This window comes from Kluyvera sp. 142486, assembly GCF_046569695.1.
Taxonomy (GTDB): domain Bacteria; phylum Pseudomonadota; class Gammaproteobacteria; order Enterobacterales; family Enterobacteriaceae; genus Kluyvera.
Map to the genome: position 1 here is coordinate 1 of NZ_JBKHUI010000020.1, position 57,671 is coordinate 57,671.

General features: G+C 55.7%; 50 protein-coding genes (1 of these 50 running past the window's edge). 14 read left to right on the forward strand and 36 right to left on the reverse strand.

Annotated elements, in window-relative coordinates; translation table 11 throughout:
* Positions 1-151: 151 nt before the first annotated feature.
* Together guaA and guaB are read right to left on the reverse strand one after the other, a co-directional pair.
* Entirely contained in the window at positions 152-1,729 is a 1,578-nt protein-coding gene (gene guaA, locus ACLGE8_RS19190) for a glutamine-hydrolyzing GMP synthase (protein WP_411000481.1), read from the reverse strand.
* Positions 1,730-1,808: 79 nt separating this feature from the next.
* Positions 1,809-3,275, reverse strand: coding sequence for an IMP dehydrogenase (gene guaB / locus ACLGE8_RS19195; protein ID WP_411000483.1), 1,467 nt, complete (start codon positions 3,273-3,275; stop codon positions 1,809-1,811).
* A gap of 160 nt (positions 3,276-3,435) precedes the next feature.
* On the opposite strand from guaB, the gene xseA reads away from it, so the two are divergent.
* Positions 3,436-4,812: an exodeoxyribonuclease VII large subunit gene (gene xseA, locus ACLGE8_RS19200; protein ID WP_411000485.1), complete on the forward strand. Its 1,377-nt coding sequence runs from the start codon at positions 3,436-3,438 to the stop codon at positions 4,810-4,812.
* Between the two features lie 123 nt (positions 4,813-4,935).
* Here the strand turns inward: xseA and ACLGE8_RS19205 are convergent, their stop codons facing one another.
* The 4 genes from ACLGE8_RS19205 to ACLGE8_RS19220 all read right to left on the reverse strand — a co-directional run bounded on the left by ACLGE8_RS19205 (position 4,936) and on the right by ACLGE8_RS19220 (position 8,903).
* Positions 4,936-5,157 carry a zinc ribbon domain-containing protein gene (locus ACLGE8_RS19205; protein ID WP_411000487.1) on the reverse strand — a complete coding sequence of 74 codons (222 nt, stop codon included), beginning with the start codon at positions 5,155-5,157 and terminating at the stop codon, positions 4,936-4,938.
* 51 nt (positions 5,158-5,208) lie between these two features.
* A complete protein-coding gene (locus tag ACLGE8_RS19210; RefSeq protein ID WP_411000489.1) occupies positions 5,209-6,300 on the reverse strand; it encodes a Gfo/Idh/MocA family oxidoreductase in 1,092 nt (363 codons plus the stop codon).
* A gap of 89 nt (positions 6,301-6,389) precedes the next feature.
* Positions 6,390-7,571 carry a cystathionine beta-lyase gene (gene metC / locus ACLGE8_RS19215; protein ID WP_411000491.1) on the reverse strand — a complete coding sequence of 394 codons (1,182 nt, stop codon included), beginning with the start codon at positions 7,569-7,571 and terminating at the stop codon, positions 6,390-6,392.
* A 51-nt stretch (positions 7,572-7,622) separates the two neighbouring features.
* Entirely contained in the window at positions 7,623-8,903 is a 1,281-nt protein-coding gene (locus ACLGE8_RS19220) for an amino acid permease (protein WP_411000493.1), read from the reverse strand.
* 387 nt (positions 8,904-9,290) lie between these two features.
* On the opposite strand from ACLGE8_RS19220, the gene ACLGE8_RS19225 reads away from it, so the two are divergent.
* Complete coding sequence (locus tag ACLGE8_RS19225) at positions 9,291-10,268, forward strand: LysR family transcriptional regulator (RefSeq protein WP_411000495.1); 978 nt, start codon at positions 9,291-9,293, stop codon at positions 10,266-10,268.
* 4 nt (positions 10,269-10,272) lie between these two features.
* Here ACLGE8_RS19225 and ACLGE8_RS19230 read toward each other — a convergent pair whose 3' ends face one another.
* The 3 genes from ACLGE8_RS19230 to ACLGE8_RS19240 form a co-directional block, all read right to left on the reverse strand.
* The gene (locus ACLGE8_RS19230) at positions 10,273-10,518 is read right to left on the reverse strand and encodes a DUF2543 family protein (RefSeq protein ID WP_123650323.1); all 246 of its coding nucleotides are present in this window, start codon (positions 10,516-10,518) and stop codon (positions 10,273-10,275) included.
* A 45-nt stretch (positions 10,519-10,563) separates the two neighbouring features.
* Positions 10,564-11,040, reverse strand: coding sequence for a cold shock domain-containing protein (locus ACLGE8_RS19235; RefSeq protein ID WP_333496806.1), 477 nt, complete (start codon positions 11,038-11,040; stop codon positions 10,564-10,566).
* A gap of 168 nt (positions 11,041-11,208) precedes the next feature.
* On the reverse strand, positions 11,209-12,192 hold the full coding sequence (locus tag ACLGE8_RS19240) for a GlxA family transcriptional regulator (RefSeq protein WP_411000497.1): 984 nt from the start codon (positions 12,190-12,192) through the stop codon (positions 11,209-11,211).
* A gap of 110 nt (positions 12,193-12,302) precedes the next feature.
* Here ACLGE8_RS19240 and ACLGE8_RS19245 point away from each other — a divergent pair, with 110 nt between their 5' ends.
* Positions 12,303-12,944 carry an HD domain-containing protein gene (locus ACLGE8_RS19245; RefSeq protein WP_411000499.1) on the forward strand — a complete coding sequence of 214 codons (642 nt, stop codon included), beginning with the start codon at positions 12,303-12,305 and terminating at the stop codon, positions 12,942-12,944.
* 95 nt (positions 12,945-13,039) lie between these two features.
* On the opposite strand, the gene der is transcribed toward ACLGE8_RS19245, so the two are convergent.
* From der to ACLGE8_RS19295, 10 genes are all read right to left on the reverse strand, one after another.
* Positions 13,040-14,515, reverse strand: a complete 1,476-nt coding sequence (der, locus tag ACLGE8_RS19250) for a ribosome biogenesis GTPase Der (RefSeq protein WP_411000501.1) — start codon at positions 14,513-14,515, stop codon at positions 13,040-13,042.
* Positions 14,516-14,612: 97 nt separating this feature from the next.
* Positions 14,613-15,791, reverse strand: a complete 1,179-nt coding sequence (gene bamB, locus ACLGE8_RS19255) for an outer membrane protein assembly factor BamB (RefSeq protein WP_185668899.1) — start codon at positions 15,789-15,791, stop codon at positions 14,613-14,615.
* 10 nt (positions 15,792-15,801) lie between these two features.
* Positions 15,802-16,419: a YfgM family protein gene (locus tag ACLGE8_RS19260; RefSeq protein WP_185668898.1), complete on the reverse strand. Its 618-nt coding sequence runs from the start codon at positions 16,417-16,419 to the stop codon at positions 15,802-15,804.
* A gap of 33 nt (positions 16,420-16,452) precedes the next feature.
* Entirely contained in the window at positions 16,453-17,727 is a 1,275-nt protein-coding gene (hisS, locus tag ACLGE8_RS19265) for a histidine--tRNA ligase (RefSeq protein WP_411000504.1), read from the reverse strand.
* Between the two features lie 91 nt (positions 17,728-17,818).
* Positions 17,819-18,937: a flavodoxin-dependent (E)-4-hydroxy-3-methylbut-2-enyl-diphosphate synthase gene (gene ispG / locus ACLGE8_RS19270; RefSeq protein WP_035891392.1), complete on the reverse strand. Its 1,119-nt coding sequence runs from the start codon at positions 18,935-18,937 to the stop codon at positions 17,819-17,821.
* A 26-nt stretch (positions 18,938-18,963) separates the two neighbouring features.
* A complete protein-coding gene (gene rodZ, locus ACLGE8_RS19275) occupies positions 18,964-19,980 on the reverse strand; it encodes a cytoskeleton protein RodZ (RefSeq protein WP_411000506.1) in 1,017 nt (338 codons plus the stop codon).
* Positions 19,981-20,259: 279 nt separating this feature from the next.
* Positions 20,260-21,426 carry a bifunctional tRNA (adenosine(37)-C2)-methyltransferase TrmG/ribosomal RNA large subunit methyltransferase RlmN gene (locus ACLGE8_RS19280; RefSeq protein ID WP_333496813.1) on the reverse strand — a complete coding sequence of 389 codons (1,167 nt, stop codon included), beginning with the start codon at positions 21,424-21,426 and terminating at the stop codon, positions 20,260-20,262.
* A gap of 167 nt (positions 21,427-21,593) precedes the next feature.
* A complete protein-coding gene (gene ndk, locus ACLGE8_RS19285; RefSeq protein WP_035891385.1) occupies positions 21,594-22,025 on the reverse strand; it encodes a nucleoside-diphosphate kinase in 432 nt (143 codons plus the stop codon).
* Positions 22,026-22,281: 256 nt separating this feature from the next.
* Positions 22,282-24,600, reverse strand: a complete 2,319-nt coding sequence (pbpC, locus tag ACLGE8_RS19290) for a peptidoglycan glycosyltransferase PbpC (RefSeq protein ID WP_411000508.1) — start codon at positions 24,598-24,600, stop codon at positions 22,282-22,284.
* 1 nt (position 24,601) lies between these two features.
* The gene (locus ACLGE8_RS19295) at positions 24,602-29,542 is read right to left on the reverse strand and encodes an alpha-2-macroglobulin family protein (RefSeq protein WP_411000510.1); all 4,941 of its coding nucleotides are present in this window, start codon (positions 29,540-29,542) and stop codon (positions 24,602-24,604) included.
* A 203-nt stretch (positions 29,543-29,745) separates the two neighbouring features.
* On the opposite strand from ACLGE8_RS19295, the gene sseA reads away from it, so the two are divergent.
* A complete protein-coding gene (sseA, locus tag ACLGE8_RS19300) occupies positions 29,746-30,591 on the forward strand; it encodes a 3-mercaptopyruvate sulfurtransferase (protein WP_411000512.1) in 846 nt (281 codons plus the stop codon).
* A 97-nt stretch (positions 30,592-30,688) separates the two neighbouring features.
* Here the strand turns inward: sseA and sseB are convergent, their stop codons facing one another.
* The 11 genes from sseB to trmJ all read right to left on the reverse strand — a co-directional run bounded on the left by sseB (position 30,689) and on the right by trmJ (position 39,679).
* Positions 30,689-31,465 carry an enhanced serine sensitivity protein SseB gene (gene sseB, locus ACLGE8_RS19305; protein WP_411000514.1) on the reverse strand — a complete coding sequence of 259 codons (777 nt, stop codon included), beginning with the start codon at positions 31,463-31,465 and terminating at the stop codon, positions 30,689-30,691.
* 144 nt (positions 31,466-31,609) lie between these two features.
* Positions 31,610-32,896: an aminopeptidase PepB gene (pepB, locus tag ACLGE8_RS19310; RefSeq protein WP_411000516.1), complete on the reverse strand. Its 1,287-nt coding sequence runs from the start codon at positions 32,894-32,896 to the stop codon at positions 31,610-31,612.
* 176 nt (positions 32,897-33,072) lie between these two features.
* Positions 33,073-33,273 (reverse strand): Fe-S cluster assembly protein IscX, encoded by a 201-nt coding sequence (gene iscX, locus ACLGE8_RS19315; RefSeq protein WP_185668888.1) that lies wholly within the window; start codon positions 33,271-33,273, stop codon positions 33,073-33,075.
* Between the two features lie 9 nt (positions 33,274-33,282).
* Positions 33,283-33,618, reverse strand: coding sequence for an ISC system 2Fe-2S type ferredoxin (fdx, locus tag ACLGE8_RS19320; protein WP_035891374.1), 336 nt, complete (start codon positions 33,616-33,618; stop codon positions 33,283-33,285).
* Position 33,619: 1 nt separating this feature from the next.
* On the reverse strand, positions 33,620-35,470 hold the full coding sequence (gene hscA / locus ACLGE8_RS19325) for a Fe-S protein assembly chaperone HscA (protein WP_411000518.1): 1,851 nt from the start codon (positions 35,468-35,470) through the stop codon (positions 33,620-33,622).
* Between the two features lie 15 nt (positions 35,471-35,485).
* On the reverse strand, positions 35,486-36,001 hold the full coding sequence (gene hscB / locus ACLGE8_RS19330; protein WP_411000520.1) for a co-chaperone HscB: 516 nt from the start codon (positions 35,999-36,001) through the stop codon (positions 35,486-35,488).
* Positions 36,002-36,080: 79 nt separating this feature from the next.
* Positions 36,081-36,404 carry an iron-sulfur cluster assembly protein IscA gene (iscA, locus tag ACLGE8_RS19335; protein WP_035891367.1) on the reverse strand — a complete coding sequence of 108 codons (324 nt, stop codon included), beginning with the start codon at positions 36,402-36,404 and terminating at the stop codon, positions 36,081-36,083.
* Between the two features lie 18 nt (positions 36,405-36,422).
* Positions 36,423-36,809 (reverse strand): Fe-S cluster assembly scaffold IscU, encoded by a 387-nt coding sequence (gene iscU / locus ACLGE8_RS19340; protein WP_005120408.1) that lies wholly within the window; start codon positions 36,807-36,809, stop codon positions 36,423-36,425.
* Positions 36,810-36,834: 25 nt separating this feature from the next.
* Positions 36,835-38,049, reverse strand: coding sequence for a cysteine desulfurase (gene iscS / locus ACLGE8_RS19345; RefSeq protein ID WP_035891364.1), 1,215 nt, complete (start codon positions 38,047-38,049; stop codon positions 36,835-36,837).
* Positions 38,050-38,213: 164 nt separating this feature from the next.
* A complete protein-coding gene (gene iscR, locus ACLGE8_RS19350) occupies positions 38,214-38,705 on the reverse strand; it encodes a Fe-S cluster assembly transcriptional regulator IscR (RefSeq protein ID WP_035891361.1) in 492 nt (163 codons plus the stop codon).
* Positions 38,706-38,944: 239 nt separating this feature from the next.
* Complete coding sequence (gene trmJ, locus ACLGE8_RS19355) at positions 38,945-39,679, reverse strand: tRNA (cytosine(32)/uridine(32)-2'-O)-methyltransferase TrmJ (protein ID WP_411000523.1); 735 nt, start codon at positions 39,677-39,679, stop codon at positions 38,945-38,947.
* Positions 39,680-39,799: 120 nt separating this feature from the next.
* Here trmJ and suhB point away from each other — a divergent pair, with 120 nt between their 5' ends.
* Both suhB and ACLGE8_RS19365 read left to right on the forward strand, forming a co-directional pair.
* Entirely contained in the window at positions 39,800-40,603 is an 804-nt protein-coding gene (suhB, locus tag ACLGE8_RS19360) for an inositol-1-monophosphatase (RefSeq protein ID WP_411000525.1), read from the forward strand.
* Positions 40,604-40,744: 141 nt separating this feature from the next.
* Positions 40,745-41,173, forward strand: coding sequence for an OsmC family protein (locus ACLGE8_RS19365; RefSeq protein ID WP_411000527.1), 429 nt, complete (start codon positions 40,745-40,747; stop codon positions 41,171-41,173).
* An 83-nt stretch (positions 41,174-41,256) separates the two neighbouring features.
* Here ACLGE8_RS19365 and ACLGE8_RS19370 read toward each other — a convergent pair whose 3' ends face one another.
* Positions 41,257-42,237: a nickel/cobalt transporter gene (locus tag ACLGE8_RS19370; protein ID WP_411000529.1), complete on the reverse strand. Its 981-nt coding sequence runs from the start codon at positions 42,235-42,237 to the stop codon at positions 41,257-41,259.
* Positions 42,228-42,866: a DUF1007 family protein gene (locus tag ACLGE8_RS19375; RefSeq protein WP_411000531.1), complete on the reverse strand. Its 639-nt coding sequence runs from the start codon at positions 42,864-42,866 to the stop codon at positions 42,228-42,230. The genes ACLGE8_RS19370 and ACLGE8_RS19375 overlap by 10 nt, the downstream gene beginning before the upstream one ends.
* Before the next feature lie 116 nt (positions 42,867-42,982).
* Here ACLGE8_RS19375 and csiE point away from each other — a divergent pair, with 116 nt between their 5' ends.
* Entirely contained in the window at positions 42,983-44,260 is a 1,278-nt protein-coding gene (gene csiE, locus ACLGE8_RS19380; protein WP_411000533.1) for a stationary phase inducible protein CsiE, read from the forward strand.
* Here the strand turns inward: csiE and ACLGE8_RS19385 are convergent.
* On the reverse strand, positions 44,257-45,393 hold the full coding sequence (locus ACLGE8_RS19385) for a 3-phenylpropionate MFS transporter (RefSeq protein ID WP_411000535.1): 1,137 nt from the start codon (positions 45,391-45,393) through the stop codon (positions 44,257-44,259). The two genes, csiE and ACLGE8_RS19385, sit on opposite strands and share 4 nt — an antisense overlap.
* 204 nt (positions 45,394-45,597) lie before the next feature.
* Between ACLGE8_RS19385 and ACLGE8_RS19390 the strand changes: the two genes are divergently transcribed.
* Positions 45,598-45,792 carry a ChiQ/YbfN family lipoprotein gene (locus ACLGE8_RS19390; protein ID WP_411000537.1) on the forward strand — a complete coding sequence of 65 codons (195 nt, stop codon included), beginning with the start codon at positions 45,598-45,600 and terminating at the stop codon, positions 45,790-45,792.
* A 197-nt stretch (positions 45,793-45,989) separates the two neighbouring features.
* Positions 45,990-46,412 (forward strand): DoxX family protein, encoded by a 423-nt coding sequence (locus tag ACLGE8_RS19395; RefSeq protein ID WP_411000539.1) that lies wholly within the window; start codon positions 45,990-45,992, stop codon positions 46,410-46,412.
* 126 nt (positions 46,413-46,538) lie between these two features.
* Here the strand turns inward: ACLGE8_RS19395 and glyA are convergent, their stop codons facing one another.
* On the reverse strand, positions 46,539-47,792 hold the full coding sequence (gene glyA, locus ACLGE8_RS19400) for a serine hydroxymethyltransferase (protein ID WP_411000541.1): 1,254 nt from the start codon (positions 47,790-47,792) through the stop codon (positions 46,539-46,541).
* A 326-nt stretch (positions 47,793-48,118) separates the two neighbouring features.
* Here glyA and hmpA point away from each other — a divergent pair, with 326 nt between their 5' ends.
* The 5 genes from hmpA (at position 48,119) to dtpD (ending at position 56,402) form a co-directional block, all read left to right on the forward strand.
* The gene (gene hmpA, locus ACLGE8_RS19405) at positions 48,119-49,309 is read left to right on the forward strand and encodes an NO-inducible flavohemoprotein (protein ID WP_411000543.1); all 1,191 of its coding nucleotides are present in this window, start codon (positions 48,119-48,121) and stop codon (positions 49,307-49,309) included.
* 135 nt (positions 49,310-49,444) lie between these two features.
* Positions 49,445-50,962, forward strand: a complete 1,518-nt coding sequence (gene cadC, locus ACLGE8_RS19410; RefSeq protein ID WP_411000545.1) for a lysine decarboxylation/transport transcriptional activator CadC — start codon at positions 49,445-49,447, stop codon at positions 50,960-50,962.
* 341 nt (positions 50,963-51,303) lie between these two features.
* Complete coding sequence (cadB, locus tag ACLGE8_RS19415; RefSeq protein ID WP_395593853.1) at positions 51,304-52,635, forward strand: cadaverine/lysine antiporter; 1,332 nt, start codon at positions 51,304-51,306, stop codon at positions 52,633-52,635.
* A 91-nt stretch (positions 52,636-52,726) separates the two neighbouring features.
* Positions 52,727-54,871, forward strand: coding sequence for a lysine decarboxylase CadA (gene cadA / locus ACLGE8_RS19420; RefSeq protein ID WP_411000590.1), 2,145 nt, complete (start codon positions 52,727-52,729; stop codon positions 54,869-54,871).
* A gap of 67 nt (positions 54,872-54,938) precedes the next feature.
* Positions 54,939-56,402 (forward strand): dipeptide permease DtpD, encoded by a 1,464-nt coding sequence (gene dtpD / locus ACLGE8_RS19425; RefSeq protein WP_411000547.1) that lies wholly within the window; start codon positions 54,939-54,941, stop codon positions 56,400-56,402.
* A gap of 111 nt (positions 56,403-56,513) precedes the next feature.
* Here dtpD and glnB read toward each other — a convergent pair whose 3' ends face one another.
* Together glnB and glrR are read right to left on the reverse strand one after the other, a co-directional pair.
* Positions 56,514-56,852 carry a nitrogen regulatory protein P-II gene (gene glnB, locus ACLGE8_RS19430; protein ID WP_002914032.1) on the reverse strand — a complete coding sequence of 113 codons (339 nt, stop codon included), beginning with the start codon at positions 56,850-56,852 and terminating at the stop codon, positions 56,514-56,516.
* A gap of 68 nt (positions 56,853-56,920) precedes the next feature.
* Positions 56,921-57,671, reverse strand: partial view of a two-component system response regulator GlrR gene (gene glrR / locus ACLGE8_RS19435; protein ID WP_411000552.1) — the 3' portion only. 587 nt of this gene lie beyond the right edge of the window; only the last 751 of its 1,338 coding nucleotides appear in the window; its start codon lies off the right edge, out of view — the gene reads right to left on this strand; its stop codon occupies positions 56,921-56,923.

The window sequence follows — 57,671 nt, forward strand, 5'->3', positions numbered from 1 at the left end:
GAGAATAATCACGTTGGGTGCGTTTGAACTCAGTCATCATCACGTTCTCCGGATTTAAGTCAGGAACGTGTCAACGCTATTCAGGACGGGTCACATCTATAAAAAAAGCCTCTGTTAACAGAGGCTTTTTAACGTCACTACCGCAGGAATATTATTCCCACTCAATCGTAGCCGGTGGCTTACCGCTGATGTCATACACCACGCGAGAGATGCCGTTGACTTCGTTGATGATGCGGTTGGATACGCGGCCTAAGAAATCGTACGGCAGGTGCGCCCAGTGTGCGGTCATAAAGTCGATGGTTTCCACAGCACGCAGAGAGACAACCCAATCGTACTTACGGCCATCGCCCATCACGCCAACGGAACGGACCGGCAGGAACACGGTGAACGCCTGGCTCACTTTGTTGTACAGGTCGGCTTTGTGCAGCTCTTCGATGAAGATAGCGTCCGCGCGACGCAGCAGGTCGCAGTACTCTTTCTTCACTTCGCCCAGCACGCGAACGCCGAGACCTGGGCCTGGGAACGGGTGACGGTACAGCATGTCGTACGGCAGGCCCAGCTCCAGACCAATTTTACGTACTTCGTCTTTGAACAGCTCACGCAGCGGTTCAACCAGACCCATCTTCATCTCTTTCGGCAGGCCGCCCACGTTGTGGTGAGATTTGATGACGTGCGCTTTACCGGTTGCGGAGGCCGCAGATTCGATAACGTCAGGGTAGATAGTGCCCTGCGCCAGCCACTTCACGTCTTCCAGCTTCAAGGCTTCTTCGTCGAACACTTCAACGAACACGCGACCGATGATTTTACGTTTGGCTTCTGGGTCGTTTTCGCCTTTCAGCGCGTCGAGGAAGCGCTGCTCGCCTTCAACGTGAACGATGTTCAGGCCAAAGTGGTCACCGAACATGTCCATCACCTGCTGTGCTTCGTTCAGACGCAGCAGACCGTTGTCGACGAACACGCAGGTCAGGTTTTTACCGATTGCGCGGTGCAGCAGCATCGCGGTAACGGAGGAGTCCACGCCGCCGGACAGGCCGAGGATCACTTTATCGTTGCCAACCTGCTCGCGGATGCGGGCAACGGCGTCGTCGATGATTTTCTCTGGGGTCCACAGCGCTTCACACTGGCAGATGTCGCGTACAAAACGCTCCAGCATACGCAGGCCCTGACGGGTATGGGTCACTTCCGGGTGGAACTGCACGCCGTAGAAGCGTTTTTCTTCGTGCGCCATAATGGCGAACGGGCAGGTCTCGGTGCTGGCAACGGTGACGAAGCCTTCCGGAATAGCGGTCACTTTGTCGCCGTGGCTCATCCACACGTCCAGCAACGGTTTGCCTTCAGCGGTCAGGGAGTCTTCGATGCCGCGGATCAGCGCGCTGTCGGTCTGTACTTCAACCTGCGCATAGCCGAATTCACGCTCGGTAGAGCTTTCAACGTGGCCGCCCAGCTGCATTGCCATGGTCTGCATGCCGTAGCATACGCCGAATACCGGCACACCCGCGTTGAACACGTACTCTGGCGCACGTGGGCTGTTTGCTTCGGTGGTGCTTTCCGGGCCGCCGGAGAGGATGATACCGCTCGGATTGAACTCACGGATTTGCGCTTCAGTAACATCCCATGCCCACAGCTCACAATAAACGCCCAGTTCACGTACGCGACGTGCAACCAGCTGGGTGTACTGGGAACCGAAATCAAGGATGAGAATGCGATGTTTATGAATATTGTCTGTCATTTGACGTTAGTTCCGAGGCAAGTGAAACAATAACAAAGCGCCCAACCTGTAAAGTATAGGGATTGGGCGCGGAAACTTATCAGGAGCCCATGCGGTAGTTCGGGGACTCTTTGGTGATGGTCACGTCGTGAACGTGGCTTTCCTGGATACCCGCGCCGCTGATACGCACGAATTCAGCCTTCGTACGCAGCAGGTCGATGGTACCACAGCCGGTCAGCCCCATACAGGAACGCAGGCCGCCCATCTGCTGGTGAATGATCTCTTTCAGGCGACCTTTGTAGGCTACGCGACCTTCGATACCTTCTGGTACCAGTTTGTCGGCAGCGTTATCGCTCTGGAAGTAACGGTCGGAAGAGCCTTTGGACATCGCGCCCAGGGAGCCCATACCACGGTAAGATTTGTAAGAACGGCCCTGGTAGAGTTCGATTTCACCCGGGGATTCTTCAGTACCTGCCAGCATGGAGCCTACCATCACGGCGGCGGCACCCGCGGCGATCGCTTTGGCGATATCGCCGGAGAAACGAATACCGCCGTCGGCGATAACCGGAATACCGGTACCTTCCAGCGCTTCAACCGCATCGGAAACGGCGGTGATCTGCGGTACACCGACGCCGGTGACGATACGGGTAGTACAGATGGAGCCAGGGCCGATACCGACTTTAACCGCGCTGCAGCCAGCGTCTGCCAGCGCACGAGCGCCCGCGCCGGTAGCCACGTTGCCGCCGATGATTTGCAGGTCCGGGTATTTTGCTCGGGTTTCACGAATACGCTGCAGAACGCCTTCAGAATGGCCGTGGGAGGAGTCGATCAGCAGGACGTCAACGCCTGCAGCAACCAGCGCATCAACGCGGTCTTCGTTGCCCGCACCCGCACCAACCGCTGCGCCTACGCGCAGACGACCTTTATCGTCTTTACAGGCGTTTGGTTTACGTTCTGCTTTTTTGAAGTCTTTAACGGTGATCATGCCCAGCAGGTGGAAGCTATCGTCAACCACCAGCGCTTTCTCTACGCGGCGTTCGTGCATCTTCGCGAAGACCACTTCACGCGATTCACCTTCGCGAACGGTAACCAGACGATCTTTCGGGGTCATGTAGACGCTCACCGGCTGGCTCAGGTCGGTCACGAAGCGCACGTCACGACCGGTAATGATACCGACCAGTTCGTTGTCTTCGGTCACAACCGGATAGCCTGCGAAGCCGTTACGCTCGGTCAGTTCTTTCACTTCGGCAAGCGTGGTGGTTGGCAGGACGGTCTGCGGGTCGGTAACCACGCCAGATTCATGCTTCTTCACGCGGCGAACTTCTTCCGCCTGGCGTTCGATGGACATGTTTTTGTGGATAAAACCAATGCCGCCTTCCTGTGCCAGGGCAATTGCCAGGCGCGCTTCAGTCACGGTGTCCATTGCCGCAGAGAGCATAGGAATGTTCAGGCGAATCGTTTTGGTCAGCTGGGTGCTGAGGTCAGCAGTGTTCGGCAGAACGGTAGAATGAGCGGGAACGAGGAGGACGTCGTCAAACGTCAGGGCTTCTTTTGCGATACGTAGCATGGGCAATATCTCACCTGGGAGGTTATTAAATATTGCCGCGGCATTATACAGAGCGTAACCGATTGCATCCACACTTTTTTGCAAAAAAACCTTGCGCTCCCCGGTAAGCATGTTACTTTCGACTGAATAACCTGCTGATTTAGAATTTGATCCCGCTCACATGTTATCCTCACAAAGCCCCTCAATTTTTACCGTTAGCCGCCTTAACCAGACGGTGCGTCTACTGCTTGAGCAGGAGATGGGCCAGGTGTGGATTAGCGGCGAGATTTCGAACTTCACCCAGCCCGCTTCCGGCCACTGGTACTTCACCTTAAAAGACGATAACGCCCAGGTTCGCTGCGCGATGTTCCGCAACAGCAACCGCCGGGTGACGTTCCGTCCGCAGCATGGGCAGCAGGTGTTAGTCCGCGCCAATATTACGCTGTACGAGCCGCGCGGTGATTACCAAATCATCGTCGAAAGCATGCAGCCAGCGGGCGAAGGTCTATTACAGCAGAAGTACGAACAACTGAAGGCGAAGCTCCAGGCTGAAGGCCTCTTCGACCAGCAGCTCAAACAGCCGCTCCCCTCTCCGGCGCACTGCGTTGGGGTGATTACCTCCAAAACGGGCGCTGCGCTGCACGATATTCTTCACGTCCTCAAACGCCGCGATCCGTCGCTGCCGGTGGTGATTTACCCGACCGCCGTCCAGGGCGAAGATGCGCCGGGGCAAATCGTGCGCGCCATTGAGCTGGCTAACGCCCGCAACGAATGCGACGTGCTGATCGTCGGGCGCGGCGGCGGTTCGCTGGAAGATTTGTGGAGCTTTAACGATGAGCGCGTGGCGCGGGCGATATTTGCCAGCCGCATTCCAGTCGTGAGCGCCGTCGGCCATGAAACTGACGTCACTATTGCCGATTTCGTCGGCGACCTGCGCGCGCCAACGCCGTCCGCCGCAGCAGAAATGGTCAGCCGCAATCAGCAGGAGTTAGTCCGCCAGATCCAATCCGCCCAGCAGCGCCTTGGCATGGCGATGGATTACTACCTTGCCAACCGCAGCCGTCGCTTTACCCAGATGTTCCATCGCCTCCAGCAGCAGCATCCACAGCTACGGCTGGCTCGCCAGCAGACGACGCTTGAGCGTCTTCGCCAACGCATGAGCACGGCGCTGGAAAACCAGATGAAGCAGGCCAATCAGCGCCAGCAGCGCATGATGCAGCGCCTGAATCAGCAGAATCCGCAGCCGCGCATTCATCGCGCCCAGTCGCGCATTCAGCAACTGGAATATCGTCTGGCCGAGAATATTCGCGCCCGTCTGAGCGAGCAGCGCGAACGCTTTGGCAATGCAGTCACGCATCTGGAAGCCGTTAGCCCGCTGGCAACGCTCGCGCGCGGCTACAGCGTTACGACCGCCAGCGATGGCAAAGTGCTGAAGCAAACAAAGCAGGCAAAGGCGGGAGAGATGCTGACGACGCGTCTGGCAGACGGCTGGGTGGAGAGTGAAATCCGCACGGTCACCGCACAGAAGAAAACACGAGCGCGTAAAAAAGCGGAGTAAGAAGCCGATGACAAAGCCAGAGCCTGATGGCGCGTCGCTTATCAGGCCTGCCGTCGGGCGCAAACCATGTAGGCCGGGTAAGGCGCAGCCGCCACCCGGCATAAACGAGATACGGCCGTAAAATTATTCGCCGACCGGCAACCACTCTACCCGCTTTTTCGATACCAGGCCGTGGCCGTTCTGGCAGAAGTAGTCCACCGCGCCGCAGGCTTTCAACACCTCCAGCTGCTTATGGCACTCCGGGCAGCGTGCTTCCAGCGTAAAATCTTGCTCGCAGCGATCGCAGTGGGCCTGGTTACCCTGCACCTCCAGAGAGGCCTGACAGGTTGGGCAGATGAATTCCATGACGACTCCTTAACTCGGTTCTTGTGCCGCTATTTTACCACGACTCACCGCTCAATGTTCCCCACGCAGTTGCTGCTGGATACGCAAAAGCGTCTCCACTTCCGCCATCCGGCGCTGCGTCAGTTTCGCCACTTCGTCCGGGGCGCGGAAAAACAGGCTGCGCTTACCGAGGATGTGCTCCGCGAGGCAGTGCGCGTAAATGGCGCCCGGCCGCGTCCAGCGCATCACGCTATCGCCATCAATCAGCTCCACGCTTTCACCGCCAGGAGCACGAGTCTGGCTGATAACCCTTCCGTCGCGCAGATAAATGCGGATCCCTTTGCGCTCCACGCCCGGCCCGGCATATTTGTTCAGCCACAGATTCACAGGAATATGGCCTAGTGTACCTTTGAGATGCGCCTCCCCTTCCGCCGTTTCGATATCGCCGCGTGCAATAGGCCGCCCCAGCCGGTCCTTAACCTGCTGCGCCACCAGCTGAATATCATCACTACCGCCGAGATAGCGCACCGTTTCACGCATCATGGCCAGCACGTGGGTGCCGATATCGACAATCACACCGTCAGGATGGCGAAATTCACGGGTATCCGGCTCGCCGGTGGTAAAGTTCAGGGCGATAGGCTCCCCGGCGGCGTTAAAGCCGCTTGGTTCTAGCAGAAAGCCGTCGATGCCGGCAATATCGTCCAGCGAAGTGACCAGCGGCGCAGTCACGCTCGCAGAATCCTCCGGCTGCCAGCGGTCGTCCATTTTCCCTTGCACCAGACACAACGCACCATCGCGGGCCATCCAGTGGTCCAGCGCCAGTACGCGCTGGGCATTATCTTTATGGGCAAGCAACTGACGCAGGCTATCAATTTGCCCGAGGGTGGCGGCGACCGGTTTTTCCACCACGATACGGGGGATGTTAGAACGCAGCGCCTGCTCGAGCGCGGGCAGATGCTGCAACGAAACGGTGGTGATAAACAGCACATCGAGCGGCTTTTCCCGCAGCTCCGCCAGCGACTCACAGGCGCTGACGCCCGGCAGCGTGCGCTGTGGATTCAGATCGTATCCCCACAACGAGGAGATTGGGAACGACAGTCGCGCTAGCGCAGGAAGATAGGCGGTTTCCACCACCGCCCCCAGGCCGATAAATCCAATATTCATAATTTCCGACTCACGTATAAGTAAACGACATTTAGCGCCATTATGCGTGAAGCGCCATCGTGAATTATTGTTCACGATGGGCTATCGGGTTACAGAACCGCGCGCAATCGCGCAAAACCTTCTGCCAGATCGGTCTTCAGGTCATCCATATCTTCGAGGCCAATCTGGATACGCAGTGTCAGGCCACCAGGCTGCCAGGTGGTGGCGGTACGATAATCAGCGCAGTTAAATGGAATCATCAGACTTTCGAACCCGCCCCAGGAATACCCCATACCAAAAATGCCCATATGATCCAGCATGTTCGCCACGCCCGCTTTGGTAAATTCCGGCTTAAGCACGAAAGAGAACAGCCCGGATGAACCGGTAAAATCACGCTTCCACAGCTCATGCCCCGGGCATTCCGGCAGCGCCGGGTGCAGCACTCTCATCACTTCAGGGCGTTCGCTCAGCCAATGCGCCATCTCCAGGCCGCGTTTTTCCGCCTCTTTCAGGCGTAGATGCATGGTGCGCAAGCCCCGCAGCGCCAGGAAACAATCTTCGGCACCCGGCAGCATCGCCATCAAATCGTAGGTTTGGCGAAGCTGAGGCCACCAGTTTTCATTGGCCGACACCACGCCCATCAGCAGGTCGGAATGGCCACCGAGATATTTGGTCCCCGCCTCCAGAGACAGATCGCAGCCGTGCTCGTGGGCGCGGAAGAAAATCGGCGTCGCCCAGGTGTTATCGATAATGGTGGCAATATTGTGCTTTTTCGCCGCCCGGGTCATTGCTGGAACATCCTGAATCTCAAAGCTTTGTGACCCCGGAGATTCGAGGAACAGCGTGGTGGTATTGGGCCGGAACAGACTCTCAATGTCCGCACCAATCAGCGGGTCGTAGTAGGTGGTATCAATCCCCATTTTGGTCAGCATCCCGGCGCAGAAGTTGCGGGTTGGCCGATAAACGCTGTCGGGCATCAGCAGGTGATCGCCCGCTTTCAGCGTGGTCAAAAGCGACAGCGCAATCGCTCCCAGGCCAGACGGCGACAGCACCGTACCCGCAGCACCCGCCAGCGCGCTCCATGCATTCTCCAGGCTGGCAATGGTCGGTGTGCCCATGGTGCCGTAGTTAAACTCCGCGCGGTTATGTTCAAGGTCACTCACCGTCGGGAAAATCACCGTCGAGCCGCGATAGACCGGTACGTTCACAAACCCCGCCTGTTTACTGGCATCCCGGCCAAGCTGGGTGATTTGAGTGCTGATGTTAAAGTCGGATGTGGATCGATTACTCATGGATTACCTCATAAATTTCCCTGGTCGCGAAAACATCGTAACCACCGAACGTTACTCAAAGAACTTAAAGAAGGGCGATAGACACAGCAAGATGCCAAAGAAAATGATGAACCAGACCCCCGGGCCTTTAAACTGATGCAGCACCTTCACCTTATAAACCAGATAGCAAGGGATCAGGCAGGACACCAGGCCAAACAGCGGGCTGCCAAGCTGCATAAAGAACAGGATCGAGAAACGCGTCGAGATCCAGACCCACAACGCGAGGATCACACCAATGCTAATTGCCACGTGCAGCACCTTCTGGTTGATCTTCTCTTCAGGCATAAAGCGGGTGATAACGTTCACCACGATGCCCTTAATCGCTTCCTGAAAACCGAGGTAGATACCGAGAAACGCGGTGAGGATGGCAAAAATATTGAGCAGCGCACTCATCACTTTAACCACCGAGCCGGGAATAACCTGGGCGGCAATCGCCAGCGCGGAGATGTTCTGTTCAAACGCCGATACCGCCTGCTCGTGGCTAATGGCAAAAGTGAACGAAAAAGCAAAAAACAGCACCGCAACGGCCAGAATAATATAGGCCACCCGGTTGGCGCGAATCGCCCGGTAAGTCGCAATACGTTTATCGGCTTCCATCTTGCGATAGGCGATATTCATTGGGCTTAATATCTGCACAAACAAAATAGAAAACAATGTAAACGGCAGCGTCAGGAACACATCACGCATAAACGTCAATATTGGCGGAAATGCGCTGATATTGCTGAAGTTCCAGTACGGCACCATCACCAGACCCAGCACCACGATAATGCCAAACTTCACGCACACCATGGGGCCAGAAACCTTAAACAACAGCTTTTCACCCTGCGAAGCAATACAGACCAGCACCGTCAGGATAATCAACCCGTACCAGATAGAATCAGACAGCAGGCCTTTCGTCAGGCCAAAGGTTTGGATATAGGATGCGCTATCAAAGGTCACGGCCAGCGAGTAAGAAAACATACCGTGCAGCAGCATCAGAAAGTAGGCAATACCTAAACCCATCCCCCAGTTTTTCCCCAGATATTGGGTGATGACGCTGGCGTAATCCTGACAATCATCTGTTTCTGACAGCGTCTTCAGATAGAGGCTTTGCAGGATATAAATCGCTGGATATGAAATTGCCACTGAAGCGATAAAGACCCAAATACCTTTAATACCCACCTGTACTGGCATAAAAACGATGCCTGAACCAATGGCCATACCAATGCAGAGAATCACCCAACCAACATCATATTTCGTGAAGGGTACGGATTTATATAAATTATTAGTTTTATTTTCGAGTATCTCAGCCATTAAATGCCTTCCTATTTATAAGTGTTATTTAGAATAGAAACTCAAAAAACTGGATTGAGGTGTCTGTCAACACAAATGTTAGGGGATATGGCAGGGATAAAGAAAGGTCTGAACGGTGTTAATCACTAACAATACCTTTGCGTTTAACGCAAAAATTGATAGTCATCTCAATTTTTAAGAAAGACAAATAAAATTATTTAAAAACAGATAATTACACCATAAAAAGATTATATTTTTCTTTCTGGGCCGGTTCGGGTAAGGTGGCAGCAGGCAGCGTTTTTTATTGCACATGGCGAACAGGTAAGCGAGCGACTCACCATTTCCGTGATGGTGCTCAAACTTCAACATCATCACGTCTATTATTCGGCTAAGAAAAGGGGGGTAGCGATGTCATTAAATAAAAATGCGGCGCTTGCAAAATTAAAAGTTGATAACTATTCCATCTTTCATCATCTGAAAACGTTTATCAAAGTGGTGGAGTGCAATAGTTTTTCTGCCGCTGCGCAAAAGCTGAATCTGACGCCCTCGTCCGTGAGCCGCAGTATCGCCCAGCTTGAGGATCAACTCGGTGTCGTGTTGTTAAAGCGCACCACCCGCACTTTAATCCTGACCGAACCGGGGCAATATTTACTGTTTCGCGCACAGCGCCTGCTAGAAGAACTGGACGAGTCGCTGGCCAATATCGCCAGCTTTAACCATCACCCACAGGGCAAGCTGCGCATCACCTGCTCTATTGCCTTCGGCGTCTGTCATCTGATGCGTATTTACAGCGAATATCGTCAGGACAACCCAGACGTCACACTCTGTGTCGATTTAAACGACCAGAACGTCAATCTTAACGAAGAGAATTTTGATATTGCCCTCAGAATTACCGCACACCCGCCCACCAATTTTGCGCTGCGCAAAATCTGCAAAATTAACTGGGTGTACTGCGCCAGCCGGGATTATTTCGCAAGGCGCGGCGTGCCGCAACGGCTTGAGGATCTTGAGCAGCACGACTGTCTGATAAACCCCAACGTTTCCGATAACTGGCGCTATCAAAACGTCAACGGCAGCTTTAGCGCGCTAAAGGTGAACAGCATCATCGAAGTGAACAGCACTCTCGGGCTACTTCATGCTGCACTGCATCATCAGGGAATAGTCAGCCTGCCGACCTATATGCTGGGCGATTCGATTGCCCGGGGTGAGCTGGTGCCTGTACTGACGGAATATAGCGCGAGGGAAAATGATTACAGCCTGTACGCACTGTATCATCCGGGGCATTACCAGGATCCCAAGGTCAGAAGTTTTATCGATTTTCTGGTCGAGAGCATCGGGGAAAACCCCGACTGGGATCGCTGGATGCAACGCCCCGCAGAGGCGTAACGCGTTACTCGTTGCCCCACTCATTGAGGAAGTTGGCAATTTCATCAATACGCTGCGCGCTGATACCGGCTTCAGTCGCCATCTCCTGCTGCGCTTCTTCGCTGATCTCTTCGTTATTCATTAAACGGGTCAACAGCAGTTGGAAGTAGTGCGCCAACGCATCCAGTTCGCTCTCGCCGACGGGCTTCGCCGATTCTGAGGCGTACTCTTCGGCAATATCATAATACTTCAGTGGAATGTCATTATTCATACATCGCTCCTGGGGTTAATCTCATTCTTCGCGGCTGAGAAGGTCTCAGACCTTGAGCATTTTTACCGTGGCTTCAATATCAATCTCATCTTCCGAGAAGATAAGCGTTGTGCCCTGGAAAGTGGTGATTGCCAGCTTCTTCAGCGTACGCATTTCACCCGTTTTCTCCGCTGATTTCGGCTTGATGCTGTTCATCAGAAGCCCCACGGACAGCACCGCATTCTCTTTATCAATACGGGTATCGGCAGGCACTTCCTCGCTGTACACCAGGAAGGATTTGATCGACGTGAGCTTGATGCGCTCACCCGCGATATAGATATGTTTGCTTTCCGGGATAACTTTCACCGCGTAAGCAGATAGCCCTTTGTTGTTGGTGGTGGGTTCGAAGGTCACCGCGGCATCTTTTTTAATCAGATCGGGGTTGGCAACCTTAATCACATGAAAATAGCGGTTATCACCGTTTTCATCTTTGATAAACCCAAAACCTTTATCTTTAAACCAGGTTGTGATTGTTCCGTTCATCGACCTTACCGCCTACTTTAATCGTTTGTTGACTCAATTTTTGCAGCGCGCAGTGTAAAGCACAATGCCTGTACAGACTACGTCTTTGGCTTAAGTCTGGATGATAATTTTCGGCTACGCGAGAACAACCTGCCATAAGTGGCGTCATAAAGCGGTTAAGTTCTCGGCTCATTCCGGCAATTGCGCCCACGGTCGAGCCACATTCAGCCGTCGGTACACTGACGGCGTAATACCGACGCGCTTAATAAAGGCCCGGCGCAGCACGTCGCTGCTGGAATATCCGCACTGGCTGGCGATGGTTTTCAGCGGCAGGGTGCCGCTTTCCAGCAGCATTTTAGCCCGGTCTATTCGCCCGGCCTCCAGCCACTCTCCGGCGGCCATATTCATTTCTTGACGGAACAGCCTGCTCAGATGGCGGGCGCTAAGACCGATATGGTCGGCCATATCCTGCAGGCTCAGCACCGTCGACAGGTTGGCAAGCGTCCAGCGCTGCAAATCCTGAAACGCATTGCGGCCGGTCGTTGAGACCGCGCTGTGGCGTATAAAATGCCCCTGATTCACCGGGCGACGGAAAAACATCACCAGATTACAGGCTATTTCCTGCGCCACCTCGCGCCCCAGATCTTCTTCCACCAGTCGAATGGCTAAATCCATCCCCGAAGTCACCCCTGCCGCCGTTCTGACCGGTCCGTCCGCTACATACAGCGCATCGGCATCGACCTCAACGTCCGGGAACGTCGCCATAAAGCGGGACGTCATGGCCCAGTGGGTGGTGATTTTACGCTGGGTCAGCAGCCCCGTTTGCGCTAATAGAAATGCGCCGGTACAAACGGAACCGTAGCGGCGACTGTTATCACACAGTCTGCGGATATGTGCGATTTGCTCATCGTTCAGCGTCTGCTGCCAGACTTCTGGCGCGCCGGCCAGCAAAAACGTATCCGGCTGTAGCGCATTCGTCTCTACCAGTCGCACGTTCGCCAGCAGATTCACGCCGGACGACGCGCTTACCGTCATATCTTCTAGTGCAATCACCGCGAACTCATACACCTCACGATGCAGGATCCGGTTGGCCTCAGCAAACACATCCAGCGGACCGGAAACGTCCAGTAACTGAACGCCGGGCACGGCAAGGAGAGCAATAACGCGTTTCATGAGCGGGGTGTCCTGATTCGATGGAATGTCTTTAATCGTCGTTATAAGACAATTTATGACATACAGAATGCTCTGTAAACTCTCCTGCAACAACCTGTAAGGAGAAAAATATGACCATCAACGTGCATGGCATCCGTATCCCCGACAGCAAGCTGGCTCGCGAAACTACCGAGTTTATTCGCGATACCGAAAGTGACCTGCTGTTCCACCACTCAAGTCGCGTCTACTACTGGGGGGCTCTGGCCGGGGCACGCCGGGAGCTGAAAGTGGACCACGAACTGCTGTACGTCGGCTGTATGTTCCATGATATTGGCCTGACGCATGAGCATTGCAGCTGCGATAAGCGATTTGAAGTCGATGGCGCCAACGCCGCCCGCGCCTTCCTTGAGGGCCACGGCATCGCGGCTGCTGATATTGATAAAGTGTGGACAGCGATAGCCCTGCACACCACCCCCGGTATTCCGGAATTTATGGCACCGGAGATCGCGCTGTTAACCGCAGGCGTGGAAATGGACGTGCTGGGGATTGGCTACGATGAGGTTAGCGATGCGAATCGTGAAGCGGTCGTTCAGCAGCACCCGCGCCAGGACAACTTTAAAGAGAATATCATTAGTGCGTTTTACGATGGGATCAAGGGTAAAACCCAGACCACCTTCGGCAACGTGAAAGCCGATGTTATCTGCGATAAAGACCCTGGCTTTGTGCCCGGCAATTTCTGCAGCGTGATCCGTCAGTCGCGTTGGAAATCATAATAACGTCGGATGGCGCTTTGCTTATCCGGCCTACAACTATCATAAAAAAACCCGCTTTCGCGGGTTTTTTAGCTATTCAGCGTTTAAAGCATCGCTTATTTGCTTTTCTTAATGTGTCGAATCAGACGCTGACGCTTACGCATCTGGGTTGGCGTCAGCGTATTGCGTTTGTTTGCATACGGGTTTTCGCCTTCCTTGAACTGAATGCGGATAGGCGTACCCATCACATCCAGCGATTTGCGGAAGTAGTTCATCAGATAGCGCTTGTAGGAATCCGGCAGGTCTTTCACCTGGTTACCGTGAATAACCACAATTGGCGGGTTATAACCACCGGCGTGCGCATATTTCAGCTTCACGCGACGACCACGAACCAGCGGCGGCTGGTGATCTTCGGTCGCCATGGTCATGATACGAGTCAGCATCGCGGTACCCACGCGGCGAGTTGAGCTGTCATATGCTTCGCGGATAGATTCGAACAGGTTACCTACGCCGCTGCCGTGCAGTGCGGAGATAAAGTGTACGCGAGCGAAGTCGATAAAGCCCAGACGGTAGTCCAGGGTCTCTTTCACCTGCTCTTTCACTTCCATGCTCAGGCCGTCCCACTTGTTGACGACGATAACGAGTGAGCGCCCACTATTGAGGATAAAGCCCAGTAGCGACAGGTCCTGATCGGAGATACCTTCACGGGCATCAATCACCAGCAGACACACGTTAGCGTCTTCAATGGCCTGCAGGGTTTTGATTACGGAGAACTTCTCAACCGTATCCGTCACCTTGCCGCGCTTACGCACACCCGCGGTATCGATGAGAACGTATTCACGCTCATCGCGCTCCATCGGGATATAGATACTGTCACGGGTGGTGCCCGGCATATCGTAAACCACCACGCGGTCTTCGCCGAGGATACGGTTAGTAAGCGTAGACTTACCTACGTTCGGACGACCAACGATAGCGATTTTGATTGGCAAGTCTTGCGGGTTGAAGTCGTCTTCCGGCTCTTCTACCCCTTCGCCATTTTCAGCTTCGAATTTCGCCCAATACTCGGCGTCTTCGTCCACTTCTTCCGGCGGGTTGATATCGTCAACGAACGGCAGCAGAACGGTTTCCAGCAGCGTCGTCACGCCACGACCATGAGAGGCCGCAATCGCGTGAATTTCACCGAGGCCCAGCGACCAGAAGTCAGCAACGGCCTGATCCGGGTCAATCCCGTCCGTTTTGTTCGCCACCAGGAAGGTTGGCTTTTCACGAGCACGCAGATGTTTAGCAATGCCTTCGTCCGCAGGCATCAGCCCCGCACGTGCATCAACCATAAACAGCACAACGTCGGCTTCTTCAATCGCCAGCAGCGACTGCTCCGCCATGCGCGTTTCCACGCCCTCTTCCGTGCCATCGATACCGCCGGTATCGATACAGATAAACTCACGCCCTTCAACTTCAGCACGACCGTACTTACGGTCACGAGTCAGACCCGGGAAATCCGCAACCAGCGCATCACGAGTGCGCGTCAGGCGGTTAAAAAGCGTGGATTTTCCAACATTAGGGCGCCCGACAAGCGCGACCACAGGTACCATGTTAAAGCCTCATATACTCAAAATTTTGACAAAATCTATAAATAGCAAACGGCCCCTGAGCATTCAGGAGCCGTCCATTGCTGAATCAACGTCGCCGTTAACGCGTAATCGCGTAAACCGTACCGTCTTTCGCCTGAATCAGCAGTTTACCGTCAGCCACCACCGGTTCCGTCAGGAAGCCCGCGCTGTCAACCTTCTGCTGAGCGACGAAGCGCCCATCTTCCGGGTTAATCCAGTGCATGTAACCTTCTGCGTCACCCACCACCAGGCTGCCATTATACAGCGCCGGAGAGGTCAGCAGACGGTGCAGCAGATCGCTCTGCGTCCACAGGGTCACGCCACCGTCGGTGGTCAACGCCAGCAGACGGTCGTTCTGGTCAACGATGTAGATACGATTGCCGTCAACGATGAAATCATTCACCGAGCCCAGCTCACGTTTCCACATGATCTGGCCACTGCGCAGATCCAGCGCCGTCAGATTACCATTGTAGGCTAACGCGTAGACAACGCCATTCACGATAACCGGCGTGGTGTCTACATCGCTCAGACGATCGATTTCGGTTGAGCCGGTAGCCTGAGAAATACGCTGCTGCCAGATCATCTGACCCTGCTGCATCAGTACCGCACTCACGCGACCGTTATCGCCGCCAACAATCGCCGCGCCGAAGGCCACAGCCGGTGCAGATTCGCCGCGCAGAGAGAGCGCAGGCATATCCAGGTTCACCGTCCATTTCACGACGCCGCTGTTTTCATCCAGTGCCTGCAGCTGACCGTTGCTGGTATGCACCAGCACCAGACCATCGCTGACGGTTGGACGAGACAGCACTTCGCCTGCTGCCGTGGTTTTCCAGACAACGGAACCATCACCCGCATCCAGCGCATAAACCTGCGCTTTTTCGCTGCCCACATAGACGTGGCCGCCGGCAACGGTCAGGCCGCCAGAGAGCAGCGCTGGCTTACGAGAGAACCAGCCATCTTTTTCCGCCAGGTTAACGGACCACACTTCTTTGCCGTCATCCGCGTTCAGCGCTTTCACGGTGCCTTTACGGTCAGCCGCGTAAACCACGCTGTCCGCATAAGCCGGATGCAGGTTGGAGTAGAAATCACCGATACCGCTGCCGACGGAAACATCCCATGCGGTAGACGGCGTAAACTGGTTTTCTACGGTTGGCAGAGGAGACATTTTAACAACATCTTCTTCGCCGCTAAACAGTGAACAACCACTCAACAGAGTGACAGAAAGCAGTCCTGGCAAAAGTAATTTACGCAATTGCATCGGGTCCCTCTCAGACGGACAAATTATTAATTTTCATGCGCATCATTTCGCTCAGCGCGGGCGATGCATCGCTCTTAGCGCCAGCTTCCCACGCCGCACGTGCGCCCTGCTTGTCACCTTTACTGAGCAGGATTTCCCCGCGTAAATCAGCAACAATTGCCGTCCAGCCTTCGCCCTTCACGCCTTCCAGCGTTTTCAGAGCAACGTCAGGCTGCTTCAGCTGTAGCTGAACGCGGGCCAGACGCAGGCTGATGACGGATTTCAGATTATCATCAGATGCGGCAGCCAGGCCCTGCTGCAGCTGTTTTTCAGCCTGAGCAAGGTCGCTTTTATCGACGAAGACCTGAGCCAGTTCCAGAGAAGCAAACGCACCGTAGGTGTTTTTACTGTCGGCGGCAAATTTCTCCGCGGCGGCCAGCGCTTCCGGTTTCCCTGAACTCAGAGAAGAGACGGCGTTTTCATAAGCCGCAGAGGACTCACGGGCCGAATCTAACTGATGCGAGTTCCAGTAACGCCAGCCAACCAGCGCACCAATCCCCAGAATGACCCCAACGGCCAGCGCTTTACCATTTTCGGCAAAGAAGCTTTTAATCGCCTCAACCTGATCGTTTTCGTTATTAATTTCCACGCAGCCCTTCTCCTGATAATAATGTCCTGGAGATTAACCCAGAATAGTGCGCAAATGCGCGGCAACGCCTTCCTGCGTTACGGTTGTCTGCTCACCAGAGCGCAAATCCTTCACGACAACAGTGGCTTGCTCAACCTCAGACTCACCCAGAACCAGGGCAATACGGGCACCCCATTTATCAGCGCGGGCAAACTGCTTCTTAAAGTTACCGCCGCCGTGGTTGGTCATCAGCTTCACGCCCGGTAACGCATCACGCACCTGCTCTGCCAGACGCATGGCGGCTGACTGAGTATCGGTGCCTGAAGCGACCAGGTATATATCGACAACAGGAGAGGCAATAAATTCCGGATTAACTGCCTGAACTAATAAAACAAGACGTTCCAGACCCATCGCGAAGCCTACCGCAGGGGTAGCACGGCCGCCCAGTTGCTCAACCAGACCATCATAACGGCCACCTGCACAAACGGTACCCTGCGAGCCGAGGCTGTTGGTCACCCATTCGAAAACGGTGCGGTTATAGTAGTCCAGACCGCGAACCAGACGCTGGTTAACGGTGTAGGCAATACCGGCAGCATCCAGCTGTGCGCACAGGCCAGCAAAGTGCTCGCGGGACTCTTCATCCAGATAGTCGCCCAGCGCAGGGGCGTTGTTCAGCAGCGCCTGAACGTCTGGGTTTTTGGAATCCAGCACGCGCAGTGGGTTGCTGTACATACGTCGTTTGCAGTCTTCGTCCAGCACTTCTACGTGCTGCTCAAGGAAGGCGACCAGTGCGTCACGGTAGTTGGCACGAGCTTCCAGAGAACCGATGGAGTTCAGCTCCAGATTCACGTGTTCAGAGATACCCAGCGCACGCCACCAGCGCGCGGTCAGCATAATCAGCTCTGCGTCGATGTCTGGGCCCTGCAGACCGAAGACTTCGCAACCCAGCTGATGGAACTGGCGGTAACGTCCTTTCTGAGGGCGTTCGTGGCGGAACATCGGCCCGATGTACCACAGACGCTGCTCCTGATTGTACAGAAGACCATGTTCGATGCCGGCGCGTACGCAGCCCGCAGTACCTTCCGGACGCAGCGTCAGGCTATCGCCATTGCGGTCTTCGAAGGTATACATCTCTTTTTCAACCACGTCGGTCACTTCACCGATAGCGCGTTTGAACAACGGGGTCTGCTCTACAATCGGCAAACGGATTTCGCTATAACCGTAGCTGCCGAGCACCTGCTTGAGTGTGCCTTCAATGCGCTGCCAGATGGCGGTTTCGCCAGGCAGATAATCGTTCATGCCGCGAATGGCTTGAATGTTTTTTGCCACGTTAATTCTCTTTATATATAAAAATGAACCCTCGGCGCGTTCAGCGCCTGGGGTTCAATCATACACAGGAAGCAAGGCGCTTCCCATCTCGTTATTTTTCAACCTGCTGAACGTCGATACGGCGCGCTTCATCAAGCACCGACGCTTTCGCCCGGATCCTTGCTTCAAGCTGGCTAATCATATCGTCGTTATCGACGCGATCTTTACGCACGCCGTCTTCATACAGGCCGCTTTTTTTGTTGCCGCCGGTCACGCCAAGCGTCGACACCAGCGCTTCGCCAGGGCCGTTTACCACGCAGCCGATAATCGATACGTCCATCGGGGTGATGATATCTTCCAGACGCTGCTCCAGCGCGTTGACCGTCCCGATAACGTCAAACTCCTGACGTGAACAGGTAGGGCAAGCGATGAAGTTGATCCCACGTGCGCGGATACGCAGTGATTTCAGAATATCGAAACCGACCTTGATCTCTTCGACCGGATCCGCCGCCAGCGAAACGCGCAGCGTGTCGCCAATCCCTTCGGATAGCAGCAGGCCCAGGCCAATGGCTGACTTCACTGAACCGCTACGCAGGCCGCCTGCTTCGGTGATCCCGAGGTGCAGCGGCTGATCGATCTGTTTCGCCAGCAGGCGATACGATTCTACCGCCAGGAAAACGTCGGACGCTTTCACGCTGACTTTGAACTGATCGAAGTTCAGACGATCGAGGTGATCCACGTGACGCATTGCTGATTCCAGCAGCGCCTGCGGCGTAGGTTCGCCGTATTTTTCCTGCAGATCTTTTTCCAGCGACCCGGCGTTCACGCCGATACGGATAGGGATGTTTTTGTCGCGAGCACAGTCAACGACCATGCGAATGCGCTCTTCGTTGCCGATGTTGCCTGGGTTAATGCGCAGGCAGTCAACGCCGTACTCCGCCACTTTCAGAGCGATACGGTAGTCGAAGTGAATATCAGCAACCAGCGGGACGTTAACCTGCTGTTTGATAAGTTTGAAGGCTTCTGCGGCGTCCATCGTCGGCACGGATACACGAACGATATCCGCCCCTACGCGTTCCAACGCCTTAATTTGATTAACCGTCGCTTCAACGTCTGTTGTGCGTGTATTGGTCATCGACTGTACGGCGATAGGAGCCCCATCGCCGATCGGCACGTTCCCAACGTAAATGCGTGTGGATTTTCTACGTTGAATTGGAGCCTGGTTGTGCATGAAAAATCTCCCGCATTACGCGTCTGTTATTGTGCTGGTGATTGTTCAGCACTCACGGTCAGGCGCGCAACCTGGTTAGTTCTGATAAAGCGGCTCAGATCGACCGGTTTGCCCTGGTAGGCGATCTGTACTGCGGCCGGAGCACCAATTTTGAGTTTGTAAGGCGCCTGGCCGCTCAGGTTCAGGGTACCACCTTTACGCTGCAGGCCGCTGAACAGCTTTTTACCGGTAGCGTCGGTCACTTCCAGCCAGCAGTCGGCGGAGAAGTTCATCACCAGCGCATTAGCATCAGCAACCGGTGCGGCAGTTTGTGCCGGGTCGGTTGGCAGTGCGCCCGGCGTTGCGGTCTGCGGTGCAGGGGTAGTGGTTTGCGCTGCGGTACCGTCGACGTTAGCCTGAGACGGTGCCACAACGGCGTTATTCTGTGCGGTTGCTACAGGCGCAGTCGGAGCCGGTGCGGCATCCGCAGGTGCGGTGGTAGCGGTATCTGGAGTTGCTGCGGTATCGGTCGTAGCAGGAGCCTGCGCGGTATCCGCGCCAGTGTTCAGCGGGATATCCTGCGAGTCGTTGCCGCTCGCTTTCAGCTCAACGGAGGATTGATCGGCCATGGTGGTGATCTCTTCCTGCTGCGCTTTATGGTTCTGCCACCACCAGGCAACGGTTAACCCGACAACCACGAAGAGGACAAGCCAGGTAAAACTCATCAGCCAGCCGTCACGTTTTTTGCGACGCTTGCCCAGGGAGAAGGTCTGCATCGGAGCGACTTTCGCCGCGCGTACCGGTGCTTGCTTTTCCATCATCGGCAGCAGCTCCTCCTCGGGGATATGCACAAGGCGAGCGTAGGAGCGGATATAACCACGCAAGAATGTTGAAGCGAGTTCAGCAGGCGCCTTATCTTCTTCAATATCACGAACGGTGGAAACCTTCAGGCACAAGCGTTCTGCAACGGCTTGCTGGCTGAGTCCGAGTTGTTCACGGGCAGTACGCAGGCGTACACCCGTGGTTTGTGCTTCTTGTTGGTCGTGGTTGGTTTCAGTATTCATTCGCTACAACTGCTGATTCGTGAAATTTAAGGTTCTGATGCGGAACCGTACCCGCACCGCGAAACATCCGATCGTTGCTATCGGACAGACCGACAAGCTGCCCGGTATACCCAACTTCAAAACAGCGTCAAAGGCCGTCGCTACGCTGTTGTTGCAACGCTACATACTGCCTCAATACTCATCGAAACGCACCGTAATTATTATCCAAATCAGTACGTTTCGCCTAATCCTTAAGCACTTGGCTTTGCGTGCGCCTTTTCAGGCGCACGCCACGCTGAATTACAGCGCTTTCACGTCAATCGCTTCGCCCTGCATACGCTTACGCATTGTACGCTTGGTGCGGTCGATAACGTCACCGGCCAACTGGCCGCAGGCGGCGTCAATATCATCACCGCGCGTTTTACGCACAATGGTGGTAAAGCCATAGCCCATCAGCACTTTACAGAAACGGTCGATACGGCTGTTCGAGCTGCGGCCATACGGCGCGCCCGGGAACGGGTTCCATGGGATCAGGTTGATCTTACATGGCGTATCTTTCAGCAATGCCGCCAGTTCATGCGCATGCTCGGTACCATCGTTGATATGGTCCAGCATGACGTACTCGATGGTCACACGACCCTGGTTAGCGTTGGATTTCGAAATGTAGCCGCGAACGGATTCCAGGAAGGTGGCGATATTGTACTTTTTGTTGATAGGTACAATTTCATCACGGATGGTGTCGTTCGGAGCGTGCAGGGAAATCGCCAGCGCCACGTCAATCATGTCGCCCAGTTTATCCAGCGCAGGCACAACGCCTGAGGTAGACAGGGTTACGCGACGTTTGGAGAGACCAAAACCGAAATCGTCCAGCATGATTTCCATCGCTGGAACCACGTTGGTCAGGTTCAGCAGCGGCTCGCCCATGCCCATCATCACCACGTTGGTGATAGGACGTACGCCGGTCGCTTTGACGGCACCGACGATTTTCGCCGCGCGCCAGACCTGGCCGATGATTTCCGATACCCGCAGGTTACGGTTGAAGCCCTGCTGAGCCGTAGAGCAGAATTTACACTCTAACGCGCAACCGACCTGTGAAGAGACGCACAGGGTTGCGCGGTCGTCTTCCGGGATATATACGGTTTCAACGCGCTGATCGCCGACGGCAATCGCCCATTTGATGGTGCCATCAGATGAACGCTGCTCTTCCACCACTTCAGGGGCGCGAATTTCAGCGACTTCTTTAAGCTTGCCACGCAGCACTTTGTTGATGTCAGTCATCTCATCAAAGTCGTCGCAGCAGTAGTGGTACATCCACTTCATCACCTGATCGGCGCGGAAGGGTTTTTCGCCTAAGTCTTTAAAAAACTCGCGCATCTGCGGACGGCTAAGATCCAGCAGGTTAATTTTTCCATCTTTGTTGGGAACCGCCGGGATGGCGCTCTCAGGCGTGACAATTTGTTCAGACATTTTCTATTCCGGCCTCGTTGTTACACGTTATGGCCCCTGGAGGGTTGATAAAAAGAAGCGCCCCAGGAAAGCGGTCTGCTCGTCCGGGGGCGCTGCATTGTACAAATTCTGGCGCATGGATGCCACGTCTGCACGCGGCATTCACTAAATAAAGTGTAAACGTGCCCTTAGCGGGTACGTGGGCACACTTCGCCTTCTGCGAAGAAGAAAGCGATTTCGCGCGCGGCGGATTCTACGGAGTCAGAACCGTGGGTGCCGTTTTCGGTGAAGCTGTCCGCGTAGTCAGCACGCAGAGTGCCAGCCAGCGCGTTGTCTGGGTTGGTTGCACCCAGCAGGTCACGGTGACGCTGAACGGCGTTTTCGCCTTCCAGTACGGAAACCACGATTGGGCCGGAGGTCATGAACTCAACCAGACCGTCGAAGAATGGACGACCATCGTGCTCAGCGTAGAAGCCACGAGCCTGCTCAACGGTCAGGTGCAGCATTTTGGTGCCAACAATCTTAAACCCTGCTGATTCAAAGCGAGAGAAGATGCTGCCAATAACGTTTTTTGCCACCGCGTTTGGCTTGATGATGGAAAAAGTACGTTCAATAGCCATGATTACCTCTAATTTTATGTTGTCGTGCATACAGCTGTTGTATGACCTGGCGCGGATTATAAAGACCGGATGCGTCGTTGCCTATGGATGAAGGTAACATTTTTTTAAAATAAAACACTTTTAAGCAACACATTTTGTAACAAGCCCGGTTTGGCAATTGTGCGCTGGTTTTGCCCGATGGCGCTACGCTTATCGGGCCTACAACGTGGTATCCCCCCATAGGCTGGGTAAGCACAGCGCTACCCGGCAATTTTACTCACTGTAGCATAAAGTTCACCACCGAAGTCTGCCCGCTCTCATCCATCACCACCAGTTGATAGCGTGCTGGGTTCATCAGCGTTAAGGTCAGACTATCCCCTGCGCTCGTCTGCGGTTCACCGTTGAGGAACCACCAGCGTCGCCCTTCCCCACCGCTTGCCTGCAGCACCACTTTTGCGCTCGGTTCTCCGGGCAAGCGTCGGATCACCGCATCTTCACGAATACCGGAAAGCATCAGCGGGGCGACATTCTGCAATTGACGAGGTGGACAACGCGTCGAGGCCGGCGGTAATCGCGCGTCACGGCGCTCGCCGATGGGCAGCCAAGGCTCCAGCGGCAGCGGCCAGACGTCGAAGGTGGTTTCACGGGCGTCTGGACAATCCGCAGCAACGCGCTGACCTTCGCTATCCAGCCACACTGGGAAACGAATACCCTGAATCCCTTCCTGCTCCGGCAGCAGCAGCGTCGGCGGCAGGCTGTTATCCAGCACCCAGGTGGACAAGCGTCGGCGGCAGTTGCTGTCTCCGGCGGGCAACGGCTGCCCGCTTGGCCAGCAAATTTCCGCTGTGCTCACCGAAGCAGGACGCGGATCGCGCCCCTCCTGCTGACGTGCGTTATTAGCAAGCAGCAGATTGCTCACCTGATTTAACAGCGGGATCGCGCTGGCAAAACCGAACTGCCCGGCCACCGGCGTGCCGTCTGGCCTGCCCGTCCAGATCCCAATGCTGTAACGAGCATTGACGCCAATCGCCCACGCATCGCGATAGCCGTAGCTGGTGCCGGTTTTCCACGCCAGCGGCACTACCTGCGGCAATGATGAGTCCGGCACCGGCTGGGCTTCGCCAGCGAGGATGCGGCGAATGATCCACGCCGCTCCGGGTGAGAGCAGCGGTCGCTCCACCAGCGGGTCACTCGCCAGCATGCGCAGTTTTCCGACCTTACCATGGCGGGCCAAAGCGCTATAGGCGGCGGTGATATCCGCCAGTCGCGCACCCGCACCGCCGAGGATCAGCGACAGATTCGGCTCAGCGCCCGCAGGTAAAATCAGCGGTAGCCCGGCATTACGCAAACGCGCAGCAAACTGCTTCGGTCCGAAGGCATCCAGCACCTGTACCGCCGGGAGATTCAGCGAACGCACCAGCGCCTCGCTCATGCTGACCGGGCCATGAAAGCCACTATCAAAGTTGCCGGGACGATAGTCGCCCACGCGCCGGGGGACATCCTGTAGCAGCGATTCAGGGTGAATTAACGCGCTATCGAGTGCCATGCCGTACAAAAACGGTTTCAGCACCGAGCCCGGCGAGCGCACCGCCGTCACCATATCGACGTGGCCAAAGCGGCTGTCGTCAGCGATATCCGCCGAACCCACCCAGCCGCGCACCTTCATATTGCGATTATCCACCACCACCATCGCCAGCGAGCTACGCGGCGGCAGGCGCGATTTCCAGTTCAGCGCCATCTCTTCCAATTGACGCTGCAGCCCAGCATCCAGAGTGGTGACGATTTTTTCATCCCGGCTCTGCGCCAGCATATGACGGGCAAACAGCGGTGCAAGCTGCGGCATCTGCCGGGGAAACAGCCACACCGGCTCCTCTTTGGCTTCTTTCACTGCGGATGCGGGCCAGACCTGCTGCGTCAGCATGCGATCCAGCACTTTATTACGTGCCAACTGAGCACGTACAGGCCAGCGATCCGGGCGTAATCGGCTCGGTGCCTGCGGCAACACGGCTAGCAGAGCAGCATCGGCGTAGCTTAGCTGGGCAGGTGGTTTTCCGAGATAGGCCCAGCTTGCCGCACCGATGCCCTGCAGCGTGCCGCCAAACGGGGCGCGATTAAGATAAAGGGTGAGAATGTCACGCTTGGAGAGGTGCCACTCCAGCTGCATCGCGCGCCAGAGCTGGCGAAATTTACCGCCGAAAGTGCGCGGGTGCGGGTCAAGCAGCCGCGCGACCTGCATGGTCAGAGTGCTGCCACCGGACACTACGCGGCCAGAGGTCACATTCTGCCAGGCCGCGCGGGCAATAGAAAATGGATTCACGCCGGGGTGATCCCAGAACCAGCGGTCTTCATACTGAATGAGGGCATCAAGATAGCGCGGCGACACCTCTTCGATGGTCACCGGGTAACGCCAGATTCCCTGCGCATCGGCAAAACGCCACAGCGGACTGCCATCCTCTGCTACCACTACCCGAGCCGGAACCACCTCATGGAGCGGCAGCGGCCAGAGTTTATCCGCCAGCACAACGGCGGCCCACAACAACACGACCGCCCCGGCAAGCCATCGCCAGACGGGGCGTTTAATCCAGGCAAGACGCATCCTACGGCACAACGATCAGCATATCGTCCGCCGTTCCAACGGCGCGCCAGCCCGGAACATACATAGACTCAACCTGAGACGGCGGCACGCGGTAAGTACCCGGCATCACCGCTCGGGCCAGATAGACCAGCGTGACCGGCTGATTTGCACTGACGGCAACCGCCGCCACAAAGCGATCGTCGCGAAATTCCATATGCTGGATATCCGCCTGCTGCATCTGGTTGAGCCACTCCTGCACCTCAGTGCCGTTGTCCTGCAGATTGGCGCTGCTGTTCGCCAGATTCTGGTTTTCCAGCTCAAGCCCCGCTGGCAGCATATCGACAACCAACGCGTCCGGTACGTTCTGGCTGGCGTTAACGTCCAGCTTCACCAGCACCAGCTCGCCGCTGCGCAGGGAAGAGAGCGATTTACGCTGCCCGTCGGTACCGTAGAACTGCCGCTCGATATGCAGCACGTTACTGGACGCCGCAGGTGCATTCTCCGGATACCCGGTGCTGTCCAGGCGCAGCCACAGCGGCTGCTCTCCTTTGTTCGTCACTGTCAGCGCGGAGAGCTGGTCGCCGTCGAGATTCCGCGTCAACGCTTTATGCCCTTGCAGCGGCTGGCTTTCAAAGGAGGTTTGCGCCTGCCAGTTGCCCGGCAAATCCACCAAGCCTTTCGCCGCCAGGAACAGCGCGTTGTTCTCCTGCGTCGACAGCCAGCGCTCGCTGAATGCCTGCTCGGAGAGCGTTTGCAGCAGCGTGTTTTGCGCGTCTGGCAGTAGCTTGTTCTCTTCCAGCAGCGAAAGCATCAGCGCGTTATCGCGAAGTGCGCTACCGTAATCCGCCAGCCAGCGTCGCTGATCCTCGCGTTTGGTAGTAAGTGAGAGCTGGATAGCCTGTTCGCTACGCGGCGCATCGCCCATCGCTTTCAGCGCGATGCCTAACTGCATCAGCGGCAGACCTGAACCCGCCTGAGCGCGACGCTCCCACAGTTCACGGAGCGCACCAAGCGGCGCTTTTTGCTGCCGCGCCAGCACCAGGCCTGCATAGGCCTGAATAGCGAAGCGACTTGCCGCGTTATCATCGGTATAACGCACGCTCATCAGCCCCGGCTCCTGCAGGTAGCGCAGCATACGGTTATTGCCTTTATTAATGGCCTCAGCCGGCACGCTATAGCCCTGCTCACCCGCACGAACCAGGAAGTCCATCACGTAGGCCGTCAGCCAGTACTCTTCCGAACCGTCTTTATCCCACAGCGCGAAGCCACCGTTATCCTTCTGCATTTGCAGCAGACGCGAGATACCGATGTCCACCGCCGCGCGGCGTTTATCGTCGCTATCGCCGACAATGCCCAGCGTTTTCAACTGTGCCGCATTGGTATAAAGCTGCGGGAAGAGGCCGCTGGCGGTCTGCTCCAGACAGCCGTACGGATAGGCCTTCAGTTCGCGAATATAGCGCGCCAGATTCAGCGGCGGTTTACCGCTCAGCAGCAACTGCCCCTGTAGCGTGACCGGCGAGAAGTTCAGATGCTGATTTTCCGCAACGCTCCAGCTTTCACCCGGTTGCAGCACCGCACCGCTATTGACGGTTTGCGCCGGGTAGGCTGGACGCACGCCGATTTTCCACTGCTTGTGGAAATCGGCCAGGGTTTCATCCGGCAGCGTCATCCCCGTCACCGTAACGTTGACTTCGCCATCACCGTAGCCTTCGCCAGCGCTAACCGGAACAAAAAGCGTATGGCGCACACCAGGTTCCAGCGTAACCTGCTGCGGCTGCGCACTTTTCAGCTGTAGCAGGCCGCTGGCCGCTAACAGGACGTTGAGCGTCTGCGGCTTGTCCGTCAGGTTGGTGACGTCCAGCGTCAGGCGTGCGCTGTCGCCGCCGGCCATAAAGCGTGGGCTATTCAGCTCAACCACCACCGGCGCGGCGACCACAACTTTCGACTCGCTGCTGCCAAAATCTTCCGCCGTCCACGCCTGCGCCATCACTCTCAGCTCACCGTTAAAGTCACCGATAGGCAGCGTAACGGTACCCTCACCGTTTTCATCAAGCGCCACAGGCTGCGCCTGTTCAGCAATAATGGTGACGTGGTTAACCGGCGGTTTGCCGCCACGATTAAGTTCGTCGCCGTCACCGCCAAAACGCAGGCTAGCCAGTCGCCCCTGGCCTTCAATCACCTGACCGTAGATGTCGTAGATATCCGCGCCGTAGCGTTTCTGGCCAAAGAAGGCTTGCCACGGGTCCGGCGTGACATAGTCGGTAATGTTCAGCACGCCGCTATCAACCGCTGAGAGCAGCACGTTCACCTGCTTCGGCGTATCGCCCTCTTTGCGCTTCACTTTGACTTTGACGGTTAGCGGCTGGTTTGGACGCATTTTCTGCGGCCCCTCCAGCGTTACATCCAGACGACGCTGTTCATCGCCTAGCGGCAGATGCAATACGCCCACCGCCCGCTTCGGCGTTGCAGAACGGGATTTATCCCCCGGACGCACCACCAGCGTACTGAGGTAGAGGTCGTGACGGTTCCAGCTTTTATCCACCGGAATGGTGAGATCCAGCCCTTCGGCCGGAACGTTAATTTCCTGCCACCACAGCGGGCCGTCGCTGGACTCCACCATGGCATAGCCTTTGCCTGCTGCCGGAGCAGCAACGTGCAGCTTGATAGTATCGCCTGGACGATAGTTCGGTTTATCGAGTTTCAGCGTCACGCGATCCGGGCGCGCCGCGCCGCTGCCATCGCTGTTGTCTTGCCAGCTATAACCGGCCCAGAAGCGCACGCTGGTTACCGCGTCGTTCGGTGCCTTCACTTCTAATCGATAAGCGCCCCACTCTACCGGGAAGCTGACTTTGCCGGTTTCATCGGCTTTCAACGCCAGCGTCTCTTCACCTTCGACCAGATCTTTTTGATCGAAGCGTGACTGCCAGCCATCGCTTTCTGACCAGTTCCAGTAGTAATCGCGGCGTTCGCGAATCAGCCGAACCTGAAGATCGGAAACGGCCTTTTTTTCACCCTTGGCATCGGTGTAGACGATATCAAATGCTGCCTGGCTATTTTCATCGACGATCGGCTGATTCACCGTGGTGTCGGTGCGGTAGTCATAGACCGCCTTACTGGCGAACTGCGGGCGAATACCCGGCAGTTCAGATGCTGGCCAGATGGCCTGCGTGGCGCGACGAGTGACTGGACGACCGCCGGACTCGAGCAGGCTGGCCTGAAGAATCACCTGCAGCGGCGAATGCGTTTCCTGCCACTGGCTGGCGGTGGTCACTTCTCCGTGACCTTTGGCATCCAGCGTCAGGTTCATTTCATCAAGGCTACGGGTGGTATTTTGTTCGGCAATATCGCCAAACTGGAAGCCCGGCAGCGCGGCAACAGCTTCGCGCAGCGGGCGTAAAAACAGTTTCCCCTGCAGGCTATTGCCGTTAGCCGGTGCGCCGTAAAGATAGTAGCCCGACACGTCAAACTTCACGTCGTCATCCGGTGCAATCGGCGTCGGCTGCGGCGTCAGGTTGAGCGCCATACGCTCAGGCATAAAGTCTTCGACGTGGAAATCCCATTCGCGCGGCTGGTTATCGCCGGTATTGGCGCGAATATGCCACATGCCTGTTGCCGCGCTGCTGTCCAGCGGATAGGTAAACTGATAGAGACCGTTCACCGGCTGGCTGACGACACTGCGGATCACCTGCCCGTCAGGTTTCACCACCTCAAGTTTCACCGGCTGTTCCGGTAACGCTTTACCATTACCATCGCGCAGCAGGCCGTTGAGGATCACCGTTTCGCCGGGGCGATAAAGATCGCGCGGGCCAAACATAAAGAACTGCTTGCTGTAGCCAGGGTCACCTGCAACGTTAAACTCCGCCAGGTCGAGTGCCGGCAGTTTAAGATCAAGTAAGGTGGTTTGCCCCTCTTTGCGCGCCAGCAGCAGCGCTGCCTCTTTATCGGTTTTCAGGACCGCATGCCCCTGAGCATCGCTGGTCGCCTGCGCCAGGGTTTGCCCTTTGTCGTTGAGCAGCGTGAGCTCAACCGCCGACTGGGCCCCGCCGTTTTCAAGGCTTTGCGTGAATACGTCAAGCTGGTTGTGGTAACGGTGCAGCGACACGCCAACGTCACTGAGAGTAAAGAGCGTAGCGGCATTACTGTAGCTGTACTGCCCCGCCGGGTTCATCACCGCAATGTAGACACCGGACTGCTGTAGGGGCGCAATATCTTTCAGCGGCAGCAGCAGTTTTTCCCGCGTGTTGCGTGCCGGGTTAAGGTCAAAACGCCCGGTGTAAACCAGATCCGCCATTTTCAACAGTTCGTCGGACTCCCAGTTGCTGAGCGAGCTGCGGTACTCCCACTGGCTGACAAACGCCGCCAGCGATTCCGGCTTCACGCGAAAGAAGTTAACGTCCACGTGCGGCACGTTAAGCACCATGACCGGCAGCCCGTCCACCACTTTGCCCGGCAGCAATGAGCCGCGGCTGGCGAAGCCAACGCTTGGGGCAATATCACGGGTGGTCAGCGTTTTCTCCACGCTGGTGCCGAAGGTGGCCTTATTCAGCGCAGCAAGCTCTGGGTCAACGGTGACAATCAGATCGCGCTTCGGCTCCAGATGACGCAGACGCAGCTCTTTCAGATTCGGCGACAGCTCCCAGGCACCGTCCACCTTGCCGCTTTTCTTATCCACCACGTGGACGGTCTTGCTGAAATCCTGCTCGGGATTGAGCGCAATGGAGAACGTCAGCACCAGCGTGGCTGCGCCATCAAGCTGCACTTCAGAGGCATCAAGCAGCGTAAGCGCTTTACCCTGGCTTTGTTGAGCCAGCTTTTCCAGCTGCGCAGCATCTGGTTTGGCGGGCGCGGCGTTCTGCGATGAAGAAGCGGCGGGTTTGACCTCCGGCGCTTTCTTGCTGTCATCACATCCGACAAGAAGCGTGGCGGTCAACATAGCAAGCACGGCTAAACGGAACGGTTTCATCCTTATAACCTCTGACGTTAAGTCTCTATTTCGTTAATTCACATAGTATTATGCGCAAACGTGACTTTTACCAATAGCACGCTCATTTCAGGGCTGATTTTCAGATTGCATATATAGCCTTAATCACAACCGCAGCGTTGCTAACTTGTCAGCTCTCCGGAAAACATCGACAATTCCTCTACGATTGCAAATGGAGGCACTCAATGACCACCTCTTTCTTTGTCGCCGCCGATTGGCTGGCTGAGCACATTAACGACCCAGCAGTTCAAATCATCGATGCACGAATGGCTCCTCCTGGGCAGGAACATCGGGATATGGCGGGCGAATACCGCGCGGGCCATCTGCCCGGGGCGCTGTTCTTTGATATTGAAGCGCTGTCCGACCACACCTCTACGCTGCCGCATATGATGCCGCGCCCGGAAGCCTTCGCCGTCGCCATGCGCGAACTGGGTGTCAACAGCGACCGTCATTTAGTGGTATATGACGAGGGTAATCTGTTCTCCGCGCCACGCGCGTGGTGGATGCTGAAAACCTTCGGTGTGGAAAACGTCTCTATTCTGGCGGGCGGCCTCGCGGGCTGGCAGCGCGATGAACTGCTGCTCGAAAAGGGCGATGTTGATGCTGGTGAGGGCGAGTTTGAGGTTAAATTTAACGCCGATGCCGTTGTGCGCCTGACCGATGTGCTATTGGCAAGCCATGAGCGTTCGAAGCAGATTGTCGATGCGCGTCCAGCCGGGCGTTTTAATGCCGAAGTGGATGAACCACGCCCTGGCCTGCGTCGCGGCCATATTCCCGGCGCGCTGAACGTGCCGTGGAGCGAACTGACCTTTAATGGCGAGCTGAAGACCACCGACGAGTTGGAAATGATTTTTGCTCGTCAGGGCGTAGACCTTAATCAGCCGATTATCACCAGCTGCGGCTCAGGCGTGACGGCAGCGGTGGTTCTGCTGGCGCTGGAGACGTTGGGGGCAAAAGAAGTGGTATTGTATGACGGTGCCTGGAGTGAATGGGGCGCGCGCGATGACTTGCCGATTGAGCCTCAGAGGTAACAACGGGACCGTGCCATCCCGGGGTCGGCGTATAACGCCTCGCCCGGGCTACGAATGCAGGCCGGATAAGGCGTTTACGTCGCCATCCGGCCTGGTTTCAAATGATTCGGTTCTGCTTAAAATCACGCAGGAAACTGCCCCAGCGCTTTTCATAGAACGGAGTGATATGGGCGAGCATAAAGTGGCTGATGCCCTTTTCGCCTTCCACCACCTGGCAGATATCAATCGGCTCGTCGCCCGGTAGGGTGTCGGTCGCGACGCTGCCGGCGGCGTGAATAATCTCTTCGATATCCCCTTCCGCTTCAATACCAATCAGCAGGTTAGGCTGTTCGTCCGCACGCTCTTTAATGGAGCAGATAAACGCACGTTTCACCGTTTTCAGGGTTTTAAACAGCGTGGTCAGCGACTCCACCATCTGAGCCGGTGGCTCCGCCACTTCAGAGAGCAGCAGCGCGCTGCCGCCTTCGAGCACTTCCTGCGTGCTGAGCGGGTTGCCCTCTTCGCCAATCAGATGGCTAATTTCACGCGGGGTAAACTCTTTGCCAGTCGGCAGCTTCGCGTTGAGGAACAGGGTTTCGCCAAGCGTCATTTCAAACAGCGTGCGCACCGGCATAACCACAAAGGACTGTTCGGTGGTGACGGCCTCTTTTAAGGCCTCCAGCGACGTGAAGAATGGGATAACGGAGGTGCCGTCATCTTTTTCCCAGTGCTGTAACTCTAAGGCGCTGTCGTCGACAACCTGCTGGTCGTCAGCCGCACTGCCGGGTACCCAGACGGTGGACTCCAGTAAGGTGCGGAAAAAGGCTGGGCGATGAGCGGGTTCAGTTGCAGCTTGTTCCAGCAGCGTTTCAAGTTCGTTTTTGCTTTCAGACATAGTGCTTCCAGAAGGTGTGAATACCCCTCACCCCGGCCCTCTCCCCAAAAGGGCGAGGGAGAAAACCGATCGCCATTGGGTGAGTGTGAACACCGGACGGTCCCCTCTCCCCTTTGGGGAGAGGGTTAGGGTGAGGGAAAAAGATTACTCAGCGGTCAACAGATTCGCGATAGTCCGCACGCCCAGCCCAGTCGCACCCGCCGACCACTGCTCAACGGCTGCTTTACGGTAGGTCGCGGAACAGTCGATATGCAGCCAACCTTCGTGATAGTTCTCGACGAAGTGGGACAGGAAGCCCGCCGCGGTGCTGGCGCCGGCCGGGTAGGCCGCGCTGCCGGTGTTGTTCAGCTCAGCAAAGTTAGACGGCAGCTGGTTGCGGTGGAACTCGGCCAGCGGCAGGCGCCAGAAGGCTTCGTTTTCCGCACTGGCGCTCGCCAGCAGGCGGTTAGCCAGTTTGTCATCAAAGCTGAACAGCGCGTGGTAATCGTTGCCCAGCGCGGTTTTAGCCGCCCCGGTTAGGGTTGCCGCGTCGATAATAAGCTCTGGCTTCTGCGCGCTAGCGTCAATCAGGCCATCAGCCAGCACCAGGCGACCTTCTGCATCGGTGTTCATCACTTCGACGTTTTTACCGTTACGGTAGTGGATGATATCGCCCAGCTTGAACGCGTTGCCGCTGATCAGGTTATCCGCACAGCACAGGTACAGTTTTACGCGCTTGTTCAGGCCACGGGTAATCGCCAGCGCCAGCGCGCCGGTCACCGTCGCCGCACCGCCCATATCGGACTTCATGGAGTCCATGAACGCGCTTTGTTTGATGCTGTAGCCGCCAGAGTCGAAGGTGATGCCTTTACCGACCAGGCAGGCGTAAACCGGTGCTTCTTTATCGCCCGTTGGGTTGTAGTCCAGCGCCAGCAGTACCGGCGGACGTTCGGAACCACGACCCACGGTGTGCAGGCCCGCGTAACCCTGCTCACGCAGATCTTCACCTTTAGTGATGCGATAAGAGACGTTGTCGCACGCCACGCCGCACAGCAGGTCAACCGCGCGCTGCGCCAGCTGCTCTGGACCCAGCTCTTCCGCTGGAGCGTTGATGGTGTCGCGCACCCAGTCAATGTAGGTCAGACGGTTGTCGAGCTCCTGGCGCTGTGCGTCGTCAAGCTCAGGCCATGCAACCTGACGGGTGCCTTTCGGCCCTTTGTAGCCCGCCCAGAAGGCCCAGGCGAGGTCAACGTTCCAGCCTTCGTCGCTCAACGCAACATGCTTGATGCCCATGCCGTCGATTTTACGCGCCGCGCGCTGGATAAGGCCTGCGTCGTCGCGGCCGGTCAGGTGCAGGACAATACCTTCATCATTAATGCTATAGGCCGCTTTTTCACCCCAGCGCGCATCGGCTGGCTGAGTAGAAAGGGTAATTTTCATGGCTTCTGTCATTTTTTTATCCTTATTAGCAAACGGGCCGCCGAATGGCAGCCCGTTATGTCTTTTGCTAAATGATTCGCGTTGCAGGAAGGCGGCAAGTGAGCGAATCCCCGGGAGCATAGCAAACTATGTGACTGGGGTGAGCGAGCGTAGCCAACGCACCTGCGGCGCGAATCATGACGCAAAAATTATTCTGCTTCATCCAACCAGACTAGCAGAATTGCCTCAAGGATTTTTTCATTTGATGCCTGAGGATCATCATCAAAATCTTCGAGGTCGCAAATCCACTGGTGCATGTCGGTGAAGCGTACCGTTTTCGGATCGGTATCCGGGTAAGCATCGTAAAGCGCTTCGCCGATTTCGCGGCTGTCAGTCCACTTAAGTCCCATACTATCCTCTTAGTGCTCGCGCGCGTGGTTAATTGTGTAACGCGGAATTTCGACCACCAGGTCTTCATCCGTGACGCGAGCCTGGCAGCTCAGGCGGCTATCTGGTTCCAGCCCCCAGGCTTTATCCAGCATATCGTCTTCGTCTTCGGTGCTTTCTGGCAGCGAGTCGAAACCTTCACGCACGATGCAGTGGCAGGTGGTGCAGGCACAGGATTTTTCGCAGGCGTGTTCAATCTCGATACCGCTACGCAGCGCAGCATCCAGAATCGTTTCACCGGTCTCAGCTTCCACAACGATGCCATCCGGACACAGGTCCTGATGTGGCAAAAAAACAATCTTTGGCATATTAAACCTCGTCCACGGATTGGCCTTTCAGCGCGACACGGACGGATTGGTCCATGCGGCGAGCGGCGAATTCCTGGGTTTGTTTGTCAACGTTTTTAATGGCTTGTTCTATGGCGTCAGTGTCATTGCCCTCGGCAACCGCGCTCAGTACGGCGGCAGCCTCGTCAATCTCCTGACGCTCTGCGGCGCTTAACAGCGCGGCATCAGCGGCCAGCGCGCTGTGCAGGCTTTCCAGCACGCGAGCGGCTTCCACTTTCTGCTCTGCCAGCATACGTGCTTTCACGTCCTGCTCGGCATAGCTCATGGAATCCTGAATCATGGTGGCGATTTCACCATCGGTCAGACCGTAGGACGGCTTCACCTGAATAGACGACTCAACGCCGGTGGATTTCTCCATGGCGGTGACGCTCAGCAGGCCGTCGGCGTCCACCTGGAAGGTGACACGAATGTGCGCACCGCCAGCCGGCAGCGCCGGGATACCGCGCAGCGCAAAGCGCGCCAGTGAACGGCAGTCCTGCACCAGTTCGCGCTCGCCCTGCATCACGTGGATGGACATCGCGGTCTGGCCGTCTTTAAAGGTGGTGAACTCCTGCGCACGGGCCACCGGGATGGTGGTGTTACGCGGAATAACTTTCTCTACCAGGCCACCCATGGTTTCGAGGCCGAGAGAGAGCGGGATCACGTCGAGCAGCAGCATTTCGCTGTCCGGCTTGTTGCCGACCAGAATATCAGCCTGAATGGCGGCGCCAATGGCGACCACTTTATCCGGGTCGATAGAGGTCAGCGGCGTACGGCCAAAGAATTCACCTACGCGCTCACGCACCAGCGGTACGCGGGTAGAACCGCCAACCATCACCACTTCCAGCACCTCTTCAGCATCAACGCCTGCATCTTTCAATGCGCGGCGGCAAGCCAGCAGCGTGCGCTTCACCAGTGCGGAAATCAGATCGTTAAACTGTTCGCGAGTCACTTCGCCTTTCCAGCCAGCGACCTCAACGGTCACGTGCTCGGCATCGCTCAGGGCGATTTTGGCGGCGATAGCGGCGTCAAGCAGTTCGCGCTGTACGCGGTTATCGCTACGATCGGCAATACCTGCCTGTTCGCGGATATGGTCGGCCAGCAGGTGGTCGAAGTCGTCGCCGCCCAGCGCGGAATCGCCGCCGGTGGCCAGCACTTCAAACACGCCGCGGCTCAGGCGCAGAATGGAGATATCGAAGGTACCGCCGCCCAGATCGTAGACGGCAATCACCCCTTCCTGACCGGAATCGAGGCCGTAGGCAATGGCCGCGGCAGTCGGTTCGTTCAGCAGACGCAGCACATGCAGGCCAGCCAGACGCGCGGCGTCTTTGGTGCCCTGACGCTGTGCATCGTCAAAGTAAGCGGGAACGGTAATCACCACGCCATCAAGCTCGCCTTCAAGCGTTTCGGTGGCACGAGCTGCCAGCGCTTTGAGGATATCGGCCGAGACGCGGATTGGATTCAGTACACCGGCCTTGGTCACCAGCATCGGCAGGCCGTTTTCGCTCGCCTGGAACTGGTACGGCAGGTGTGGGTAACGCGTCTGGATATCCGCCAGCGAGCGGCCCATCATGCGTTTTACGGAGCTAATGGTGTTGGCTGGGTCCAGCGCGGCGTTGGTACGCGCATCGTAGCCGACCACGTGGCCCTGCTCCTGATAGTGCACAACGGAAGGCAGCAGGTGACGCCCCTGATTGTCGGCCAGCGTTTCCGCCTGACCGCTACGCACGGTAGCCACCAGGGAATTGGTGGTGCCTAAGTCAATGCCCACCGCCAGACGACGCTGGTGCGGTGCGGCGCTTAGACCCGGCTCACTAATTTGTAATAAGGCCATGTTAAGCTTCCAGAATCAAAAATCGAGCAGCTTTTCTTCGAGTAATTCAGCGCTGCTTTGGAGTTTATCGAGAAAACGCAGTTTACGTACGGTATCCGCCGCCGCTTCCCACGTTTGTGAATCGAGTTCCGCCACCATCTGCTGCTGGCGTTGGCTGTACATTGCTTTGATACGCTTGATAAGCCCTTCCAGGCGGTCGGTATCTTTCGCCTGTTCAATCTCGTCCAGCTCTTCACGCAGCTCCAGCTGTTCCATCAGGAACGCGGTGTCGCGCACGGTGTGCTGTTCGGAGGCAAGATCAAAACCGTGAAGGGAGAGCAGATATTCAGCACGCGTCAGCGGGTGACGCAGCGTTTGCCAGGCCTGGTTGATGTTCGCAGAACGCTGGACCGCCGCGAGCTGTTCAGCGTCGCTGGCGCTGGCAAAACGATCGGGGTGGTTCTGACGCTGCAGGTCCTGGAAGCGTGCCGCGAGGGCCTGAGTGTCTACGTGATAACCGGCTGGCAATCCAAAGAGAGTGAAGTAATCCATGACGATCTCAGGGTTAACTATTTAAAACAAACCCCACGCACAGCGATGAAACCATGGGTGGGGTTGGCAGGACTCAAAATCAGACGTTAAAGCTTTCGCCGCAACCGCACTCGTCTTTTACGTTCGGGTTAGTAAATTTAAACCCTTCGTTCAGACCTTCTTTCACGAAGTCGAGCTGCGTGCCGTCGAGAAATTGCAGGCTCTTACCGTCGATGACAACCTTCACGCCTTTGTCTTCGAAAACGGTGTCTTCTGCCGCCGGCTCGTCAACAAATTCCAGTACATAGGCCATACCTGAACAACCGGACGTTCTCACGCCAAGACGCAGACCAAACCCTTTACCGCGGTTTGACAGGAAGGTATTGACTCGCGCTGCTGCACTGTCGCTTAAGGTAATCGACATAAAAACCTCAACTCTTAATTATTTTGCTTCACGTTTGCTTTTGTAATCCGCAATAGCGGCTTTAATCGCGTCTTCTGCCAGGATAGAACAGTGAATTTTCACTGGTGGCAGTTCAAGCTCGTCTGCGATATCGGTATTTTTAATGGCCTGTGCTTCGTCCAGGGATTTCCCTTTTACCCACTCGGTGACGAGGGAGCTGGAAGCAATGGCGGAACCGCAGCCGTAGGTCTTGAAACGCGCGTCTTCAATGATACCTTCATTGTTGACTTTAATCTGCAACTTCATCACGTCGCCGCAGGCCGGAGCACCGACCATACCGCTGCCGACGCTCTCGTCGCTGTTGTCGAAAGAACCTACGTTACGTGGGTTCTCGTAGTGATCGATTACTTTTTCGCTGTAAGCCATGATGAATTCTCCTTATCGGTACCGATTAATGATGCGACCATTCAATGCTGTTCAGATCCACGCCCTGCTTGAACATTTCCCACAGTGGAGAAAGGTCGCGCAGACGGCCAATGGAGTTGCGAACCAGATTGATGGTGTAGTCAATCTCTTCTTCGGTAGTGAAACGACCTAAAGAGAAACGAATGGAGCTATGCGCCAGCTCATCGGTCATGCCCAGTGCGCGCAGCACGTAGGATGGCTCAAGGCTTGCGGAAGTACAGGCAGAACCGGAGGAAACCGCCAGGTCTTTCAGCGCCATAATCAGGGATTCACCTTCAACGTAGTTAAAGCTCACGTTGAGGATGTTTGGTGCGCCCTGCTCAAGGTCACCGTTCAGGTAGACTTCTTCCATATCCTTCACGCCGTTCCACAGACGGTTACGCAGACCGCGCAGACGGGCCATTTCGGTCTCCATCTCTTCTTTCGCGATACGGTAAGCTTCGCCCATGCCGACGATCTGGTGAACAGGCAGGGTACCGGAACGCATGCCGCGCTCGTGACCGCCGCCGTGCATCTGCGCTTCGATACGGATACGTGGTTTACGGCGAACGTACAGCGCGCCGATACCTTTTGGACCGTAGATTTTATGACCGGAGAAGGACATCAGGTCAACTTTCAGCTGGCTCAGGTCGATAGGCAGTTTGCCCACGCTCTGGGTCGCATCAACGTGATAGATGATGCCGCGCGCACGGCACATTTCGCCAATGGTCGCGATATCCTGCACCACGCCGATTTCGTTGTTCACGTGCATGATGGAGACGAGGATAGTGTCGTCACGCATGGCTGCTTCGAGCTCTTTGAGATCGATAATGCCGTTGCGCTGTGGCGCCAGATAGGTGATTTCGAAACCTTCGCGCTCGAGCTGACGACAGGTGTCCAGCACGGCTTTATGCTCGGTTTTGCTGGTGATGATGTGCTTGCCTTTTTTCTGATAAAAGTTGGCTGCACCTTTAATCGCCAGGTTGTCGGATTCAGTCGCACCGGAGGTAAAGACGATTTCACGCGGGTCTGCACCCACGAGGTCGGCAATCTGGTTACGGGCGATATCTACCGCCTCTTCAGCCTGCCAGCCGAAACGGTGTGAACGAGAGGCCGGGTTACCAAAGGTCCCGTCCAGGGTCAGAAACTGCATCATTTTCTCGGCAACACGCGGGTCCACCGGCGTGGTTGCGGAGTAGTCGAGATAAATCGGTAATTTCATTGCTCTTTAACTCCGTACATCACTCAATGCAAGGAGTCAGGCAACCGGCTGGATGTACGACCGTGTTGACGGGACGCTGTCCCGGCCTGACTCTGAAATCTCATTTTTATCTATAACCAGCCCTGCGGCGTGTGCCCGATACGGCACACGGCAGAGCAGGTGGATTATGCACGTAACTTAACGTCGATAGCGTCTTGTACGCGGGTATTGCGGGAGGTGTCGTGCGAATGCTGGCGGCCAGACACGTCCAGAACTTCCTGGTTATTAACCAGTTCACCGAGGGTGATGTTGTTCAGGAAGCCGGTCAGACGGTCGCTCAGATCGCGCCAGAGTGCGTGGGTCAAACATTTATCGCCGCCCTGGCAGCCACCTTTCCCCTGACAGCGGGTGGCGTCAACGGACTCGTCCACTGCGCTAATCACTTCACCCACTGCGATGTGGTTTGCTTCTTTACCCAGCAGATAACCACCGCCAGGACCGCGTACGCTGGATACTAAGCCATTTTTACGCAGGCGGGAGAACAGCTGCTCCAGATAGGAGAGTGAAATTCCCTGACGTTCAGAAATATCAGCCAACGGCACCGGGCCCGCTTCGGAGTTGAGTGCAACGTCCAGCATCGCGGTTACGGCATAACGCCCTTTAGATGTCAGTCTCATGTCTTACTTAACCTCAAACTCGCCCCTGCCCGGGGTTTTTAATAATATTGTGGGTATTGCATAGCAGGGGCAAGTCTGACATTCCTGACTAAATCAGTCAACTATTTACTTGAGTAATTTAGTCAGGTATTTGGCGTTCCGTGCGGTATTGATTTTCCGGATGGCGCTGCGCTTATCCAGCCCACAGGCCGCACGATTTGTAGGCCGGATAAGCGCAGCGCCATCCGGCATTAACGCGGTTACTTGCCTTTATTCTGCTGCTCAATAGACGCCAGAATCCCACGCAGGATGTTCAGCTCCTGGCTTTCCGGCCGCGCACGGGTAAACAGACGACGTAAACGGCTCATCACCTGCCCCGGATGGTTTTCGCGGATAAAACCGGTAGCGAGCAGCGTCTGCTCCAGATGGCCGTAGAAACGTTCAAGATCGTCCACCAGCGGGTATGGCGTCTCTTCGTGCTCAACCTTCGGTTCGTTGCTTTCCTGCGTCGCCAGCCAGGCCATGCGCACTTCATAAGAGATAACCTGCACGGCCATCGCCAGGTTCAGCGAGCTGTATTCCGGGTTAGCGGCAATCGCCACGTGGTAATGACATTTCTGCAGTTCATCGTTGGTCAGGCCAACGCGCTCACGACCGAACACCAGCGCGACCGGCGCATGTTCACCTTCTGAGACGCTTTTCAGGCCGCACTCGCGCGGGTCAAGCATCGGCCACGGCAGCGTACGGGAACGCGCGCTGGTGCCCACCACCAGGCTACAACCGGCCAGCGCTTCGTCGAGGGTGTCAACGATCTGCGCGTTGCCAATCACATCGCTGGCACCGGCCGCCAGGGCGATGGCCTGGGAGTCCGGCTTAACCAGCGGATTGACCAGCCATAGATTGGTTAAACCCATGGTTTTCATAGCGCGGGCCACGGAGCCCATGTTGCCGGTATGAGAGGTTTCGACCAGCACGATTCGGATATTTTGCAGCATTGTCATTCTTCGTCTAAAGATTATTCAGCCATATTACCATAAACCTGAGACATATTCCGAATTCGCTGCTATGATATGCGCCGTTTTCCCCGTTCTTTAACATCCAGTGAGAGTAACCTGATGCATCCGATGCTGAACATCGCCGTGCGCGCAGCGCGCAAGGCGGGTAACCTGATTGCCAAAAACTACGAAACACCAGAAGCTGTTGAATCGAGCCAGAAAGGCAGCAACGATTTCGTGACTAACGTTGATAAAGCCGCTGAAGCGATGATTATCGACACCATTCGCAAATCTTACCCGCAACACACCATCATCACCGAAGAAAGCGGTGAACATGTTGGCGAAGATCTGGATGTTCAATGGGTTATCGATCCACTGGATGGCACCACCAACTTTATCAAACGTCTGCCACACTTCTCCGTTTCCATCGCCGTACGCATCAAAGGCCGTACTGAAGTGGCTGTGGTTTACGATCCAATGCGCAACGAACTGTTCACCGCTACCCGCGGCCAGGGCGCACAGCTCAACGGTTACCGTCTGCGCGGCAGCACTGCCCGTGACCTGGATGGCACCATCATCGCGACCGGTTTCCCGTTCAAAGCGAAACAGCACGCGCCAGCTTACATGAACATCCTCGGCAAAATGTTTACCGAATGCGCGGACTTCCGTCGCACCGGTTCCGCTGCGCTGGATCTGGCCTACGTTGCCGCTGCGCGCGTTGACGGTTTCTTTGAAATCGGCCTGAAGCCATGGGACTTCGCCGCTGGCGAACTGATCGCTCGTGAAGCAGGCGCTATCGTCTGTGACTTCACCGGCGGCCATAACTACATGATGACCGGCAACATCGTTGCAGGTAACCCACGCATCGTGAAAGCCATGCTGGCGAACATGCGTGACGAGCTGAGCGAAGCGCTGAAGCGCTAAGTTCGGACTCCACGTCATTAAGAAGCCCCTTTGCGGGCTTCTTTTTTTGTACCTACCCTTCCCCCAGAATTATCTCTATTCCCGTTGCCGCCAGATACGTCGTCTATACTTAGCCTTTTGTTAGCCAAAAGGAGAACGAGAATGACCATTCACAAACACGGTTCTGCACACTGGTCAGGCGATATCAAACGCGGGAAAGGGACGGTTTCTACCGAAAGTGGCGTGCTCAACCAGCAACCTTACGGCTTTAATACACGCTTTGAAGGCGCAAAGGGCACAAACCCGGAAGAGCTAATTGGTGCAGCGCATGCGGCCTGTTTTTCGATGGCTTTATCGTTGATGCTGGGTGAGGCGGGCTATACCGCTGATGCCATCGATACCACTGCAGACGTCTCACTGGATAAAACCGACGGTGGTTTTGCCATTACCAAAATTACCCTACAAAGTAAGGTGAGCGTGCCCGGTATCGATCCGAAGCAGTTTGACGGCATCATCCAGAAAGCCAAAGCGGGCTGCCCGGTTTCCCAGGTGCTGAAGGCAGAAATCACGCTGGATTATACGTTAAACTAACGTTTTCAGGCCCTATGATGAAAAGGGTCGAATCCCCTCGCAGTAAAAGCATGCTGGTCACCTTATTGACCAGCATTTCAGCTTTAGAACGGCCTTAACCCTCTGCCCACCGGCACCGCGCTGACCCACATCACTACCGCCGCAGCGACCAGAACTACGCCACCGGCCAGCGCCAGCGTTGTCCAGCCCACCTGCCGCCACAGTACCGGCGTTTTATTGCCGCTGAGCTTCACCGCCAGGGTGCGAAAACCGTGGACCAGCAGCGCCAGTGAAGAGATGGTGAGCGACGTTCCCGCCGCCATCGCTAGCGCAGAGGCGACGCCCCAACCAAACACGCCAATCACTTTGCTGAACAGCAGCACCATAATGGCCCCGGAACAGGGACGCATGCCCATCGACAGTATAATCATCAGCCTCGCGCGCCAGTCTTCCTCGCGCTCAAGCTGCTTTGGGTCCGGCATGTGCTGATGACCACAGCCGCAGTGCTGGTCATGGACGTGGTGCGGCGTAAAAGCGGTAAATTTCGGTTTGTGCAGCAGCGCACGCAGCTTTTTCAGCGCCCGCCAGCAGAGTAATAACCCCAGCACGCCTACCAGCGCATAGCTGCCCTTCTCCAGCCAGAAACTGCTGAGGTGTAACTGGCGCGCCGGAAGCCGAAGCAGCGTCAGCACCACCACCACCAGGCCAATGGCCACCAGCCCCTGTAATAAAGATGCCGCGAGCGTCAGGCCAATACTGGATTTTAATTTTGAAGGATGGGTGGCCAGCCAGGTGGTGATGACCACCTTACCGTGCCCCGGCCCCAGCGCATGCAGCACGCCGTAGACAAAGCTGAACAGCAGCAGCGCTCCACCCGCCCTGGTCGGGTTTTCCGCCACGGCCTGCAGCAAACCGCTCATCTGCTGATTCACGTCGCGCTGCCAAACCACGCTTTGCAGCATCACCTGTGGCCACGCCTGCCAGAGCCATAGCAAGCCAATAACCGCAACCGCGAAAAACAGCAGCAGCGGCCAAAGCGACAGCCAGCGGCGCGAGGCGCGACGATTAACAGAGATTACTGACATGCGATGGTGACCTTCTGTGCAAACTGTTTTCCAAGATCCATATCTTCCGGAGGCGCATCCGCTTTATCAAGCGATTGCGCATAGGAGAGCATCTCATCGTTGGGATGCGGGGTATGGACGCTGACTTTGCATACACCTTTAAAATCTGGAGCAAACGCCACGTCACCGTCCTTTTCGTAGCTCATATCGACATAATAGGTCGGGTCGAAGGTGGAAAAGGTGTAAGTCTGCCCCGCCAGCGTCTGCGGCGTCGCCAGCGGTAAGGTAAAGGTCAGCACCGCCTGATGCCCCTGACGCGCCAGGCCGTAGGCGGTAGGCAGGTTTTCGAACTTCACCTTTTTACCGTCATGCCAGAACTCGGTAAAGTAGTGCTGCCCCAGTACGTTCGCCATCACCTCAGCGGCCAGCTTTTTCCAGACCTCATCGCCCGGCTTCGCATTGCCCGCGTCGTAGAGCAAATCCGCCGAGGTGAGTTCATCCATCACCCAGCGCATTTTCATGCCCGTCAGCTTGCCGTCAGCCACCACCAGCTGGTTAGTGATGGTAATAAAGCTGTGCGGATGTGCGCTGACGTTTAACGATAAAACCGTAAGAAACATCAGAACCGCGCATTGTTTCACTCTCTTCATCGGTTCCTCAGTGAAAAATTCTGTGACCGTCACCCGCATTCCTTAGCTAAAGCCCATTAGCTGCCGTTATCTTTTGTCTATTCTTATGCTCATAACCTGCTGCTGGATCCCAACAGATGATGACCGTACTCGAACCGCCATCTGTGCTTTCCAGTCCGCAGCGCCGCTGCCAGGCGCTGCTGATGCTCTATCTCCCTGGTCATTCCATCACGGCGGAATACATTGGCATGGTGAATAATGTCGATGTTTCCACCGCCCGGCAAGATGTCATTGAAGCCGGAGAGGAGGTTGAGCGTTACCATCGTCTGGCGATCGCCACTCAGGCGGATGGCTGCTATCGGATTGAAGGCACTACTCTCGACCTGCGCCTGTGCTTGCTGCACTGGCTTCGTCGCGCATTGCGTCTGTGTCCGCACTTTGTGGCGCACCATTTTACACCAGCGCTGAAAACACAGCTCAGACAGTTAAAGATCCCCCGTACGCTGTACGATGAAACCAACCTGCAGGCGCTGGTGAACCGCTGCGCCCGCAGCCTGCAGCGCGATTTTGAATGTCGCGACGGGCAGTTTTTGCGCCTCTATCTCCAGTACTGTTTATTACAGCATCACCAGGGTGAAAGCCCGATTTTTAGCACGCTGCAAAGCGCCTGGACGCAGTCTACGCTGGAATATCAGATGGCGGCGGATATTGTCCGTCATTGGCAGCGGCGGGTGATGCGAACACCGAACCGCCACGAGCAGCACTTCCTGGCACTGCTGTTTATGCTGCTGAAGGTGCCAAACCCCCAGTTTGATGGGCGTGAGCAGGACCAGCAACTGCATCTGGCGATTGCCCGGCTGGTCGACCGTTTTCAGCATGAAGCGCACTGCCATTTCACCGATGAACGCAGCCTGCACGATCAGCTCTACGTTCACGTGGCGCAGGCGCTGAACCGCTGCGTGTTTGAGATCGGCATCGATCATCACCTGCCGGAAGAGATCCACCGCCTCTATCCACGATTAATTCGCACCACCCGCGCCGCGCTCTGTGACTTTGAAACGCGCTATACCCTGCACTTCAGTGACGATGAAGCGGCGCTGATTGCGGTGATTTTTGGCGCAGGATTAATGCAGGAGAGCGAGTTACACGAGAAGCAGGTGGTGCTGTTAACCGGCGACAACCCGGCGCTGGAGCAGGAGATTGAACAGCAACTGCGGGAGCTGACGCTGCTGCCGCTCACCGTGAAATACCTGACGGTCAACGTCTTCCAAAAAGAGGGCGCACCGAAAAACAGCACGCTCGTCATTTCGCCATACGCGATTGCCCTGCCCCTGTTTTCACCGCCGCTGATCCACGCCGAGCAACCGCTCAGCGAACATCAGCAGCAGCATATCTGCAAGATTCTGGAGACCTAACGGGCGACGGTTTTCGGCCGCAGCACCAGCGCAGGCAGCGCCACCAACGCCATCACCCAGAACAATCCCTGGTGGAGATGCTGATACAGGAAGCCGGAGAACATGGTCATCACCGCAATACTGCCGCCCATCGCCACCGCCGAGTAGACCGCCTGCAGGCGGATAACTTCGCTCCCCTGACGGGCGGCAATGTAGCGCATCGCCGCCAGATGGCAGACGGTGAAGGTGCCGCAGTGCACGATCTGAATCAAAATCAGCCACGGCAGGCTGGTCGTCCAGCCCATCAGCCCCCAGCGGATAACGCCGCAAATCGCCGACAGCAGCAGCAGATCCCGGGCGCTAAAGCGGCGGAATACCTTTTTGCTCAGCGCAAAGGTGACCACTTCGGCCACCACACCTAACGACCACAGATAGCCAATGGCCGACGCCGAATACCCCGCCCCCTCCCAGTAGATGGCACTAAAACCATAATAGGCGGCGTGCGCCCCCTGAAGCAGGCTAACGCAGGCGAGAAAGCGCCAGTTTTGCGTGACTAAGGAACGCCAGGCGGGCCAGCCAACGGATTCCTGATGGCGGGATTCACCGAGCGGCATCACCGACGGTTTCAGCAGCATCCCCAGCAGCATCGACGCGACGCCAAGACTCAGCATCACCAGGATGACGTGGTAATCGAACAGGCTCACCAGCTTGCCGGTCAGCGCGGAACCAATCACGAAGGCAATTGAGCCCCACAGTCGCACCCGGCCGTAGTCCATGGTTATCTGTTTTTGCCAGGTGTTCGCCAGCGCATCGGTGAGCGGCACCAGCGGCGAGAAGAACAGGTTAAAACCGATCATCACCACCATCAGCCATGCCACCTGCGCTCCCGCCCAGAACGCAGCGGCGAACAGCAGCGTCATCAGCGCCAGAATGCGCAATACGCTTATCAAGCGCGACGGATCGCTCACTCTCGGCGCTATCAGCAGACTACCGAGAAAACGGGCAACCAACCCCGCGCCTAACAACAGGCCAATGGTTTCCGGCGACAGCCCTGCGCCTTTGAGCCAAACGCTCCAGAAAGGAAGAAAAATACCGTAGCTAAAGAAGTAGGTGAAGTAACTGAGCGCCAGCCAGCGCGTGGAGTGCAAAACCATGGGTCCTCCCGTTTTGGAGCCCCTAGTCTAATGACTCCCTCCACATTCTGGAGAGCACTACTCCTCACGCTCACGAGAGAATTGTGATGGATATCACCTTTAGTTGTTTTTGCGCCAGTCATCCGTCCACACAAACGGTTACAGCGCTGGCTTTCGCAGCGGTGCACACTGTCAACACGGACACCAATAACTCAGGACGGAACCATGAAAACGCTTATCCCTGCGCTCGTCGCGCTTTTGTTGATCGGCTGCGCCAGCAGCGCATCAAAGCCTCAAACCCACAGCAGCAACGAAACCATTTCTCCGCTGGATTACCAGGAGTGCATCCAGGCCGCTATGAGCGGTAACGGTCAGGCCAGCGATGAAAAATGCGGTAAGGTTCTGAAGGCTTCTCATTGATACTCCAGCGGCAGCGGCCAGAAAATCGGCTAACTTCGTATTAGAAATATTCATATAACCGGGCATCAAAGCGGGTTTATCGTCCAACCGTAGCGCGATGCGCCCCCAACCATAAGACTGATTTATAGGTCCGCGGTGGCGGGGAGGCCTTTTGTGTATTACGTTTAAATCACACATACTTACACAATGGAATGACCATGAACGCTCTCCGTTATCTCGACTTTGGCGCCTCGCGCGACCTGCTGTTGTTGATTGCGCGTATCGCTATCGTGCTGCTGTTTATTCTCTTCGGCTATCCCAAAATGCTCCACTTCGACGGAACGGTACAATACATGGCAGCTTCAGGCGCACCGATGCCGTCGCTGGCGGCTATCATCGCGATCGTGATGGAAGTGCCGGCCGTTATTCTGGTGATTCTGGGCTTCTTTACTCGTCCACTGGCGGTGATTTTTATTTTCTACACTCTGGGGACGGCGGTGATTGGTCACCACTTCTGGAACATGACCGGCGATGCGGTGATGCCGAACATGATTAACTTCTATAAGAACATCAGCATTTCAGGCGCGTTCCTGCTGCTGGCGATTGTCGGGCCGGGGAAAATTTCGTTAGATAGGCGTTGAAGGTTTGCTTGATGGCGGCTTCGCCTTATCAAGCCTACAAAAGCGTTGTAGGTTCGATAAGCGCAGCACCATCGGGCATAAAAAAAGGCCGCATACGCGGCCTTTTCTGCATCTTACGGTTAACGATTACGCGTAAACCGGGAAGCGAGCGCAGATAGCCAGCACTTTCGCTTTGACGCTTTCGATGACGGACTCATCGTTGATGTTGTCCAGTACATCGCACATCCAGCCAGCCAGCTCTTTCACTTCAGCTTCTTTAAAGCCGCGACGAGTTACCGCTGGGGAACCGATACGAATACCGGAGGTCACGAACGGGCTCTTAGGATCGTTCGGTACGCTGTTTTTGTTCACGGTGATGTTCGCACGACCCAGCGCGGCATCAGCTTCTTTACCGGTCAGGTTTTTATCAACCAGATCCAGCAGGAACAGGTGGTTTTCAGTACCGCCGGAAACCACTTTGTAGCCACGGTTCAGGAACACTTCCACCATCGCTTTGGCGTTTTTAGCAACCTGCTGCTGGTAAACCTTGAACTCTGGCTCCATCGCTTCTTTCAGCGCCACCGCTTTACCGGCGATAACGTGCATCAGAGGGCCACCCTGCGCGCTTGGGAACACGGCGGAGTTCAGTTTTTTGTACAGCTCTTCACTACCGTCTTTCGCCAGGATCAGGCCACCGCGTGGGCCCGCCAGGGTTTTGTGAGTGGTAGTGGTCACGACGTGAGCGTGTGGAACCGGGTTCGGGTAAACGCCTGCGGCAATCAGACCAGCAACGTGCGCCATGTCGACGAACAGGTATGCACCGATGCTGTCTGCGATTTCACGCATTTTTGCCCAGTCTACAACGCCAGAGTAGGCAGAGAAGCCACCGATGATCATCTTCGGTTTATGTTCCTGAGCCTGTTTAGCCATGTCGGCATAGTCAATTTTACCGGACTCATCAATACCGTAAGGGATGATGTTGTACAGTTTACCGGAGAAGTTAACCGGGGAGCCGTGAGTCAGGTGGCCGCCCTGCGCCAGGTTCATACCCAGAACGGTATCGCCCGGCTGCAGCAGTGCGGTGTAGACCGCGAAGTTAGCCTGAGAGCCGGAGTGCGGCTGTACGTTAGCGTAATCTGCGCCGAACAGTTCTTTCGCGCGGTCAATCGCCAGCTGTTCAACGATATCAACGTATTCGCAACCGCCGTAGTAGCGTTTGCCTGGGTAACCTTCAGCGTATTTGTTGGTCAGCTGAGAACCCTGCGCCTGCATAACGCGAGGGCTGGTGTAGTTTTCGGAGGCGATCAGTTCGATGTGCTCTTCCTGACGTACTTTTTCCTGCTCCATAGCCTGCCACAGTTCGGCATCATAATCGGCAATGTTCATTTCACGCTTTAACATCCGCATCTCCTGACTCAGCTAACAATTAAATTTTGGCCTGAAAAGGCAGTCCAATTGGACAACGGCCAACAGTATAACTGATTAGTTCTGCGATAACAGGTCTTGACAAACGAAATTACGCAAACGATTACCTCCGCACCACACAAGGGGTTGAGGAATAAAGGGCTAACGCGGGGAAACGGATTTCTTTTCAGGATTGTGATGTGAATAATTCATGTTGTAACCGTAATGGTGCATTCTTTCAAAGAACCATTTACAAAGCAGGGGTATTTTTATAAGATGCATTTAACATGCAACATTAGATAACACAGAAAGGAAGACCTGCCATGCTAGACGCTCAAACCATCGCCACCGTAAAAGCCACTATCCCCCTGCTGGTTGAAACCGGCCCGAAGCTCACCGCCCACTTTTATGACCGGATGTTTACCCATAACCCGGAGCTGAAAGAGATTTTCAATATGAGCAACCAGCGTAACGGCGACCAGCGTGAAGCGCTGTTTAACGCCATTGCCGCCTACGCCAGCAATATTGAAAACCTGCCTGCGCTGCTGCCGGCGGTAGAGAAAATCGCCCAGAAGCATACCAGCTTCCAGATCAAACCAGAGCAGTACAACATTGTGGGCGCACACCTGCTGGCGACGCTGGATGAAATGTTTAGCCCAGGCCAGGAAGTGCTGGATGCCTGGGGTAAGGCCTATGGCGTACTGGCAGGCGTGTTTATCAACCGTGAAGCCGAGATTTATCAGGATAACGCCAGCAAAACCGGCGGCTGGGAAGGCACTCGTGCTTTCCGGATCGTCAAAAAGACGCCGCGCAGTGACCTGATTACCAGCTTCGAGATGGAACCGGTCGATGGTCAGCCGGTGGCGGATTACCAGCCGGGGCAGTATCTGGCGGTATGGCTGAAGCCGGAAGATTTCGAGTATCAGGAGATTCGTCAGTACTCACTGACCCGCAAGCCGGACGGTAAAGGCTACCGCATCGCCGTGAAACGTGAAAACGGCGGGCAGGTGTCGAACTGGCTGCATAACGCGGCAAAAGAAGGTGACGTGGTCCATCTGGCCGCACCTGCCGGTGATTTCTTCCTTAACGTCACACAGCAAACGCCGGTCACCCTGATCTCCGGCGGCGTAGGGCAAACCCCGATGCTCGCGATGCTGGATACGCTGTCGAAAAACCGCCATCCGGCACAGGTAAACTGGTTCCACGCCGCAGAAAACGGCAGCGTTCACGCCTTTGCCGATGAAGTGAAAACGCTGGGTAGCGCGCTGCCAGACTTCACTTCTCACCTATGGTATCGCACCCCGACCGACGCGGACCGCCAGTCCGGCGCGTTCGACAGCGAAGGGCTCATGGCGCTGGCACCGCTTGCCGATAAGCTGCAAGACCCACAGATGCAGTTCTACCTGTGCGGCCCGGTTGCCTTTATGCAGCATGCGGCAAAACAGCTGCTTGCCGTTGGCGTCAACGCCGAACGTATCCACTACGAATGCTTCGGCCCGCATAAAGTCCTGTAATCTTTTCTTTCCAGGCGGGTAGTTTCCTACCCGCCCTCCTACCCCTTTGCGCTTATCCCGGTCAAAAAATAGGGTAGTGAATTGTGTTATCATTACTCACTTATCTATTTTCTTTTCCTTTGGTGATTCATTTTTATGCAACAACCGTTTGTGCGCGTTGGGGAATGGCTCGTCACGCCTTCAGTGAATCAAATTAGTCGCCCTGGACGCCAGCTCACTCTGGAACCTCGATTAATCGATCTGCTGATGTATTTTGCCCACCACCCAGGGGAAGTGCTCAGCCGCGACGAGCTTATTGATAACATCTGGATGCGAAATATTGTGACCAGTCATGTGGTCACCCAGAGTATTTCTGAACTGCGTAAATCGTTGCGCGACGGTGGCGATAGCCACGCCGAATACATTATTACCGTGCCCAAACGCGGCTATCAGCTTACGGCCCCCGTCACCTGGCTTAGCGAGTCTGAAATACCAGGTGAAGCCGCTGAGATACAGCCTACCACCGCCCTTGATAGCGCTCCGGTAACGCCCGCGCGTGCCGCCGCTGTAGAGCCTAAACCACGCCGCTGGTTTGCCAACTTCTGGACTCAGTGCGCCTTTTTATTATCGCTTGGCGTACTGATTGCCATGATCCTGCTGAGCGTGGTGCGCCCGCATCCGCAGGTAACGCATACACACCTGCTGCTTAACCCACGCGATATTGACGTTCGCTTTGAACCGGGCTCCTCCTGTAATAACTGGGTCTCGCAGCAGTCGTATGCCATCGGCCTCGGCACGCTGATTACCACCTCGCTGAACACCTATTCCACCTTTATGGTTCACGACAAAACCAACTATAACGTCAATGAACCGAGCAGCTCCGGGAAGACGCTGACCATCAGCTTTGTGAATCAGCGCCACTACCGCGCCCAGCAGTGCTTTATGTCGGTGCTGCTTATCGACAACGCCGACGGTTCGACCATGCTCGATAAGCGCTACTTCGTCACCGATAGCAACCTGGTCTCTATCCAGGGCGATCTGTTCGATAGCCTCTCCAGCGCGCTGGCCCAACCGTGGCCAGAGGAGATGCAGAAACAGCTAACCCGGCTGAAGCTGCCGGAAACCCAGTCGCTGGCCCAGTTTTACCAGGCGCTGCAGATGGTTTCTGTTGGTGATGCACCATCGTTAAACAAGGCCAGCACGCTGCTTGAGAACATCACGAAATCCTCACCCGGCTTCACCTACGCCTATGCGCAAAAAGCAATGGTGGACGTCTTACGTCAATCACAGCAACCTTTTGATACCCAGCAATTGGCCGCACTAAATGAAGAATTAGCGCATGTAGAACAAATGCCGGATATTCAAGGCAGTTCCATCCTGTATCGAATTAAAGCCATCGATTATTTAAGCAAAGGCAACATCGACAACGCTTTTGATTTCGTGAATAAAAGCATTGAAATTGAGATGTCATGGCTTAACTACGTACTGCTGGGTAAAGTTTATGAAATGAAAGGTGAGAGTCGTCTGGCGGCTGATGCCTATATTACGGCATTTAATTTACGACCAGGCGAGAACACGCTGTACTGGATTCAGAATGGCGTATTCCAGACGTCAATTGAGAAAATAGTCCCGTATTTGCAGTCTTTTTTAGCTAAAGAGTCATCGCCAGCCTAACAATTCGATTATCACGGTTAAATAACCGCGTTCTTAATGTAATATTGATGTTGTCGCAAGGTGTTATTTGTTACCTTGTGACAACATTTCCCCTCATGGGGCACCGCCACCTAACCACTTGTAATTAGAAGTTATTTACCTTTTCCTGATATAAAATTTTTATCCTGATGTGTTAAGCAAAAAAGGTAAAGACCTCATCTTTTTCATGTTTGTTTTAATTTCACTTTTACTTTAGGACTTCTCTTAGCCTGCTCAGTAATAATTACCATCAGTTGGTCGGGTCAATTGGTATTACTCATTCTGCGATCCGGTCCTAAAAATACTGTTCAGGAGAAACGAACATGAGTTCTGCCAAGAAGATCGGGCTATTTGCCTGTACCGGCGTTGTTGCCGGGAATATGATGGGGAGCGGTATCGCATTATTACCCGCGAACCTCGCCAGCATCGGTGGTATTGCCATTTGGGGCTGGGTTATTTCTATTATTGGTGCCATGTCACTGGCTTACGTTTACGCTCGACTGGCAACGAAGAACCCGCAACAGGGTGGCCCCATTGCGTACGCTGGTGAATTATCTCCCGCTTTCGGCTTCCAGACCGGCGTCCTTTATTACCACGCCAACTGGATCGGTAACCTGGCTATCGGTATTACCGCCGTCTCTTATTTATCCACCTATTTCCCGGTATTAAATGACCCTATTCCTGCCGGTATCGCGTGTATCGCCATCGTGTGGCTGTTCACCTTTATCAATATGCTGGGCGGTACCTGGGTAAGCCGTCTGACCACTATTGGCCTGTTCCTGGTGTTGATCCCGGTTGTGTTAACTGCCGTTGTCGGCTGGCACTGGTTTGATATGGCGACCTACCACGCCAACTGGAACACCTCTACCACTACCGATCCACACGCGGTGATTAAAAGTATTCTTCTGTGCCTGTGGGCGTTCGTCGGCGTGGAATCTGCCGCCGTCAGCACCGGCATGGTGAAAAACCCGAAACGTACCGTACCGATGGCAACCATGCTGGGTACCGCGCTGGCGGGTATCGTTTATATCGCCGCCACTCAGGTTATTTCCGGTATGTATCCAGCTTCCGTGATGGCCTCTTCCGGCGCACCGTTTGCCGTCAGCGCCTCTACCATTCTGGGTAGCTGGGCCGCACCGCTGGTTTCCGCCTTCACCGCCTTTGCGTGCCTGACGTCTCTGGGTTCGTGGATGATGCTGGTTGGTCAGGCAGGCGTGCGTGCCGCCAACGATGGCAACTTCCCGAAAGTGTATGGCGAGCTCGATAAAAACGGCATTCCTAAGAAAGGCCTGCTGTTGGCTGGCCTGAAAATGACCGGTCTGATGATCATCATCACCGTAATGAACTCCAACGGCGGTAAAGCCTCTGACCTGTTCGGTGAGCTGACCGGTATTGCCGTGCTGCTGACCATGCTGCCTTACTTCTACTCCTGCGTTGACCTGATTCGCTTCGAAGGCATCAACGTGCGCAACTTCGTCAGCCTTATCTGTTCGGTTCTGGGCTGTGCGTTCTGCTTCATCGCGCTGATGGGCGCAAGCTCTTTCGAACTGTCCGGTACCTTCATCGTCAGCCTGGTCATCCTGATGTTCTACGGTCGCAAAATGCACCAGCGTCAGCATAACGACGACGAAAACAAAACGGCTGAAGCGCTTTAATCGCTCCCCCTAATTTCTCTAAAGGCTCCTACCTTCACCTGCTACATCATAGCGGGAGGGGCCTTCTTTATCCGGAAACATGACTATGACTATGAACGTTATTGCTATCATGAACCACATGGGCGTCTACTTTAAAGAAGAGCCTATTCGTGAACTTCATCGCGCACTGGAAGGCCTGAACTTCCGCATTGTTTACCCAAATGACCGTGAAGACCTGCTGAAGCTGATTGAAAATAATGCCAATCTGTGCGGCGTGATTTTTGACTGGGATAAGTACAACCTTGAGCTGTGCGAAGAGATCAGCGCGCTGAACGAGTACATGCCGGTTTATGCTTTTGCCAACAGCTACTCCACGCTGGACGTCAGCCTCAACGATCTGCGCATGCAGGTTCGTTTCTTCGAATACGCGCTGGGCGCCGCGGCTGACATTGCGGCGAAAATCCGCCAGAGCACCGACGAATACATCGACGCCATTCTGCCACCGCTGACCAAAGTGCTGTTCAAATACGTGCGTGAAGGTAAATACACCTTCTGTACTCCAGGCCACATGGGCGGCACCGCCTTCCAGAAAAGCCCGGTTGGCAGCATCTTCCATGATTTCTTCGGCCCTAACGCCATGAAATCTGACATCTCCATCTCCGTTTCCGAGCTGGGCTCTCTGCTGGACCACTCCGGCCCGCACAAAGAAGCCGAAGAGTATATCGCTCGCGTCTTTAACGCCGAGCGCAGCTATATGGTGACTAACGGTACGTCTACCGCGAACAAAATCGTCGGCATGTACTCCGCACCAGCGGGCAGCACCGTGCTTATCGACCGTAACTGCCATAAATCGCTCACCCATCTGATGATGATGAGCAACATTACGCCGATCTACTTCCGCCCAACCCGTAACGCTTACGGTATTCTCGGCGGTATCCCGCAGAGCGAATTCCAGCGCGCCACCATTGAAAAACGCGTGAAAGCGACGCCAAACGCCACCTGGCCGGTGCATGCGGTGATCACCAACTCCACCTATGATGGTCTGCTGTACAACACCGACTACATCAAGAAGACGCTGGATGTGAAATCCATCCACTTCGACTCTGCCTGGGTGCCTTACACCAACTTCTCGCCAATCTATGCGGGTAAATGTGGGATGAGCGGCGACCGTGTTGAAGGCAAAGTGATTTATGAGACCCAGTCCACGCACAAACTGCTGGCGGCGTTCTCTCAGGCATCAATGATCCACGTGAAAGGCGACATCAACGAAGAGACCTTCAACGAAGCCTACATGATGCACACCACCACCTCTCCGCATTACGGCATCGTGGCCTCCACCGAAACCGCCGCAGCGATGATGAAAGGCAATGCCGGTAAGCGTCTGATTAACGGTTCTATCGAGCGGGCAATCAAGTTCCGTAAAGAGATCAAACGTCTCAAAGGTGAGTCCGAAGGCTGGTTCTTTGACGTCTGGCAGCCGGAGCACATCGACGGCCCTGACTGCTGGCCGCTGCGTTCTGACAGCGCATGGCACGGCTTTAAAAACATCGATAACGAACACATGTACCTCGACCCGATCAAAGTCACCATCCTGACGCCGGGCATGAAAAAAGACGGTACCATGGATGACTTCGGTATTCCGGCAAGCCTGGTCGCCAAATACCTCGACGAGCGCGGCATCATCGTTGAGAAAACCGGCCCATACAACCTGCTGTTCCTGTTCAGCATCGGGATCGATAAAACCAAAGCGCTGAGCCTGCTGCGCGCGCTGACCGAGTTCAAACGCGCCTTTGACCTGAACCTGCGGGTGAAAAACATTCTGCCTTCGCTGTACCAGGAAGCGCCTGAATTCTATGAAAACATGCGTATTCAGGAGCTGGCGCAGAGCATCCATAAATTGGTTGAGCACCACAACCTGCCGGACCTGATGTTCCGCGCGTTTGAAGTGCTGCCAGCCATGGAAATCACCCCGTTCGAGGCGTTCCAGAAAGAGCTTCATGGCGAAACGGAAGAGGTCTATCTGGATGAAGTCGTTGGCCGTATCAACGCCAACATGATCCTGCCGTACCCTCCGGGCGTGCCGCTGGTGATGCCGGGTGAGATGATCACCGAAGAGAGCCGTCCGGTGCTGGAGTTCCTGCAGATGCTGTGCGAAATCGGCGCGCATTACCCGGGCTTCGAAACCGACATCCACGGCGCCTACCGTCAGGCGGATGGTCGCTACACGGTTAAAGTGCTGAAAGACGCTAAAAAATAATTAAAAAAACAGAGGGAAGCGGCTAGTCGCTTCCCTTTTTCGTGCATCCACACAACAAGGAATCGACATGAAAACACCCTCACAACCGCGCGCGATCTACTACATCGTGGCGATTCAAATCTGGGAATATTTTAGCTTCTACGGCATGCGTGCCCTGCTCATCCTTTACCTTACCCACCAGCTTGGTTTCAACGACAGCCACGCTATCGACCTGTTCAGCGCCTACGCCTCGCTGGTCTATGTCACCCCTATTCTGGGCGGCTGGCTCGCCGACCGCCTGCTCGGCAACCGAACCGCCGTCATATCCGGTGCGCTGCTGATGACGCTTGGGCATATCGTACTCGGTGTGGAATCGGACTCCACGTGGAGTTTGTACCTTGCGCTGGGAATTATCATCTGCGGCTACGGCCTGTTTAAATCCAATATCAGCTGTCTGTTGGGTGAGATGTACGCCCCCGATGACAACCGTCGCGACGGCGGTTTTTCGCTGCTGTACGCGGCGGGCAACATCGGCTCCATTGCGGCGCCTATCGCCTGCGGGCTGGCAGCGCAGTGGTACGGCTGGCACGTCGGTTTCGCGCTGGCAGGCATCGGCATGTTTATTGGCCTGATCGTCTTCTTAAGCGGCCATCGCCATTTCCGCCATACGCAAGGGGTGAACAAACCTGCGCTGCGAGCGGTGAAGTTTGTCTTACCGACCTGGGGCTGGCTGGCGCTAACGCTATGCATCGCGCCGCTGTTCTTCACCCTGCTGCTGCAAAATGACTGGTCAGGCTATCTGCTGGCGATCGTCTGCGCGGCCGCCGCCGTAATCGTGGCGCGCATTATGCTGCGTTTCCCGGCACAGCGCCGCGTCCTATCGCAAATCATTTTGCTGATGCTGACCGGCACGCTGTTCTGGGTACTGGCTCAGCAGGGCGGCAGCTCTATCAGCCTGTTTATCGATCACTTCGTGAACCGTCGCTGGCTGAACGTTGAAGTGCCAACCGCCCTCTTCCAGTCGGTCAACGCGGTTGCCGTGATGACGGCAGGCGTGGTGCTGGCCTGGCTGTCGCGTCCGGAAAGCAGCGTTAGCTCTGCCCTGCGGGTATGGTTGAAGTTCGCATTCGGGCTGGTGTTGATGGGCGCCGGTTTCATGCTGCTGGCGCTGAACGCGCACGGCGCCCAGCTGCACGGTCAGGCCTCTATGGGCATGATGGTCGCCGGGCTGGCACTGATGGGCTTTGCCGAGTTGTTTATTGACCCGGTGGCGATGGCGCAGATTACGCGCCTGAACTTGCCAGGGGTGACCGGCGTACTGACCGGCATCTACATGCTGGCAACCGGCTCAGTCGCTAACTGGCTGGCAGGTGTGGTGGCGCAGAAAACCACCGAATCACAAATTAACGATACGGCTATCGATGCCTATGGGCACTTTTTCTCGCAGATGGGGGAATGGACGCTGGGCGTAGTGGCGCTGATTGTAGTACTGGTGGCGTTGAAACGTCTGTTGGGTTCGTCCAGCGTAGCGATGGCGCAGGCCGACGAGTAATGGAAACGGCCTATGGCGTTATGCTGTAGGCCGGATAAGGCGTTTACGCCGCCATCCGGCACCCAGCACAGGCTCTGCCGGATAGCGCTTCGCTTATCCGGCCTACATCGATTAGATTGCTGCGTCGTCTTCTTCGCCGGTACGGATACGAATCACGCGCGCCACGTCGAAGACAAAGATTTTGCCGTCGCCGATTTTGCCGGTCTGCGCGGTGCGGATAATAGTATCCACACAGGTATCGACGATATCGTCGGTCACCACGATCTCAATTTTCACCTTCGGCAGAAAGTCCACCATGTACTCTGCACCGCGGTACAGCTCGGTATGACCTTTCTGACGGCCAAAGCCTTTCACTTCCGTTACCGTCATCCCGGTGATGCCAACTTCCGCCAGCGCTTCACGTACGTCATCGAGTTTGAAGGGTTTAATAATCGCATCAATTTTTTTCATGGTGTTCCTGTCGTTTTTATCGCGTAACCGGTTGCTCACCGTATCATAAATCAGACGTATTTCGGGTGCTACTCTTTAAAGTCGTTCGCATCCAGTTCATGGCGAGAGAGCAATTTATAGAACTCCGTACGGTTGCGTCCGGCCATACGTGCTGCATGAGTGACGTTGCCTTTGGTGATTTGCAGCAGCTTGCGCAGGTAGTTGAGCTCAAACTGATTGCGTGCTTCCACGAAGGTAGGTAACGCGGTGTTCTCCCCTTCCAGCGCCTGCTCAACCAGCGCATCGCTGATGACCGGCGATGAGGTCAGCGCCACGCACTGCTCGATCACGTTGACCAGCTGGCGCACGTTACCCGGCCAGTTGGCCGCCATCAAGCGCTTCATGGCATCGGTGGAAAAGGCGCGAACGAACGGCTTATGACGATCCGCCGACTGACGCAGCAGGTAGTTTGCCAGCAGCGGAATATCCTCGGTACGTTCGGCAAGCGTTGGGATCTTGAGGTTCACCACGTTCAGGCGGTAGAAGAGATCTTCACGAAACTCGCCGCGGGCCATCGCTTTCGGTAGATCCCGGTGGGTCGCCGAGATGATACGTACATTGATATCGAGATCGCGGTTGCTGCCAAGCGGGCGCACCTTACGCTCCTGCAGCACACGCAGCAGTTTTACCTGCAGCGGCGTGGGCATATCGCCAATTTCATCAAGAAACAGCGTGCCGCCTTCCGCTGCCTGGAACAGACCTTCCCGGTGGCTGACTGCGCCGGTAAACGCGCCGCGCGCGTGGCCGAACAGTTCCGACTCCAGCAGTTGCTCTGGCAGC

Coding starts and splice junctions, on each gene's coding strand:
- guaA (WP_411000481.1), bottom strand. CDS start 1,729: ATGACAGACAATATTCATAAACATCGCATTCTCATCCTTGATTTCGGT.
- guaB (WP_411000483.1), bottom strand. CDS start 3,275: ATGCTACGTATCGCAAAAGAAGCCCTGACGTTTGACGACGTCCTCCTC.
- xseA (WP_411000485.1), top strand. CDS start 3,436: ATGTTATCCTCACAAAGCCCCTCAATTTTTACCGTTAGCCGCCTTAAC.
- ACLGE8_RS19205 (WP_411000487.1), bottom strand. CDS start 5,157: ATGGAATTCATCTGCCCAACCTGTCAGGCCTCTCTGGAGGTGCAGGGT.
- ACLGE8_RS19210 (WP_411000489.1), bottom strand. CDS start 6,300: ATGAATATTGGATTTATCGGCCTGGGGGCGGTGGTGGAAACCGCCTAT.
- metC (WP_411000491.1), bottom strand. CDS start 7,571: ATGAGTAATCGATCCACATCCGACTTTAACATCAGCACTCAAATCACC.
- ACLGE8_RS19220 (WP_411000493.1), bottom strand. CDS start 8,903: ATGGCTGAGATACTCGAAAATAAAACTAATAATTTATATAAATCCGTA.
- ACLGE8_RS19225 (WP_411000495.1), top strand. CDS start 9,291: ATGTCATTAAATAAAAATGCGGCGCTTGCAAAATTAAAAGTTGATAAC.
- ACLGE8_RS19230 (WP_123650323.1), bottom strand. CDS start 10,518: ATGAATAATGACATTCCACTGAAGTATTATGATATTGCCGAAGAGTAC.
- ACLGE8_RS19235 (WP_333496806.1), bottom strand. CDS start 11,040: ATGAACGGAACAATCACAACCTGGTTTAAAGATAAAGGTTTTGGGTTT.
- ACLGE8_RS19240 (WP_411000497.1), bottom strand. CDS start 12,192: ATGAAACGCGTTATTGCTCTCCTTGCCGTGCCCGGCGTTCAGTTACTG.
- ACLGE8_RS19245 (WP_411000499.1), top strand. CDS start 12,303: ATGACCATCAACGTGCATGGCATCCGTATCCCCGACAGCAAGCTGGCT.
- der (WP_411000501.1), bottom strand. CDS start 14,515: ATGGTACCTGTGGTCGCGCTTGTCGGGCGCCCTAATGTTGGAAAATCC.
- bamB (WP_185668899.1), bottom strand. CDS start 15,791: ATGCAATTGCGTAAATTACTTTTGCCAGGACTGCTTTCTGTCACTCTG.
- ispG (WP_035891392.1), bottom strand. CDS start 18,937: ATGCACAACCAGGCTCCAATTCAACGTAGAAAATCCACACGCATTTAC.
- rodZ (WP_411000506.1), bottom strand. CDS start 19,980: ATGAATACTGAAACCAACCACGACCAACAAGAAGCACAAACCACGGGT.
- ACLGE8_RS19280 (WP_333496813.1), bottom strand. CDS start 21,426: ATGTCTGAACAAATTGTCACGCCTGAGAGCGCCATCCCGGCGGTTCCC.
- ndk (WP_035891385.1), bottom strand. CDS start 22,025: ATGGCTATTGAACGTACTTTTTCCATCATCAAGCCAAACGCGGTGGCA.
- pbpC (WP_411000508.1), bottom strand. CDS start 24,600: ATGCGTCTTGCCTGGATTAAACGCCCCGTCTGGCGATGGCTTGCCGGG.
- ACLGE8_RS19295 (WP_411000510.1), bottom strand. CDS start 29,542: ATGAAACCGTTCCGTTTAGCCGTGCTTGCTATGTTGACCGCCACGCTT.
- sseA (WP_411000512.1), top strand. CDS start 29,746: ATGACCACCTCTTTCTTTGTCGCCGCCGATTGGCTGGCTGAGCACATT.
- sseB (WP_411000514.1), bottom strand. CDS start 31,465: ATGTCTGAAAGCAAAAACGAACTTGAAACGCTGCTGGAACAAGCTGCA.
- pepB (WP_411000516.1), bottom strand. CDS start 32,896: ATGACAGAAGCCATGAAAATTACCCTTTCTACTCAGCCAGCCGATGCG.
- iscX (WP_185668888.1), bottom strand. CDS start 33,273: ATGGGACTTAAGTGGACTGACAGCCGCGAAATCGGCGAAGCGCTTTAC.
- fdx (WP_035891374.1), bottom strand. CDS start 33,618: ATGCCAAAGATTGTTTTTTTGCCACATCAGGACCTGTGTCCGGATGGC.
- hscA (WP_411000518.1), bottom strand. CDS start 35,470: ATGGCCTTATTACAAATTAGTGAGCCGGGTCTAAGCGCCGCACCGCAC.
- hscB (WP_411000520.1), bottom strand. CDS start 36,001: ATGGATTACTTCACTCTCTTTGGATTGCCAGCCGGTTATCACGTAGAC.
- iscA (WP_035891367.1), bottom strand. CDS start 36,404: ATGTCGATTACCTTAAGCGACAGTGCAGCAGCGCGAGTCAATACCTTC.
- iscU (WP_005120408.1), bottom strand. CDS start 36,809: ATGGCTTACAGCGAAAAAGTAATCGATCACTACGAGAACCCACGTAAC.
- iscS (WP_035891364.1), bottom strand. CDS start 38,049: ATGAAATTACCGATTTATCTCGACTACTCCGCAACCACGCCGGTGGAC.
- iscR (WP_035891361.1), bottom strand. CDS start 38,705: ATGAGACTGACATCTAAAGGGCGTTATGCCGTAACCGCGATGCTGGAC.
- trmJ (WP_411000523.1), bottom strand. CDS start 39,679: ATGCTGCAAAATATCCGAATCGTGCTGGTCGAAACCTCTCATACCGGC.
- suhB (WP_411000525.1), top strand. CDS start 39,800: ATGCATCCGATGCTGAACATCGCCGTGCGCGCAGCGCGCAAGGCGGGT.
- ACLGE8_RS19365 (WP_411000527.1), top strand. CDS start 40,745: ATGACCATTCACAAACACGGTTCTGCACACTGGTCAGGCGATATCAAA.
- ACLGE8_RS19370 (WP_411000529.1), bottom strand. CDS start 42,237: ATGTCAGTAATCTCTGTTAATCGTCGCGCCTCGCGCCGCTGGCTGTCG.
- ACLGE8_RS19375 (WP_411000531.1), bottom strand. CDS start 42,866: ATGAAGAGAGTGAAACAATGCGCGGTTCTGATGTTTCTTACGGTTTTA.
- csiE (WP_411000533.1), top strand. CDS start 42,983: ATGATGACCGTACTCGAACCGCCATCTGTGCTTTCCAGTCCGCAGCGC.
- ACLGE8_RS19385 (WP_411000535.1), bottom strand. CDS start 45,393: ATGGTTTTGCACTCCACGCGCTGGCTGGCGCTCAGTTACTTCACCTAC.
- ACLGE8_RS19390 (WP_411000537.1), top strand. CDS start 45,598: ATGAAAACGCTTATCCCTGCGCTCGTCGCGCTTTTGTTGATCGGCTGC.
- ACLGE8_RS19395 (WP_411000539.1), top strand. CDS start 45,990: ATGAACGCTCTCCGTTATCTCGACTTTGGCGCCTCGCGCGACCTGCTG.
- glyA (WP_411000541.1), bottom strand. CDS start 47,792: ATGTTAAAGCGTGAAATGAACATTGCCGATTATGATGCCGAACTGTGG.
- hmpA (WP_411000543.1), top strand. CDS start 48,119: ATGCTAGACGCTCAAACCATCGCCACCGTAAAAGCCACTATCCCCCTG.
- cadC (WP_411000545.1), top strand. CDS start 49,445: ATGCAACAACCGTTTGTGCGCGTTGGGGAATGGCTCGTCACGCCTTCA.
- cadB (WP_395593853.1), top strand. CDS start 51,304: ATGAGTTCTGCCAAGAAGATCGGGCTATTTGCCTGTACCGGCGTTGTT.
- cadA (WP_411000590.1), top strand. CDS start 52,727: ATGAACGTTATTGCTATCATGAACCACATGGGCGTCTACTTTAAAGAA.
- dtpD (WP_411000547.1), top strand. CDS start 54,939: ATGAAAACACCCTCACAACCGCGCGCGATCTACTACATCGTGGCGATT.
- glnB (WP_002914032.1), bottom strand. CDS start 56,852: ATGAAAAAAATTGATGCGATTATTAAACCCTTCAAACTCGATGACGTA.